Raw genomic sequence first — 56,607 nt, forward strand, 5'->3', positions numbered from 1 at the left:
ATCGCCGCGGAAGTCGGCGGCATCGATGCCATCGCCGCGTTCGTCCGCGCCGGCGTCGGCATCGCCATCCTGCCCGTCTACGCCATCACACCGCACGGGGACCTACGCGCGGTCAAGGTCCGCGAGCACGACTTCCGCTGGTCGCTCAACGCCGTCGTGCTGCGCCGCCGCCGCCTCACCGCAGCGGCAGCGGCGCTGCTCGAGCTTGCCGGCGCGCATTTGATCGAGCAGCCTGGCGTGGAACGCCCGTCCTGAGCGCCAGGCCCCGCAGGCTTGCGGCGGTTACCGAACTGCCGCGCTCCGGAGCTGCCCAGACTGTGACGGATCCATCACGGCCAGGTTGAAAATGGCTCAATGAACACCGGGGACCAGTGGCAGCAGGAGGGCCTTCGCCACTGAATCCGACCGATCCGGATCCGGTTTCCGCTGGGGCAACTGTGCTTGATGCGCTATCCGCCGCATTCATCCGGTTTGCTGTAATCAGCCTGGTAAGGGCGTGTTTTTCATGGCAGGATAACGACATCCTCAGCATAGGCAGGACATTACCCGCCTGCTTGCCAGGCCGGCTGATTCAGGGGGGAATCGATGACCGCGACCGACCCAGTACACAGCGAGACCGAGACGCATACGTGGTCGGTCAATGTTCCCAATCATCCCCAGCGGGCGGACTCCCCCGAGTACGTCGCGGCGAAGAAAAAAATGAACGAGATCGCGGCGCAGGCTCCGGGTCTGCTTTACGGTTCCGGCCCGTTCCAGGACCACCACGGCAGCGCCCTGTGGCTGAAAGACAGCCAGGGCTGGTTCATGGTCCGCAACCTCGCCGGCATCGAATGGTCCGCGCAATTTTGTGCCAACCCGGTCAAAGTAGACCTGCTTCGCCAGAACGCCAAACGGCTGTATGACCTTCTCGCGCCGGAGCTCAAGCAAGAACTCGACCCCAACGGCCTGCTCGACACGCCGATCACAGACGCCGATGGGGTCGCGAAGTGGACCGATTCGATATTCAACGCCGGGGTTCCGCTGCACCCAAGCTTCCACATCGGCGTCATGCCGATGGGTAAGGCGCACGCGCAGAATCCGCCCGCGACAGCGGACGCGCAGAATTCTCCCGACATCAGCGACCAGGCGCAGGCTGCTGCCGCGCCCGGCGACCCGGAGCCGGCAGGCGTCCACCATTACCCCACGCCCATCGTCGACATCCAATTGTTCAAGTACGACGATTTCCAGCTCTGGGTGACCGACAGCGAGGGCAACCCGGCCGCCGTCACCCCGGTCGGCGCGCGCGGCAGCGGCGTCGCGAGCGTCCATGTCCAGTACGCGACACCGGGATCGCAACTGGCGCAGCAGAAGCACGAACAGGAAAGCGCGGGCGGCGCGCTGATCCTGCCCGCCGATCACCCGCTGGCGCAGCAGGCCTTCCAGAACCAGTAACGGCTCCCCCGGGCCACGGCCGGTGAACAACGACTGGCGGCGGACCAGCAGGACTGCCGGGTCCGCCGCCAATCGCACTCAGGACGACAGCTATGGGTTCGGCGTTACCTGTCCGCGCCAGCTGTTGCCGGTCCAGGCCTCGCTGATCGCCACATCGCTGTTCGCTGCGGTGGGGTAATAGTCATAGCCGACCTCTTCGCACAAGGTGGCGCTGACACACGACACGTGCTGGAGGACGCCGCCGAGCCTGGCGGTCTGGGCTGCCTGCTGGGTAGTCCAGGCGCTCCCATGCCAGGCCTTGATCAGCTGATACGAGTGACCCGTGACGGAGGGGTTGCCAACTGCTGTCGCACCGGTGATCGGTGGCGCTCTTCGGTACTCACCAACGACGGGATGCGCGGCAGAAATGGCGGCATCTAAGAGTTCGATGGCGAGCCGGAATGTCACTGAGGCTCGATATCATGTTCTCACTGACGTCGGCGCTCGGGAAGGAAGCCGGGGCTGGGAAGGAGAAGGTAGCGGTGGTGATCGTGCAGGCGTACCGGTTCGCGCTCGACCCATCTCCGGGGCAGCAGCGGGCGCTGCGCTCGCGCGCGGGCGCGGCGCGGTTCGCCTGGAACTGGGCCCAGGCGGCGTGCCTGGAACGCTACCGCGCGGAACGCAGGCGGTATTCCGGCGCCGAGCTGCACAAGCGGTGGAACGCGCAGAAGAAGGCCGACCCGGCCCTGGCCTGGTGGGAGCAGAACTCCAAGTGCGCCTACCAGGAGGCGTTCCGGGACCTGGACCGGGCGCTGCGGGAGTTCACCAGGTCGAACAAGGGCGAGCGGCCGGGGCGCCGGCTGGGGTTCCCGCGGTTCAAGAAGCGGGGCAGGTGCCGGGATTCGTTCGGGCTGACCGGGACGCTGCGCTGCGGGCGGGGCACGGTCACCCTGCCGCGGCTCGGGGTGATCCGGACCCATGAATCGACCCGGAAGCTGGCCCGGCGGCTGGAGGACGGCACCGCCCGGATCCTGTCCGCGACGGTGTCGCGGACGGCGCAGCGCTGGTTCGTGTCGTTCACCGTTGAGGTTGACCGGGCCGTCCCTGACCGTCATCCCCGCCCCGGCTCCGCGATCGGGATCGACCTGGGCGTCAAGGCGCTGCTCACCGGCGCCGACGACACGGGCACGGTGATCACCGTCCCCGGCCCGCGGCCGCTGAGGGCGGGGCTGCGCCGGCTGCGGCGCGCCGCCCGCGCGCACGCCCGGAAGAAACCGGGTTCGGCGGGCCGCCGCGAGGCGGCCGCCCGGCTGGCCCGCCTGCACGCCCGGGTCGCGAACCTGCGCGCCGACGCACTGCACAAGGCCACCACGATGCTCGCCGCCCGCTACGAGACGATCGTCGCCGAGGACCTGAACGTGGCCGGGATGACCCGCAACCGCCGCCTCGCCCGCGCCCTATCGGACCAGGGATTCGGGACCGCCCGGCGGATGCTGGCCTACAAGACCGCCTGGCAGGGCGGGACGCTGGTCCTCGCAGACCGGTGGTTTCCTTCCTCGAAGAAATGCTCGGCCTGCGGCACGGTGAAAGCCAAGCTGGCCCTGGCCGAGCGCATTTACCGGTGCGACGCGTGCGGCCTGGTCCTGGACCGGGACGTGAACGCCGCCCGGAACCTGCTGTCCCTCGCCGCCAGTGGGGCGGAGAGGCGAAACGCCGGGGGAGGGACTATAAGACCGCGCCCCGCGCGGCACGACCCGCCGAACCCGGAACCCGGCACCCCTCGCAGGGACAAGCCCGGGACCGCCGCCCGGCAACAGGCGGCTGCGGCATAAGCGCCAAGAAGCACTCAACCGCAACGGTAGGTGAAACCGGACGCGACGCATCGATTAGCGGCCGGGCACGAGACCCCGAGGAAGCCAGACGGGGCTCCACGGAGAGTCGACAGGTGCCAACCGCCGCCGCTCCACGTGTCGGCGAACGCGTGGTAGTACCCCTGCGCGGTGTTGTCTACGGTCTGGCCGACCGCGACGCACTCATTGGCTGTCGGGCACGAGATTCCCTGGAAGAGGACCTGGGATTGGCCCGCGATCGCCGGGACGGCGAGGAGCCGCCAGTTCACGCCGGTCGAGCTCATACTCGCCGACCGCCATGCAGAACGCGGCCACCGGGCAGGAGTCGCTGCCGAGGGCATGGTCGGTGCCGCTGAGGGCGTAACCGGCGGCCCTGTAGTGAGCGGCAATCGCAGCGGGCGTCAGCACGCGCTTATAGACGGCAGCCTGCCCGATGGTTCCGTCAAAGTTCTCCGGAAGGGGGTTGCCGGAGATCAGGTCGTAGCGGGGGTTGCCGCCGACGGCGATGGGGTGGTTCCGGTCGAACAGCAGGCTCGGCAGCCCGTTGGACGACAGGTTGACCTTGGCGAGGACATTGCCGTTGACCTACAGGAAGGCCGCGTTCTTTCCCGGGTTGACGGTCGCTGCTATGTAGTACCAGTGTCCGGTCGTAAAGGCGAAGGGGAAGGTCACCCCGTACTGGGTGGTGAGCCAGTTCTGGCCGTCGCCAACGTCCATGTGCAGCTGTTGTCCCCCCTGGTGGGCGGACCCTTCCAGGGTGAGGTCGAAGCTGTACTCGCCGGTGGGTCCCCGGGTGTCGAAGATCGTCTGGTAATGCTTCGACGCGGAGCCTGGCTTCACCCAGGCTTCGACGCTGTAGGCGCCGGCGTAGGACGTCGACGGCCGGTAGGTCATCCGGCAGCCCGGCTTCCCGAAGAATCCGGCCGTGTCGGAGTCGTTTCTGATGGGCCCTTTCTGCCCGAGCTGAACGCATGAGGATCGTGCCTGGCCCCGCTGTCGTGTCGCCAGCCGGGGCAGCGCTCGCGCCGCCCGCACCCCGCGGCCAGTAGCCCGGCCGCCGTCATGAGTGCGAACGCCGAATGCCGCGCTCGAGCCGGTATCCGAGTCGCTGATCTACCTGCTTGTCTTGCCATTTGCGTCATCCCGTTCTGCCAGGCCCCATCAGAACCAGCGGGCTCATCCGCAGCCCGCTGGCTGGTGATGTTACGGTTTTCGGCCCGCCCCTCCCCCGCACCGATGCGGGGTAATTCCCACCACGTGGGACTGAGTGCTCCACCCAGACGCATTGTCGAAACCCACAGGTAACAGGCTGCTCAAGAATGCATATAGCGTTCAGTTCGCCCCATGGACTGCAGGTCCCCCATGCTCTACATTTGCCGCTAAATGATCGTCTTGGGGGTGGCGTGGCGTGAGTTCCGCTGGCAGCGACGGGGCGTACGACGTCGAATTCCGTGCGGTGACCAAGCGCTTCGGCTCACTGACCGCGGTGAACGCGGTGAGCCTGAAGGTCCGCAAGGGAGAGTTCCTGTCGCTCCTCGGGCCGTCCGGGTGCGGCAAGACCACGTCGCTGCGGATGATCGCGGGCTTCGAGCAGCCCGACGAGGGTGAGATCGTGATCGGCGGCCGGGACGCGGTCGGCGTGCCGCCGTACCGGCGCGACGTCAACACCGTCTTCCAGCAGTACGCCCTGTTCCCGCACATGTCCGTCCTGGACAACGTCGCCTACGGGCTCAAGCAGCGCGGCGCCGGTCGGTCGGAGCGGTACGCGAAGGCGCGGTCGGCGCTTGAACTGGTGCGGATGACCGGCAGGGAGAAGAACCGGCCCAGCATGCTGTCCGGCGGCCAGCAGCAGCGGGTGGCACTGGCTCGCGCACTGGTGATGAGCCCGCGCGTGCTACTGCTCGACGAGCCGCTCGGCGCGCTGGACCTGAAGCTCCGCAAGGAGATGCAGATCGAGCTCAAGCGCATCCAGGAGCAGGTCGGTATCACCTTCATCTACGTCACCCACGACCAGGGCGAGGCGCTGTCCATGTCCGACCGGGTCGCGGTCATGTCCAATGGCGTGATCGAGCAGCTTGACGAGCCTCGCGCCATCTACGACCGTCCGCTGACGCCGTTTGTCGCGGACTTCATCGGGGACATGAACTTCCTGTCCGGCGAGGTCGTCGAGGCGGCTGACGGCGGTTTCGCCGTCAGCGCGGGTCCGGGCGTTGTCGTGCGCGGCCGCGGCGTGGCGGCGCGGGGCACCCAGGTGCGGGTCGGCATCAGGCCCGAGCGCATAGTGGCGGTCGCCGGCGCTGCCGCCGGGACAGCCAACTCGGCCACCGCCGAGGTTGTCGCCAAGATGTACCTCGGCGATCAGATCCAGATCGTGGCCAAGCTGCCGGGCATCGCCGACATCGTGGTCCGTGAGCAGCGGGCTGTCGCCGATCCCGCCCTCGATGCCGTCCACCCTGGCGACCAGATCGCCCTCAGCTGGGACGACGCCGCCCCGCTACTGCTCGGTGAAGCCGCGCCCGCCAACACCGCTGGCAAGCAGGAGGAAACATGAACGCAGATGACAACCAGCTCAACATACTCGTGCCGCGGTCGATGAAGCCGAAGCTCGACTACCTGCACCGCGAGGTGGAGCACGCGGCCGGCCGGCCACTGAGCAGGCGGCAGGCGCTCGGCCTTGGCGGCATGGCGCTGCTGGCCGGGGCGGTCGGCTGCAGCACCTCCACCTCCCCCAGTTCCCCCGCCTCCCCCGCCGCCAGCGGTGGCGCTCAGAGCGTCTCGGCGAACCCGCTGACGGGGAAGCCGCTTGAGGGCCACCTGGAGATCTACACGTGGTCGGAGTACAGCGACCCGTCGACCTTCACGAAGTTCACGAAGCTGCCGGCCGAGGCGAAGGCCGGGCTGACCCTGCACCAGACCTTCTACTCAAGCAACGACGAGCTCCTGGCCAAGCTGCACGCGGGCGGCACGTCCTACGACATCATCGTGCCCAGCCAGAACGCGGTCGCGGAGCTCATCCAGGAGAACAGCCTGCTGGCCCTGGACAAGGCGCTGCTGCCCAACCTCAAGTACCTGGACCCGTCGTTCCTGAAGCCGTCGTACGACCCGACGGGTGACTACCACGTCATCAAGGACTTCGGCATCACGATGTTCTTCTTCAACAACAAGATCGTGACCGAAGAAATCAAGACCATGCACGACTTCTACCAGGCGCTGCCGAAGTACGTGGGCAAGGGCAGGACCAACCTGCTCGACGGCGCGGAAGAGGTCGTCCCGCTCGCGCTGATGGCGCTCGGCCTTGACCCCAACACGTCAAGCCAGGCGGACTTCAACCAGGCCAAGTCGTTCCTGCTGTCCATCCGCAAGGGCGTCACCACCATCGACGCCTCCGCCTACATCGACGACGCCATCGCCGGCAAGATTATCCTCGGCCAAGGCTGGAACGGCGACATCCGGCGGATCGTGCAGGGACGCGCCAAGCAGGGCGACATGACCGGAGTCATCCCGACCGCGGCGTCGGAGATCTGGGCGGACAACTGGTGCATCCCGGCGAGCGCGCCGCACCCAGTTGCCGCGCACGCCTGGATCAACTGGCTGCTCACCCCGAGCACGGCGGTGACCGAGATGAACTACCACAACTACAAGATCCCGATGCCGACCGCGCTGAGCCAGCTGGCGCCGAGCCTCCAGAACGACCCGCTGTTCAACGTGCCCAAGACCTACACCGACAACTACCACTACATCCTCAACGTGAGCCCGCAGGTCGTCGAGGCCCGGACCCAGATCTACTCGGAGTTCAAGGCAGCCTGATGACGGTGGCGGAGAAGGAGCCGGAGGTAGCGGCCGCCCCGGCCGCTACCAGGCGGCGGCGCTCGTTCCGGCCGCGTTACCCGGCGTGGCTGACGGCGCCGTCGCTGCTCTACTACACGGTCTTCTTCCTCGGGCCGATGGCCATCCTGGTGGCGTTCTCGCTTGCCACCCAGCAGGGTTTCGGCAGCTTGCGGTACGGGTTCGACACCTCGCAGTACGGCCAGGTGACGACCTCGCTGTACCTGACCATCTTCGGGCGCACGCTGGTAATGGCCGCGGTCGGGACGCTGCTGACGATCGCTGTCGGCTACCCGGTCGCCTACTGGATGGCCCGCTACCTGACCACGTACAAGATGCTGGCGCTGCTCATCATCGTCGTCCCGTTCTGGACGTCGTTCCTGATCCGCACCTACGCGCTGAAGATCATCCTCGATCCCAACGGCTACCTCGCCAGGGACCTCGGGATCAACATCCTGTACACCAAGTACGCGGTCGCCGTGGGCCTGGTGTACAACTACCTGCCGCTGTTCATCCTGCCGGTGTTCGCCTCACTGGAGCGCATGGACTGGTCGCTGATCGAGGCGGCCACCGACCTGGGTGCGCGCCCTTTCACCGCGTTCCGCGAGATCACGCTGCGGCTCACCCTGCCAGGCGTGGTCACCGGCGCGCTGCTGGTGTTCATCCCGATGACCGGCGAGTACATTATCCCCAACATCTTGTCCGGCGGTAACTATGAGTTCGTCGGCAACGTCATCGGCGACCAGTTCAACCAGGCGCAGAACCAGCCGTTCGGGTCGGCCTTGTCGATCTCGCTGATGCTGGCGCTGTCGGTGTTCGTCATCATCTACATCCTGGTCGCCACCAAAGAGGAGCGGTTCGGTGCGTAGGCGGCCCCGGCTCACGGCGAAGCACGCGTTCACCACCTGGGCGGTGCTGGTCTACCTGTTCTTGTTCCTGCCGATCGTGGTGATGGCGGTGTTCGCCTTCAACAAGCCGTCGGCGGCCGCCCTGGCCGGGTTCCACGGGACGAACGTCTGTGCCATCCCGCCCACCCAGATCGGGAACATCGCGGTATGGAACGGCTTCACCGGGTGCTGGTTCAGCGCCGGGCTGCACGACCCGACCTTCATCCCGGCGATCATCGTCAGCCTGCGGATCGCCGCGGAGGCGTCTGTCATCGCCACCGTGCTCGGGTTGTGCGCGGCGCTGGCGCTGGCCCGGATGCGGCCACGGCTGCGCGCCCCATTCGACTCCCTCGTCTACTTGACTCTCGTGGTGCCCGAGATCGTGATCGCCGTGGCGTCGCTGATCTTCTTCGTGCAGGCGCGCAAGGTGTTCCCGGCTTTCCCCGGGCTCGGGAATGTCACCATCCTGATCGGGCAGGTGGTGTTCAACGCCTCGTTGACCATGCTTATCATCAGGGCGAGGTTCGTGGGGATGGGTGACACGCTCGAAGAGGCCGCCTACGACCTCGGCTCCGGGCCGCTGGCTACGTTCCGGCAGGTCACCCTGCCGCGCCTGGCGCCGGCGATCGTGGCGGCCGCCCTGCTGTCGTTCACCTTCTCCTTCGACGACTACGTGCTGCCCGCCTTCACGAACGGCACCACCAACACCTGGCCGATCGTGCTGTACTCGGCCGTCCGCTTCGGCCTCACCCCCGCGGTCAACGCCCTCGCGACGATCATGCTCGGCGTGACGCTGGCGGCGGTCGTCGTCACGGCCCTGGTGCTGCGCCGCAGCCGCCGGCGGAGCACCGCGCAACCCGCCTTATCGGGGACGGGACGGCGACGCCTGCGCGTTACTGCTTCTTGACCCGGACTGTCTTGGTTGAGCTGGTGTCCAGGGCCATCTCGTCCGCGGCTGCCACTTTCTTCTTCAGCCGCACCGTCCCGGTGGCCTCATCCACGACGTCGACCACCTTTGACAGCAGGCGCGCCGTGTCCTCGTTACCCGCCTGATGTGCCAGCGCGACCGCCCGGCCCAGCCGCGCGGTCGCCGTCTCCTCATCCCCTCGCTTGCTGGCCTCGAGCCCCTCCTGGATTGCCTCAGCCAGCTCCGCCTGCCCCGTGTAATGCGCCACCTGCGGGTTGATCCTGGTCGACAGCGCCTCGTCCTCGGTCCAGGTCGCCCGGACCAGGCCCTGGCCAAGCACCTGGTGCCCGCCCGGCGAACTGGCCACCAGGCTCACCCGCGCCGCCAGCATCTCCTGGCCGACGTCTGAGGCGTTCACCTGGATGCCGACGTGGTAGTCCCGGCTCTCCCCCGGCGCCCACGAGCCGGTCGGATAATCCGCGGCCTGCGCGCCGGACTGCACCCGCCGGCCCGTCAGGTCATCGATCGCCGGCGCCACCTGCTTGACGAATTGCACCGCCGCCTGCTGCGGCGTCCACACGCGCAGCAGCACGTCGGGCACCTGCTTGCTCATCGCCCCGCGCATCATCTGCTCGAAGTCCGCCGCCAGCCCCGCCGGGTCGGGCACGATGTCCACGGTGCCAAGCAGCGCCGTGGAGATCTTGCGCAGCTCGCTCACCTGCCAGTCGGTGCCGACACCCCGGCAGTCACACCGGAACAGCCCCTCGCACTGGGCGATCGCCTTGTCCAGTCCGTTCCACAGATCCCCGTTCCGCCCATCGGTCAGCAGGATCGCGTGCCGTAGCGTGGCCGGGCAGGAGTGGAAGATCTGGTGTGCCAGCGACAGCCACTTGCTCATGCGGGTCCCGCCGCCGGCTTCCAGCTTGAGGACGGCCTGTCTGGCTTCCTCGCGCGTTCGCTCGCTGGCGACCGCCATTGTCCCGTCCGGCGGATAGACCGGCCGCGCTTTCCCGGTGCCGGCGATGACCGCGAACCATGTGCCGTCCCTGGTCACGTTCACCGCGGCCGCCGTCGCGGACCGCGCCGCGACGATCTTGTCCCCGGCCATCGATCCGGAGCGGTCGACGATGATGATCTCCGCGCTGTTTCCCGTCTCGGTCGGCTGCGCGTCGTCGGTTACGTCCGCGGTCACGGTGACGACCGCGCTGACGAGGCGGCCGCCTGCCGGCAGGTACGGGTTGTGGTCGATGTCGACGGTGAAGCCCGGCAGGCTCGCACCTACTGCTGTTGCGTACACCGTTCCCCCGCTGCACTCACCGGATCCAGGCATCCGGGTGGGGCAATTATGCAACTGCACCGGGAATGTCCGCTAGATGGATCAGGACCGGCGCATGAGGCCGGGACCTCACCTGGTCTAGCCGGGCTGGTCGAGGATGCCGCGCAGGCGCGAGACGGCGTCCGCGAGGCGATCGGGGCCGTCGGTATGGGAGTAGCTCATGCGTATGTACGGGGCCGGCGGCTCGGCGCTGAAATACGGGCCGCCGGGGGTGATCGCGACCCCTGCGCGCAGCGCCGCCGCTGTGACCTGCTGCGGGTCCTGACCGTCGGGAAGACGCAGCCACAAGTGGAAGCCGCCGTGCGGCAGGCGCTCGGGCACTAGGTCAGGACGCATCCTCGCCAGCGCGCCGGCGAGGATGTCACGCCGGTGCTTCAGCGCGCTCGCGAGCACTCGCAGGTGGCGCTCCCAGGCCGGCGCGGCGACCAGTTCAAGTGAGGCTTCCTGCAGGGGCCTGGGGACGAAGAAACCGTCGACGGCCTGCGTGGCGCGCATCCGGGCGAAGGCGGGACCGCGGGCAGCGAGGGCAGCGACCCGCAGGTTTGGCGAAGCCGGCTTGGTCAGGGAGCGGATGTGAACGACGATGCCGTCGTCATCCGCCGCGATCAGGGGCGGCGGCAGGGGCGGTGCGTCATCGTGGACGAGGCGGCGCGCGAAGTCATCCTCGATCACGAAGGCGCCTGCCTCGCGGGCGATGGCCAGGACATCACGGCGTCGCCGCGGGCTGAGCACGGTCCCGGTGGGGTTGTGGAACACCGGCTGGCAGACGAGCAGCCGAGCCCCGGTGGCGGCGAATGCGCCGGCGAGCAGGTCGGTGCGCAGCCCGTCGCCATCTACCGGGACCGGGACGGGCCGCAGCCCGGCGGCCCGCGCGATCGCCAGCAGGCCGGGATAGGTGGGCGACTCGACCAGGACGGGCATGCCGGGCGCGGCAAGCGAGCGCACCGCCGTCGTGAGGGCACTCTGCCCGCCCGCCGCGATCAGGATGTCGGAGGCCGCGAGCCGCGGAGCGATGTCGCGGGCGAACCAGCCGCGCAGTTCGCTCAGCCCCTCCACTGGCGGGCGCGACCAGGACCCGGGCCGCCGGGCGGCGCGCGTGAGGGCCGACGCGAGCGCCTGCTCCGGCATGAGGGACGAGTGCAGGTAGCCGCTGTTGAGGTCGATGATCTCGGGCGGGACATGGGCCAGGGACGTGAGAACCTCGGTCGCGTCCACGGCACGCGGGGCGCTGCCCGGCTCGGCGCTCAGGGCGATTTCCTGCCAGGACAGGTCTCCGGTCACGCGCGTTCGCGGCCGGTCCCCGGCCCGAAAGACCCCCGCGCCTGGCCGGGACACAACAAGGCCTTCCGCCACGAGGGTGGCGATGGCCCGGCTCACCGTCACCGGGCTCACCTGGTACCTGGCGACCAGATCCCGGCTGGACGGCAGCTGCTCGTCAGGAGAATAGCGGGCGAGATCGCGGCGCAGACTGCCGGCAAGTTCCGCGACGCTGGTGCGGCTCACCATACCCCTCCCTCGATTGCTATACTTCTATGTGAAAGATAATGATAGCGCTATCCACAGTGAGTCAGTAGCAATTGGCGGCCTCCTCGCCGCGGCTGGCGTCCTGTGCTTCTCGTTCACCTTTCCCGCGACGGCCTGGGCGCTGCAGGGCTTCGGCCCGTGGGCGATCACCGGGCTGCGCGGTGTGCTCGCCGCTGTCCTGGCGGGCGCATGCCTGGCGATCCGGCGCGTCCCGCTCCCCCGCCGCGCCGAGTGGCCAGGACTGCTCGTGGTCGCCGTCGGCTGCGTTGTGATCTTCCCGCTGCTGAGCACGCTGGCTCTGCGCACCGCGTCGACAGCTCACGCGGCCGTCGTGATCGGCGTGCTGCCGCTGGCGACGGCAGCGTTCGGGGCGCTGCGCGGCGGGGCACTGCGGGGTCCCGGCCGGGCGTTCTGGCTGGCGGCGCTAGCCGGCGCTGCCGTCGTCGCGGCCTTTACCCTCCAGCAGGGCGCTGGCCGCCCAGGCCCGGCAGACCTGTACCTGCTCGGCGCGCTCGTGACGTGCGCGGCTGGCTATGCGGAAGGCGGCCGGCTGGCACGCCGCATGCCCGGCTGGCAGGTGATCGCCTGGGCTGTGCTTGCCGCGCTCCCGGTCACCGCGCTTACCTGCGCCCTAGCCCTGCCTGCCGAGCCCGTGCGGTGGACGTTCCACGGCATCGCCGGGCTTGCGTACGTTGCCGCGGTGTCTCAGTTCGGCGGGTTCGTCGTCTGGTATGGCGGGCTGGCCGCGCTCGGCGTCCCCCGCGCCAGCCAGCTCCAGCTCGCCCAGCCGCTGCTCACCCTCGTCTGGTCCGTCCTCATCCTCGGAGAGCGACTGTCCCCCGCGGCACCGGTGGCAGCGGTGGCGGTCATCGGCTGCATCGCCGTCACCCAGCGGACTGAAGGCGCCAGAACAAGCCGGAACCGCGGCCCGGGCAGGAGGCGAAAGTCCGCAGCCGGAACGCCGGGCGGTACCGAGACGTTGTCCGGGCGTGCCGATATCCCGGGTCATGCGGTGGCTGCTGAACAAGCCAGGAGCCATGGAGCTAGCGCCGCTCTGGGAGCTGCTCCCCAAAGCCGGCGAGCATGAGCAGCGGCTTTGCGGTCTGACCGATGACGAGCTGCCGCGGCGGCCCAAGCGGCGGGCGGCGACGCGGAGATCTGCGCCTGCGGCCGCGAGGCGGCGCGGCGCGCACTGGGACGGCCCTACGACGTGCAGCTGGCCGGCGCGCTTGCGATGCTCTCCGGTCTGGTCGCCGAGATGGGGACCGGTGAGGGAAAGACCCTGAGCGGTGCGCTGGCCGCCGCCGGATACGCGCTGCGCGGCCGGTCGGTGCACGTGATGTCGGTGAACGACTACCTGGCCTGCCGCGACGCCGAGTGGATGCGCCCGGTCTACGACCTGCTTGGCGTGACCGTCGGCTGGATCGGCCAGGGCTCAACGGTTGCCGAACGCAGGAGCGCCTACGCGGCTCAGGTCACCTACGCCCCGGTGAGCGAGTTCGGGTTCGACGTGCTCCGCGACCGCCTGGTCACCGACGTCGCCGACCTGCTCGCGGGTGACCCGGATGTGGTCGTGATCGACGAGGCAGACTCGGTGCTGATCGATGAGGCGCGGGTGCCGCTGGTCCTCACGGGCGCGGCGGACAGTGCACCTGATCAACGAGTCCAGGGGCAGAGTGGCCCGGCGGCAACGCTGGCCCGACGGCCTGCACGCGGCGGTCGAGGCCAAGGAGGGACTGGCCGCCAGTGACAGCGGCGAGATTCTCGACTCCATCACCATCCAGTCCCTGGTCCGCCGCTACCGGACCATCTGCGGGATGACGGGCACTGCGGTGGCGGCCGGACAGCAGTTCCGGGAGTTCTACGGCCTTGAAATCGCGGTGATCCCGCCCAACCGCCCCTGCATCCGCACCGATGAGCCGGACCGGCTGTACCCGACCATCGGGGAGAAGGAGCAGGCGGTCGTCGGCGAGGTAGCCGACGCGCATGCCACCGGGCGGCCCGTGCTGATCGGCACCCTCGATGTGGCCGAGTCCGAACGGCTCGCCGGCGCGCTCGGCCGCGCCGGGTTGCGGTGCACCGTGCTCAACGCCAAGAACGATGCCCAGGAGGCCGCCATCGTCGCCGAGGCCGGAGCCCACGGCGCGATCACGGTGTCCACCCAGATGGCCGGGCGCGGCACGGACATCCGCCTCGGCGGCAGCGGTGGCGACCGGGACCTGATAGCCGAACTAGGCGGCCTGTATTTGATCGGCACCGGCCGGCATGCGAGCAGCAGGCTCGACGAGCAGCTGCGCGGGCGCGCAGGGCGCCAGGGTGACCCGGGCGGATCCGTCTTCCTCGTGAGCATGGAAGACGAGCTGGTCCTCCAGTACGCGCCTGACGAGGCGCGAGCCCAGGCCTCGGGGGCAAAGGCGCACTGGGCGCTGGGTCACGCGCAGCGCGTTGCCGAGGGCGTCAACCTGGAAATCCACCGCAACACCTGGCAGTACAACAAGCTCGTCGAGGACCAGTGGCGCATCGTCTTGGACCATCGGGCGCGGGTGCTGCGCGGCGCCGACGCCCTGTCCGCACTCGGCAGGCAATGCCCGGAGCGCCTGGCGGAGCTGAGCCCGGGCATCGACGGGGACGTCCTGGCCGGCGCCGCCCGCCAGATGATCGTGCTGTTTCACCTGGACCGGGCCTGGGCGGACCACCTGGCCTTTCTCGCGGACCTGCGCGAGGGCATCCACTTGCGCGCCCTGGCCCGCGGCACCGTCCCGCTGAACGAGTTCATGAAGGAAGCGATCCGGGCGTTCCGCGACCTGCTCGAGGAGGCAGCGGCGCGGTCCGCGCAGACGTTCAGGATCGCTCCCATCACCGCCGACGGCGTCGATCTCGAGGCCATCGGCCTCAAGCGCCCGACGTCTACCTGAACCTACCTGGTGCACGACAACCCGTTCGGTACCGATATTGACAGAGCCCTGCGCAGCGTTGCCCGCCGCATCCGGAGGCTTGTCCTCTTATCCCGAACGGGTTCATGCGTCGCGCGGCCAGGCACGAGGCAGACGCGGCTGCGGACAAGCCGTCCGCGCGCCTACGATGACGCAGTGGCCGACATGTGGGCGGAGACGCCGGGCCAGGCCGAGGTTCCGCTGGCCGGAGGCGATGTCACGGCGGGTGTGGTCCGGGTCGGTGACACGGTGCGGCGGCCGGTCGGCCCGCACTCGCCGCTGGTGCACGCGCTGCTCGCGCATCTCGAAGCAGCCGGGTTCGAGGGAGCACCGCGGTTCCTCGGCATCGACCGGGCCGGACGCGAGGTGCTCAGCTACGTCGACGGCGAGGTCGCCGGCCGGCCGCGCCCGCCGTGGATCGCCGACGAGACCAGGCTGGCGTCGGTCGGGCGGCTGGTCCGCGCCTACGATGACGCGGCCGCCTCGTTCACTGTCCCGCCGGACGTCGTGCTTGACGCGTCGCCTGCCGGCCCGCCGGGAATGCCGCCGGCTCCCGCGTACCCGCCGGAGCTGATCGGGCACGTCGACATCACGCCAGAGAACGTCGTGTTCCGCCAGGGCAAGGCGTACGCGCTGATCGACTTCGACCTGGCCAAGCCGGCCACCAGGGCCGATGAGATGTTCAACGCGATGCTGTGGTGGGGACCGCTGTTCGATCTGCGGGACGTCGACCCGTTGCTGCGGCATGTTGACGTGCCGCGGCGGATCCGCATCCTCGCCGACAGCTACGGTCTGTCCGGCACCGACAGGGAACGGATCATGCAGGTGGCCGTGCTGCGTACCCGGCGGTCGTGGCACCTGATGAAGCAGCGGGCGCAGACCGAGGGCGGCGGCTGGCAGCGCATGTGGGACGAGGGCGTCGGTGACGCGATCAAACGCCGCGAGGCATGGCTGGACAGGTACGCCGCGACGCTGACCGCCGCCCTCACCGCACCGTAAGCCCGGGCAGGCCTACCAGGCGACATCGGGCTCGGTGAGGGTTTCCCAGTCGGGGACCTTGATGAAACCGGGCCACGGGATCTGGCGCAGTGCGCCCGCGGGATCGCGGATCAACAGCTGGGAGACCGCGTGCACGCCGGTGACCCCCGTGATGATGGCGGTGCGGCCGTCCGGGCTGGCCCAGATGATCCGGGGACGATCGCCGGTGGCGCAGCAGACACTGTGCGGCGCCCAGGTGGCGGTCAGTTGCCCGGTCCGCGCGGACAGCACCCAGATTCCGACGTTCGCAAAGCCAGCCGCGTTGGCGCCGGTGGCCGCGCCGCCGCCGCATAGGATCGTGGTGCCGTCACTAGTGGCGACCGGCACGTTGCACCACTGCGGAGCAGGCTTCGCGGGCGACAGTCCCGTGAAGTGCGGCGCCGGCGGGAACGACGGGGTGACCGCCCGGCTCGCCCCGAACAGGCTGCCTTCCGCCGCGGTGGTGTTCAGGTAGAGCACCTGCGTCTTGATGCCCGATTCACGATAGTCGTAGCTGTACTGGCCCATGGCGAGCGTGCGCTGGTCAGTGAGCCAGGTGAGGGTGAACTCCGCGTTGTAGGCGGTGGGAATGTAGGCGCCCTTGTAGCCGATCGGCAGGGTGGGGGCCGCCGCGGACCATGACCGTACTGTGCCGCCCGGCACCGCGATGACCCGCACCTGATAGCCCGCTCTCGACGTCACGACGGTGGCCAGCTGCCGTCCGTCCGGCGACAGCGCCACCGCGGCCAGCAAGTGCGTGCCGGCGTTCATCTCCGGGGTCGTAACGTTGCCGATCAGCTGGTTGACCTGGATCGGCGCGACGGGCAGCGGGGTGAGCGCGGCCCGGCCGCTCGCGGCGTGATAGGTCAGCAGGTACAGCTTGTTGAACTGGGAAGCGTTGTTGTTCCCGATGTACAGGCCCGGGTGCCAGCGCTGTGCCCCGACCACCCAGCGGCCAGCGGCGCCGGTCCCGGCCACGAAGGAGAACGTCTCGTACGGCGCCGGCGGCTTGACGGTGAGCAGGATCTTGGCGGTGTCGGTGTCGCGGATCGTCACGTTCTGGGGGCGGCTCCAGGCGGGCGAGCGCGCCGCCCAGATGGCCGCGTAGTACGGCGGCACAGTCTGCGCCGCGCCGAACGCAGGTGCAGAGCCGCCCGGGGCGGACGAGGTGGAAGCATGCGAGGCACAGCACGCACTCGGCGGAACCGCGGCGGGTGAGCAGCCCGCCAGGGCGATCGCCAGCGCCGCGCAGGCCACGACGGCAGCCGCGGCACGCCGCGAGAACAAAGCCATGCCTATCTGACGCGCCGTACGGCCCCCCAGTTCCATCGTGACCAGGCTCGCTGCTGCCTGTATGGTCGGTTTATCACGGGAAGTCGCTTGCGGGACAGGCTGGCATGAGATGTGCCGCCCTGGCCGGGGAGACCGGGCTGTGCAGGAGGGGCGATGCGACGGAGCACTGACCGGATCCTCACCACGCACGTCGGAGCGCTGCAGCGGCCCGCGGGATTGTCCAAGGCGATGGCGGAGCACGGGGAATGGGCACCGGAGGTGCTCCCCCAGCTCCGCGATGCCGTCGCGGACGTCGTCGCCCGCCAGCAGGACACCGGCATCGACGTGGTCGACGACGGCGAGTTCGGCAAGACGATCTGGATGTGGTACGTCCGCGACCGGATGGACGGCATCACCGCCCGGGACTGGAGCGAGAACGACGAAGCGCTGCTCAAAGGCCGTGACCGGGACCAGTTCCCGGGGTTCTACGCGTGGGCCGATGCCAACGCCAGCCTGTTCGGCTACATGGAAGACAGCTACTTCTGGAGTGCGAACGTCACCCAGCCGGTGGTCACCGGCCCGATCCGCTATCGCCCCGAGGCGGTGCGGCGCGACATCGCCAACCTGACCGCCGCCCTGCGAGACCGGCCCGCGGCCGAGGCGTTCATGCCGGTCGTCGCGCCCGCCAGCATCGAGGTCGGCCTGGCGGACGAGTACTACGGCAGCAGGGACGACCTCATGCGGGCGCTGGCCGACGCCATCAGGGAGGAATACAAGGCGATCATCGACGCCGGGTTCATGCTCCAGGTCGATGACGCGTGGGTGCCTGCCACCTGGGACCGCTCCCCCGAGTACGACCTGGACGCCTACCGCCGCTACGCGGCCGACAGCATCGAGGTGCTCAACCACGCCCTGGACGGCCTGCCCGAGGACCGGATCCGGTATCACCTGTGCTGGGGCAGCTGGCACGGTCCGCACGCCAATGACATCCCGCTGGCCGACATCGCCGACATCATGCTGCGCGTCAAGGCCGGCGCCTACCTGGTTGAGGCCGCCAACTCCCGCCACGAGCACGAGTACCACCTGTGGGAGGACACCAGGCTCCCCGAGGGGAAGATCCTCATCCCCGGGGTGGTGACCCACGCCACCAACCAGATCGAGCATCCCGAACTCGTCGCCGAACGGATCACCCGCTACGCCGACCGGCTCGGCCGGGAGAACGTGATGGCGGGCGCCGACTGCGGGTTCGGCTCACGGATCCATCCCGAGCTCGGCTGGGCGAAGCTCGCCGCCCTCGCCGAGGGCGCCGCGCTTGCCTCCAGGCGGATCTGGAAGCGGTTATTCTGCGTTGAGCCAGGGATACCTGGCGGTGTCGCGGCCGGCGTAGTCGGGGTCGAGGTAGATGAAGCACCGCTGGATCAGCCAGTCACGGATCTCGAAGACGTCGCACCAGCGGCCGGCGCCCCACTCGGGAACTCCTGCCCGCCACGGGCCGTCCTGGTGCTCGCCGTGGCTCGTGCCCTCGGCGACCACCACGTCGCTGCCGGAGAAGATCCAGTTGAAGTGCGAGTAGTGGTGCGTGATCGACTTGATCGTCCCGCCGACGTCACCGAAGAGCTTGCCGATCTCCGCCTTGCCTGTCGCGATTCCCCATTTCGGGAAGTAGACCTGCGCGTCGTCGGCGAAAAGCTCAAGGATGCTGCCGCCTGAGGAGGTGACGCCGCCGTTGTCGAACGCCTTCAGGTATTCAAGTGCGACCGACTTGCGCTGCTCATCCGTCATGAGTTCGCGTGACAGTGCCACGAGCCTGCCTCCCTGTTCAGCGCTGAACGGCTTCAGCATGCAATCGGGCCGAAGAGCCTGTCAAGCGCGAACGCCGGCGATCGCCGGCCTAACCGGCGGAACGGCTTGAGAATGGCGCGGACCTGCTGCGCCGCGCCCCAGTCATGGTCGAACTGGGCGATGACGGCCAGGTGCTGCCGCAACTGGATCAGCGGCATCCGGCCTTGCCAGCCTTCGTCGAGGCCGGTCAGCTCCGCGTACACGTCGAAGAACTGCTTCGCCTCCGGCGGATGCGGTGAGCACCACAGGTGCGCCAGGTCGACCTCGGCCCACGTGTAGGAGACCGCTGGGTCGATCAGCGCCGGCTGACCGTCATCGGTGGCCAGGACGTTGCTTGCCCACAGGTCACCGTGGGTCAGGCAGGCCGGCCGGGGCGGCAGCAGATCGGGCAGCCGGCCGCACAGCCGTTCCAGGGCCCGCCGGTCCCCCTCGTCGAGCGCCGCCTGGACGCGTCGCTCTGGCAGCCAGCGCAGCAGACGGCGCAGCGTGAAGAACTCGTATCCGTCGTCGGTCCATGCGTTCTCCTGCCGACCGCGGCCGAGCCAGTTGTCGCGCGGCCAGCCGAACCGGTCGTGCGTGGTCGCGGTGCGCAGCCGTGCCAGCGCGTGCGCGAACCGCTCCCAGAAGGCTTCCTCAGCCGGCCGCGGCCGCAGGACGGACAGCACGAGCACGTCCCTGTTCGCGAGTACCACCTGGGGAGTGGCAATCGCGCCACGTTCCCGCAGCACGTCGAGTCCTTCCGCCTCGGCCGCGAACAGGTCGGCAGGCGGCATGTCCGCGAACGACTTGACGAACAGCGGCGGTCCGCCGCGCCTGGTGGCGACGCCGGCCAATGCCGCCATGCCGCCCTCCGCCGGCTCCACCGCCGTGACATCGCTCAATCCCACGGCATGCAGCCGGTCAAGAAGCAACGAGGCGGTCGGCACGAGAACGCAGGTTATCCCGGCCGGATTTACCAGGCGACGTCGGGCTCGACGATGTTGCCGAGGAGTGGGACGTGGATGAAGCCGGGCCACGGGATCTGCCGCAGTTCGCCGCTGGCCGCGCGGATGAACAGCTGGGAGCCCGCGGCCGCGGCGGTGACCCCTGTCAGGATGGCGGTGCGTCCGTCCGGGCTGGCCCAGAGGATCCGGGACGGGGTGTTGGCGGGCCCGCCGATGCCGTGCGGCGCCCAGATGGCGGTCAGCTGCCCGGTCCGCGCGGACAGCACCCAGAATCCGACGTTCTCATAGCCGCCCGCGTTCGGGCCGGTGGCCGCGAAACCGGGGCACACGACGGTGGCGCCGTCCCTCGCCGCGACCGGCGGCAGGGTGCACGACAGGGGCGCCGGATGGTCGGGCGACATCCCCGTGAAGTGCGGCGCGGGCGGGAACGACAGGACGACCGTCCGGCTCGCCGAGAGCAGGCTGCCTTCTGGTGCGGCGGTGTCCAGGTAGCGCACCAGCGTCTTGATGTGCGCGGAAAGGTCGTAGCTGAACATGCCCATGGCGAGAGTGCGCTGATCGCTGAGCCAGGTGAGGGTGAACAGCGCTTCGTAGGCGGTGGGAATGTCCGCGTTCTGGTAGCCGATCGGCAGCGTGGGAGCGGCCGCGGACCATGACCGCACGGTGCCGCCGGGCACCGCGGTGACCGTTACCCGGTAGCCCGCTTTCGAGGTCACGATGGTGGCCAGCTGCCGTCCGTCCGGTGACAGCGCGACCGCGGCAAGCAGGTGCGCACCGGAGTTCATTTCCGGGTTGGTGACGTTGCCGATGAGCTGGTTGACCCGGATCGGGTCGACGGGCAGCGGGGTGAGCGCGGCGGTACCGCTCGCGGCGTGGTAGGTCAGCAGGTACAGCTTGTTGAACTGGGAAGCGTTGTTGTTCCCGTTGTACAGGCCCTTATGCCAGCGCTGCGCCCCGACCACCCACCGGCCCGCGGCGCCGGTTCCCGCCACGAAGGAGAACGTCTGGTACGGCGCGGGCGGGCGCACGGTGAGCAGGGTCTTGGCGGTGTAGGTGTCGCGGATCGTCACGTCCTGCGGGCTGCTCCAGGCGGGCGATCGCGCCGCCCAGACCGCCGCGTAGTACGGCGGCGCCGGCTGCGTCGCGTTCGGCGCGGTCTGCGTGACGCCCGGGGTGGAGGCGATGATAGGTCCGGGCTCCGATGGCGGCGCGGCCGCGGGTGAGCAGCCTGCCAGCGCGATTGCCAGCCCCAGTGCGGTCAGGACGGCCACCTGGGCAGCACGCGAGTACAGTGTCACTCCTCTCTGACGCGCCGCATGGCCCGCCGGTTCCGGGTCGTCACGCTGACGGTCAGCTACGACGAACTCACCCTCGGCCTGAGCCTGCTCGCGCAGGCCGTGACCTGCCTCGCCCTATAAGGGAGCGGTGGCGCGCCGGTACCGGTCGGCGAGCGCGCGCACGCGATCGGCCAGTTCAGCGGGAGACTCCACCCAGAAGTCCCAGCCGAGCAGTCCGAGGTAAACGGCGAGGGTGTCCAGGCTGTCAGAGCCGGTGTCGAGAACGCATGCCTCGCCTGATCCGTCCGCAGGCGCGGGGCTGACGGTGCCGGCGTAGGACCCGATCCGTACGGCAACATCGGCGGCGGGTGCGAACACCGTCACCCGGGCGCGGTACCGCCACCCGGCGGTCGCGACCCGCTGCGACACCCACATGGCGAGATCCTCCGACGGCAGCGTGCGCGGGGTGAACCTGCCGCCGCCCGGCGTCCGCAGCCTGATGCGGTCGGCCCGGAACGTCCGCCATCCGGCGCGCCCGACGTCGTACGCCACCAGGTACCAGCGCCGTCCCCAGTTCACCAGGCGGTAAGGCTCGGCTTCGCGGTCGGTCGCCGACCCCTCGTGCGACCGGTAGGAGAACCGCAGCCGTTCCTGTGCCCGGCAGGCCGCGGCGACCGCGGAGAGCACGTCCGGGTCGACCTGCGGCCCGGTCGCCTCGAGCGGCACCGGGGTGATCACCGACTTCAGCCCGCCGACGCGGGCACGCAGCCGAGACGGCAGCACCTGTTCCAGCTTGGCGAGCGCCCGCAGCGCCGCCTCCTCGATCCCGGCGACCGCCCCGCCCGCCGCCGTCCGTAGGCTGACGGCGACCGCGACCGCCTCCTCGTCGTCAAGCAGCAGCGGCGGCATCGCCGCGCCTGCGCCGAGCCGGTATCCCCCGGCGGGACCGCGCCTCGCCATCACCGGATAGCCCAGTTCGCGCAGTTTCTCGACGTCGCTGCGCACCGTCCTTGGGGACACCCCGAGGCGTTCGCCGAGTTCGGTCCCGTTCCATTCCCGCGGCGACTGAAGCAGCGAGAGCAGGCGCAGCAGCCGCGCCGACGCGTCCAGCATGCTTCCCAGTCTGACTCACTATTAGGAACGGAATCTTCCTAATAGCCATCTACGGTGGGGTAACACCACAAGGAACGAGACACGAGGAGCGATCATGGACTGGAAGCTCGAACTGGTAGCCATCCCCGTCTCTGACGTGGACCGCGCGAAGGCGTTCTACACCGACAAGGTCGGCTTCAACGCCGATCACGACCACACGGTCAGCGAGGAGATCCGCTTCGTGCAGCTCACCCCGCCGGGCTCCGGGTGCTCGATCGCGCTCGGCAAAGGAATCGTCGACGGTGCGCCAGGCAGCGTGAAAGGCCTGCAAATGGTCGTCGCCGACATCGATGAAGCGCACAAGGAACTCCTGGCCCGCGGCGCCGAGGTCAGCGACGTCCAGGATCTGCCCTGGGGCAGGTTCGTGTTCTTCGCCGACCCGGACGGCAATAAGTGGGCCGTGCAGCAGTTGCTGCCCCGCGGCTGAGCGCCTGTGTTAGGTGACTGGCTGTATCACGTTCCAGGAAAGCGATACCCCGTTGGTGTCACCGGGGAAATGGTCCCCCGAGTAGGTGAACAGGCGGGCCCCGTTGTAGGTCAGCTGCAGCGACCCGTCAGGCAGCCGGACGGTGCCGAGATGGCCGGGCAGCAGCGGCGGCTGGTGCAGCTGCTGCCCGGCGGCGAGCAGCGCCGGATGGTAGGCGGCGGCGCAGGAGGAACACGGCGCGATCTGGCGGTACAGCGTCATCCCGGCCGGATCGGCGAGCACTTCGCTGAAGTTCGCGCTTGTCACCAGCTCGACGGTCGGCGGGGGCGGCGTCGGCGTTGGCGCCGGGGGCGTGGGTGTCTGCGGTGCCGTGGACACCTGGGCCTGGCCGGCTACGCCGGCCGCCGATGCGGGGGCTCCCACGCTGATGGCGGCATCCCGGACCGCGTGCACGTCAGTGAGCGCACCGGTGCCGGCGGTGAAGGCGAGTTTGACCGTCTTGGGCAGCGTCACGTGGCGGGCAAGGATCCGCTGCCCGTCGAAGTACACCGCCAGCACGCCGCCGGTCACCGTGACCTCGACGTTGTGCGTGCCGGTGCGCAGCGGGCCGATCTCATTGACCGCGCTGGCGAGCTTCAGCACGCCGTTGCTGGCAGCGCCGGTGGCGATGCCGGCGAAGTTGGCCGACGGGTAGCCGGCCGAGTGATGGGTGCCGAAGGCGACGGCCACGCCGGACAGCCCGCCGTAGCCGAACTCGCCGCCATTCCCGCCGTGTGCCGTGTTGGCCGTTGCCGGGCTGAGCAGCGCGAACGTCATGCCGTCGGCCCCGGTGCCGCCGCCTATCTGCTCATTGAACCGTACCCGAAGGCCATTCGGGGCGACCGGGACCGGGTAGATAACGGAGCCTGCCTGGCGGGTGCCGGCGCTGGTCAGCCAGGTATCTGACCTGGACATGCGTCCGTTGCCGTTGTAGGACCAGCCGCCGCCAGGCGGCGGCAGTTTCGACGCGCTCGCGGAGATCTTCACGCTAGACACGTCGTGGTCGTCGCTGAGCCCCCCGGTTCCTGCCGTGAACGCGGCCAGCACCGTCGGCGGCACCGGCGCCAGGGCGCTCACCGCGGGTTTGCCGTCGACGGTCACCGCGATGCGGGAGCCGGTAACCGTCACGCCGATGACATGCGAGCCCGATCGCAGGTTCGGACCGCTAGACGTCTTCGCCGCGTAGACCAGGCCGGACGCGTTCTGCCCGGTGACGATCCCGACCGACTGCGACGGGTAGGTGGCCAGCGCGACGGCGACGCCCGGCAGGCCGCCGAACCCGAGCCTGCCGCCGCCGCTGCCGCTGCTGGTGGTCGTCGCCTTGGCGGCGTCGAGCAGCGCGAACGTCATGCCGTCGGCACCTGAGCCGCCGGACATGCGCGCGGTGAACGTGGCATGCAGGCCGTTGGCAGGCAGCGGCTGATAGTAGACGGCGGACCCGGACTTGCCCGCGACCGCCGGCGTGAGCCGCAGGGTGGTGCCGACCATCGCCGCGCTGCCGTTCACCGTCCAGCCGCCGCCAGGCGAGGCAATCGCGGTGCCGGCCGCCGGGGCCGTTCCCGTCCCGGAAACAGGAATGGTGAGCGTTTGCGCCGGGTTGCGGCCGTCGCTGGCGGTCAGCGTGTACCTCCCTGTCACCGTGCCCAGGCTTTGCGGGGTGAACGTGACCGGCAGCATGGCGGTGTCCCCAGCGCCGAGCGTGATGCCTGACGGCACTGGAACGGGGGTACCGAACGGCACCGGCGGCGCCGTGAAGCCGCTGATCATCATCGGCAGGTTGCCGGTGTTCGTGATGTTCTCTGTGGCAGAGCCCTGCTGCCCGAGCGCCACCGGACCGAAGCTGACCGACGCGGGTGCGGCGCTCAGGGTGCCCTGCCCGGTCGTGCCGGTCCCGCCCAGGCTCACGATCGCCACCGTCCCGCCATGGCTGCCGGTTACGCTCAGCGAACCGGAATCCCCTGTCGCGGCGGTCGGCTTGTAGGTGACGGTAACGGTGACCGAGGCGCCTGGCGCGATCGACGTGCCGTCGGCGGGCAGACCGCTGGCGCTGAACGGGCCGGCGGGCGCGGCGGCGCTCGTCACGGTTTCCGCTGCCGTGCCGCCGTTGGTGATCACGGTCTGCAGGCTGCCACTCGATCCGGTGGGCACCGTGCCGAATTGCAGCGACGCCGGCGAGGCGAAGAGCCCGCTCTGCGTTCCGGTGCCGGACACGGAGACGTCGACGGCGGAGAAGTTCCGCGTGGTCGTGGCGAAGGCGAGCGCCCCGGTGGCGCCGCCAGGCGCGCTGGGCGCGAAAGTCACCGGCACGGTGAGCGTCTTGCCCGCGGTGAGAGTCTGCGGGAATGTGGCGGCCGCCGGGCAACCGTTCGGCTGATTGATTTCGAACGGGTCCGACGCCGAGGCTGAGCTCGCGCTGACACCGGTCACTGTCACGGTCGCCGTCGCCGTCACCGTGACGGCCCGGCACGCGGACGTGCCCACTGCTTGCTGCCCGAAGGCGAGCGGGGTTCCCTTGAGCGGCGCCTTGTCCGGGGCGCCGAAGCCGAACACGTGCCCGTCCTGAGTGCCGACGTACACACGGCCGCTGTCGGTCGCCGGAACGCTGAACTTGGTCGCGGTGCCGATCGGCGCCGACCAGATCATCGGCAGCTGGCCCTTTACGGTGGGAATCGCGTCGAACGCCTCAAGCGTGCCGGTCGAACCGCCAGTGGCCCGGTTTGTCTCCCACACCAGCGCGCTCTTCGGATCCGTGCCATTTGACGTCACCACCGGCGGGCCGGACGCGCCGCCGATCACGGCGGGTGTCTGCCCCGCATCGGTCAGCGCGGCGGTGGCCGTGCTGAACCGGAACGCGCGCGTGAAGTCGCTAACGCCGTGGTAGTAGATGTAGTCCGCGCCGCCGGACCCGGCGAACGCCGCCGGGTGGCCCTGCTGGCCCTTGTACGCTGTCGGGGTCACGTATACCGGTTTGTCGGTCTTACTCCCCCGGCCGCCAAGGCTGTCGCGGTTAAGCAGGAAGATCCGGCCGTCCTTGCCCGCCTGCATAAGCAGGTGCGGGTGAGCGGACGTGCCGAACGGCAGGGCGATGGGCCCGCCGGAGCCGAAGTCCTCGTCGTGCGCGTCGAGCGACGGGGCACTGTTCGGGCTGAAGAAGTCCTGCGCGGCCAGTGACCCGCCGGGCTGCACCCCGAGGCGTACCACCGAGTCGCCGAGTTCGCCAGGCGGCGTCGTGCCTGGGCCGGCGGCCGGCGAGACGCCGTTGCCGGTCGCCGCAAAGATCCGCCCGGCCCCGTCCGACATCAGGCCGCCGCCGGCCAGCCAGATGCCTGACTCGCTGTCGGTGATGCCCGACTCGTCGGTCCACATGGTCAGCGCCCGGGTCGCGGTGTTCACCCCGGCGACGTAGCCGACGTAGGGCTGGTAGTCACAGTACGAGCCGAACCCCATGTAGACGGTGCCGTCCAGCAGCAGCAGGCTGGCGCGCTGGCGTTCGGTAAGCGGGTCGAAGGGCCGGGTCGGCTCGTTCACCGGCGCCCCCTGCACCGGCACCGTCCAGTCGACTGTGCCCGATGCGGCGTTGATGGCGAACAGGTCGACGTTCGGCGCGTAGGCGTTGGCGGCATTCTTCACGACCGCCGCGACGTACACCGTGCCGGACGCCGGATCGTAGACGGGGGTCGAGGTGACGCCGATGTTCGGTGTCACATCCCCGCAGGCAACCACGTTCGACGGCCAGGGCGAGCCGAGCGACAGCGACCAGTTGACCGCGCCGGTCTCGGCGTTCAGGCTGTACACCCGGTCGTTCTCCGTCGCTGCGATCACTGAGCCGCCGGCCACCAGCGGCTGCGCGTAGACCTGGCCGTTTACGGCGGTCGAGAACAGCCGGCCGAACGTGCCGCCGCCGACCACGGCCGGGGACAGATCCGGCTCACTGGCGTCCCAGCCGTCACGCTGCGGATCAGCCGAGATCGTCGGCTCGTCCCCCCGCGCGATCTGGGCAACGCCCGTGGCGCCCGCCATCATCCCGGCGACCAGCGCGACCGCGGCAAGAATGCGTCTCGCTGCACCCATGGCTCCCCCTAGCCACTTTGGTCTGAGCAGACCCCACGATAAACACGACCGGACGCAGCGGCTAGGGGACGAAACGGCCTGGGCTTGGCGTGGCCGGCATCCGAGGCGGTCACGCCGATAGTTAGAGGCTGAGATGACAGGAACACCCGCGGACCCGAGCCGGCCGGAAAAGGTATTCGGGGATGGCCGGGGATGTGCACGCTTAGCAGCGCGACCTCGCGTGCCTGCCGGTGCGAGCGGTGCTGATGCTTACTCGCGGCCGCGCTCGTCCAGCGCGCGCAGCGCCTCGGTGAACGGCCGCTCCAGCCAGGCGAGATGCTCGGCCTCGCCGTGATGGTGGGTCGTGAACTGGTCGGACCTGCGGACGGCGGTGTGCCGGACGTACTCCCTGGCGCCCTCGACCAGGGTTCGGATGTAGCGGAGGCCCTCGGGGTCGGTCATCGCCCAGTCTCCGCCGCAGGCGATGTAGACCGGCGAGGTGTGCGCGAACACCCGGCGCCCCCATTCATCGAGGTGGAAATCGGTGCCGGTCGCCCGGCAGGCGATCCACGAGCTGCCGTCGATCCCCAGTTCCTCGGTGATCTCGGCCTGCCGCCCGCCGTTGGCTTCCACCCGTGCGACGACCTCGCCGTTGCGTACGACTTCGAGCTTGCGGAGCGGGAAGATGCTGCGCACCGCGGCCTGGACGGTGACCGTTCCCGGCCCGGACAGCGTGACGGTGTCGCCCGGCTCGCGCCCGTCGACCGACAGCGTCACAAGCGGCCCGCCGGACAGGAACGTGCGGCCCGACCGGACCGCACGGCACCAGGCCTCGTAGCTGAACTCCTCATCCAGCCGGGCGTACGTGCGGTACAGGCCGACCGGCACGGCGCTTGACATCTTGTCGGTGCCGCCGACCAGCGGCAGCCGGTAGCCGCTGTTCAGGTACCGGTAGTACTCGAGCAGCGAGTCGTTGGACTCGGCGAGCATTTCGACCGCGTCGGCCCGGCCGGTCGCGACGAGCACGGCCGGTTCGCCGTTCGGCCGCGGGAAGTGCGCGGCGACGACGGTGCCGCCCTGCGCGCGCGTCCGGTCGGCCCAGTCGCTGAGCGTCGCGTCGAGCGCGCCGCCGAGCTCGGCTTCGTCGGGACCGTCGCTGCACCACGGCATGACCGGTTCCTTCAGGCCCCACAAGACCATGTGGCCGAGCATGTGCTGCCGGTTTTCCTGGCCGACGTAGGTGATGTAGCCGCCGTTGTCGACGACGCCGGGCCGGCCCGCGAAATCCTCGGTGTTGGTGAACAGCGCGCCCCACTGCGTCTGCAGCAGGTTGACCACGCGCAGATCCTCGCCGCGCTGCTCGAGCTGGGCGCCGGGGGTGGACAGGAAGTGCACGTGCGAGTCGCCGGACCACCAGCCTTCCGCGGCCAGGTCAGCGACGCGGCTGATCCGCAGCGTCAGTTCCCGCTGGCCCGGTTCGATCCGCACCGTCTGCCTGAGCGGCTCGTACTCGAACCCGCGCGCGACGTCCACCACGACGTCGCCGCGAGGCAGCCATCCCTGGCAGGTGCCGTCGATGTACGCGTAGCTGCGCTGGCCGAGGCGGACGTCACCGCCGACGTCGTAATGCCAGCTGCCCAGGTTCTGCGTGACGTGGTTGTGGTAGCCGTGCGGCTGGTAGGGAATCCCCGCCGCCGAGCGGAAGTGGACCCGGCATGGCACCGGCCGCCCGGTCGCGTCGTCGACGACGCTGACGTGCACCCAATTGCGGCCGCCCTCGGCCAGCTCAAGGGTGACCTGGCCGGCGTCCGCCCGCCCGTCGCGTTCCACGTCGCCCCAGCGCGCCCGGCCGAGCTCCTCGCCGCCCCGCAGGACCGCGACGGTGGCCGACGGCAGCGCGGCGATCGAGGTGTAGGCCGCGGTGCCCTCCGTCGCTCCCCAGCCGGCCCGGTCGTCGTCGCCGGGCAGCGGCTGCGGATAGGTCGCCACACCCCGGTCCACGTCGATGTCGAGGACGCCGCCCTTCCCGTCACTGGGCACCAGCCGCACCGGGCGGGCCGGCGTGCGGACAAACGGGTGCTCGTCGGCGTCGCTGGTCGTGATGCCCGCGACGATGAACCGCGGGCCGTGCGGTATGAACTCGATCCGTTCGACCGCCTGCTGCGGACGAGGGTTCTCCCAGCACCACAGGAAGTAGGCGGCGGGCCAGCCGATGCCGTGCTCCGCGAGGCGCACCCCGGCCTGGCCCCACCTGCCCTCGAACCGGGGCAGTTTGAAGTCCATGGTGTCGCTGACGGCGAGGAACGGGAGCTGGCCCCACTCCGGCGGCACCACCTGGATCTCGAACCGTTCCCTGACCGGCGCGCTGACGGCCTCGCCGCCAGCCAGGTGGAACACGTAGTCAGCGACGGGCTGCCCGACGGCGTGGCCGGCCGGCGCGCCCGGTTCGAGCAGCCGGTGCGCGATGATCACCCGCGGCGCGAGCCGGCCGACCGCGACCGATGCCGGCGCGCCCGGCAGCAGGAAGCAGCGCTCCGCGGATGGCGGCTCGGGCCCGATCAGGAACGGCAGGCCGCGCAGGGTCGCCCGTCCGAGCGGGACATCGCCCGGCTCACCGCCGAGAACGTCCACTCCGGCATTGCACGCGGCGGACAGGTCTACCGGCTCATAGCTCGCCATGCGTCCGATCGTAGGCCGCGCGGCCACCGGAACCCCAGCCAATTTCGCCTGCCGGTGTCCGGCTTCCAGACCTCGGTCGGCTCTCCCTAGCTAAGCGGCCTGCTGAACTCGGTCCAGGGGCGCGCCGATTGGCTGGCGACGGCGACGAGCCGGTCCAGGCGCGGCAGCGCGACGCTGGTGAGGAACTCCTGGCGCTGCGGCCCGGTGAGGCTGACCACCTCGCGCCAGACCGAACGGCCGGCGATGAAGCCGGAGGCGCCGCCGTCGTCCGTCGCCATCTGGATGATGTCGGTGAACTGGTCGAAGGGCACGCCGGCGGACAGCACCGCCCACGGCCGGCGCAGGATCTCCGCGAGCCGCCGGCAGCCCTGCGGGGAACCGGGGTACTCCAGCTTGAGCAGGTCGATGTCCAGGTCGTTGAGTGCCCGGGCGGCCTCGATGATCGCGTCCTCGCGGGCGCGGGCGCTCAGTTCTTCGCCCGGCAGCTGGTAGATGAGGTTCTCGATGACCACGGGCACGCCCGCGGCGCGGCAGTCGCGGATGATCTCCTCGACGACGGCGAGGGCTTCGGCGACCAGGTCCGGCTCGCCCGCGCGCGGGGCCGGGCGGTCGGCCCGCAGCTGCAGGAAGAACTTGTAGGCGTCGTCGCGGACAAGGCGATGGCGGCGATGGGCACGCAGGGCTGGGGTGCGGCCATCGTCGGCGGCCTGGTCGCCATCGGCTGCGGTCTCGGCTGGGGCCTGCTCAACGGGTTCTTCGTCGCCAGGGCGAAGGTGCCCCCGCTCATCGTCACCCTCGGCACGCTCGGCATGGCCCTCGGGCTTGCCCAGGTGATCACCGGCGGCGTGGACCTGCGCGACATCCCAACCGTGATGGTCAACGACATCGGGTTCGGCAACATCTTCTGGCAGGTTCCCTGGCTCGCGGTCATCGCCGCCATCGTCGTGGTGATCGGCATCGTGGTGCTGCACCGGACCCGCTTCGGGCTGCACACCTACGCGATCGGGTCCAACCCCGAGGCGGGCCGCCGTTCCGGGCTGAACGTCCCCGGGCAGCTGATCGCGATCTACGGCCTGTCCGGCCTGCTCGCCGGCTTCGCCGGCTGGCTCAACCTGGCGTTCTACCAGTCGACAACCATCGCCGGCCAAAGCGCGACCAACCTCAGCGTGATCGCCGGCGTCGTCATCGGCGGCACCAGCCTGTTCGGCGGCTACGGCTCGATCTTCGGCAGCATCATCGGCCTGTTCATCCCGGCCACGCTGCAGGACGGATTCGTGATCATCGGCATCCAGCCGTTCTGGCAGGAGGTCGTGGTGGGGGCCGTGCTCATCGCCGCGGTCTACGTCGACCAGCAGCGGCGCGCCGCCGCCCTGCGCGGCGGCAGCCGGCCGAGGCTCGACAACCTGCTGGCGCACCTGACCAGCAGGCAGGCGACGATCGCCCGGGAGTTATCCCGCCCGCCCCCGGCCTTATGACCAGCCAGTTCAGCCGCTAGGAGCAGCATGAAAGCCGTTGTCTACGACTCGCCGCGCAGCTTCACCGTCACCGAGATCCCCACGCCAGATCCGGGGCCTGGTGAGGTGCGCGTGCGAGTGCGGCAGACCGGGATCTGCGCGACCGACCTGCACATCCACAACGGCAAGTTCTTCGCCGAGTTCCCGCTCACCCCAGGTCACGAACTTGTCGGCCCGGTGGATGCACTCGGCGACGGCACGGAAGGGTTCCGCGTCGGCGAATACGTCGCGGTCAACCCCAACATGAACTGCGGGCACTGTGCGTACTGCCGCGTCGGAAACCCGCTGATGTGCGCCAACCTCAAGGGGATGGGCACCAACTGGCCTGGTGCGTTCGCCGAGTACGTCGTGGTGCCCGCCAGCCTGGTCTACTCGGTGGACGGCATCGATCCCGACACCTCCGTGTTCGCCGAGCCCACCGCCTGCGCCATGCACGGCGTGCGGACACTGAGCCCGCCGCCCGGGAGTTCCGCCCTGGTGTTCGGGGCCGGCCCCACCGGCCTGCTGCTCGCGCAGCTCATCGCGCACGGCGGCGCCGCCAGCGTGACGGTCGCGGCGTCATCGGCGTTCAAGCTGCGCCGGGCGGCGGACCTCGGGATCGACGCCACCTACCTGATGGACCGCGCGGACCTGGCCGGCGACGTCGCGAAGCTGAAGGCGGCGGGCGGCGGATTCGATCTCGTCGTCGACGCCACCGGCTCTGCCGCCGTGTCTGAGCAGTGCGTGCCGCTGACCCGCAACGGCGGGACCGTCATGTTCTACGGCGTCACCGAACCGGAAGACCTGGTGCGGGTCAGCCCCTACGACGTGTACCGCCGCGAGATCACGGTCAAGGGGTCCTTCGCCGCGATCGACACGTTCCCGCTCGCGATCGCCGCCCTGCGCACTGGGCGGGCACGCACCGACGGCCTCATCACCCACCGCTTCAAGCTCGACGACATCGCCGCCGCGCTTGAGGCGCTGCGCGGCGACCGGACGGTGCACAAGATAATTCTCGAGTGCTGGCAAGAGTGAACGCGGCCTCAGCCGGGCGGGCCTGCGCCCTGGGACTCGACCTGGGCACCAGCTCGGCAAAGGCGGTGGTGATCGACACCGAGGGCGCGGTTCTGTCGCAGGCGTCCGCCGGCTACGCCGTGACCGCGGCGCGGGCCGGCTACGCCGAGAGCGAGCCGGGCGACTGGTGGCAGGCGGTGACCGCCAGCGCTCGCGAGGCCGTGCGCGCGGCTGGCACTCAGCCCGCGTCCATCGGGCTGTCGGGCCAGATGCACGGCCTGGTGCTGACGACGGCCGGCGGCGAGGCGCTGCGTCCCGCCCTGCTGTGGCCCGACACCCGGGCGGCCGGCGCGCTGCGCGCCTACCGGCTGCTCGGCCCGGCCGCGCTTGCCCGGCTGGCCAACCCGCTGGCGCCAGGCATGGCCGGGCCGCTGCTCGCCTGGATCGCGGAGCACGAACCGCGCACCTACTCCGCTGCCCGCTGGGCGCTGCAGCCCAAAGACTGGCTCCGCGCCCGCCTCACCGGCGAGGTCCTTGCCGAGCCCAGTGATGCCTCGGGGACCCTGCTCTACGACGTGCCAGGCGACCGCTGGGACACCGAGACGGTCAGCGCGCTCGGCCTCGACTCCGCCATGCTGGCGCCGCTACTGCCCTCGTCGGGAGCGCCCGCCGGCTTCCTCACGCCCGCGGTCGCGGCCGAGCTCGGGCTGCCCGCGGGCATCCCCGTCGCGGCCGGGGCCGCGGACACGGCCGCGGCCGTCCTCGGCAGCGGCGTGGTCAGCGGCGCCGACATTCAGCTCACGGTCGGCACCGGCGCGCAGGTCATCCGCCCGGCGGCCGCGCCGGTCAGCCGGGCCGGCGCCGGGGTCAACCTGTACCGGTCGGCCACCCCCGAGGGCTGGTATCAAATGGGCGCCACCCTCAGCGCGGGACTCAGCCTCAACTGGGTGCGCGAGACCATGAACGCCAGCTGGGACGAGCTGTACGCGAGCGCCGGCCAGCCGGGCCAGGCGAACGACCCGATCTTCGTCCCGCACCTGTCCGGTGAGCGCACGCCGTATGCCGACCCGGCGCTGCGCGGCTCGTGGACCGCGCTGTCCCTGGCGGACGACCGGACGTCGCTGCTGCGCAGCGCGCTCGAGGGGACCGCCTTCGCCATCCGCGACGCGCTTGACGCGCTGCTGGCCGGCGAGCGGCCGCCGCTGCTGCGGCTGGCAGGCGGCGGCACCCTGGCCGCCGGCTGGCGCCAGCTGCTCGCGGACGTGCTCGGGCTGCCGCTGCACGCGGTCGACGTGTCCGCCGCGTCCGGCCGCGGCGCGGCGCTTCTCGGGGCTTGCGCGGCGGGCCAGCTGAGCTTCGCCGACATCCAGGGACCGCTGGCGCCGCGAGCCCGCCTGGTGGCCGAGCCGGACCCGGCGGCGGCCGCCTTCCACGCCGAACGACACGCGAGGTTCCGGCGCACGGTCGCCGCCCTCGCCCATTCCAACAAAGGACCAGCATGACCAGCCTGACCGAGGAAGCCCTGCCCCTGCTGACCGCCGGGGTGTCCCTGCCTCGCTACGACCGCGGCGCCGTCACCACCGGAATCGTCCATATCGGCGTCGGCAACTTCCACCGCTCGCACCAGGCGATGTACCTCGACACGCTGATGAATGACGGCGCGGCGCTGGACTGGGGCATCTGCGGCATCGGCCTGCAGCCGTCCAACGCCGCCATGCGCGACGCCCTGGCCGCCCAGGACGGCCTGTACACCCTGGTCATCAGGCACGGCGACGGCAGCTGGGACGCCCGCGTCATCGGGTCGGTCGTGGAGTACCTCTTCGCGCCCGACGACCCGCAAGCCGCCATCGAGAAGCTGGCCGACCCGGCGACCCGCATCGTCTCGCTCACCGTCACGGAAGGCGGCTACTACCTCGACGCAGTCACCGGTGAGTTCAATGCCGCCGACCAGGCGATCCAGGCCGACCTGGCCCCCGGGGCGGTGCCGCGCACGCTCTTCGGCCTGGTGACCGAGGCGCTCGCCCGCCGCCGCGCGCGGGGCGTGCCCGCCTTCACCGTCCTGTCGTGCGACAACATCCAGGGCAACGGGCACATCAGCGCGCGCACGTTCACCGCGTTCGCCCGGCTGCGCGATCCTGAGCTTGCCGACTGGATAGCCGGCCACGTCCGCTTCCCCAACTGCATGGTCGACCGGATCACGCCCAAGACGACCGACGAGGACAGGGCCGAGCTGAGCCGCCGGTTCGGTATCGATGACCAGTGGCCGGTGCTGTGCGAGCCGTTCACGCAATGGGTGCTGGAAGACGACTTCGCCGACGGCCGGCCGCCGCTGCAGGACGCGGGCGTGCAGATCGTGCCCGACGTGGAGCCGTATGAGCTGATGAAGCTCCGGCTGCTCAACGCCAGCCATCACGCGCTGTGCTACCCGGGTCACCTGACGGGCCTCCGCTTCGTGCATGAGGTCACCACCGACCCGCTGTTCGCCGGGTTCCTGCTCGACTACATGACAGGCGAGGCGATACCGACGCTGCGCCCGGTGCCCGGCGTTGACCTGGCCGGGTACGCTCACCAGCTCATCGAGCGCTTCTCCAACCCCGAGGTGCGTGACACCGTGGCCCGGCTGTGCGCCAACGCCTCCGACTGCATTCCCAAGTTCCTGCTGCCCGTCATCAGGGAACAGCTCGCCGCCGGGCGGCCGGTCACCAGGTCCGCCGCGGTCGTCGCCACCTGGGCCCGCTACGCTGAGGGCACCGACGAGAACGGCGAGCCGCATGAGCTCGACGACGACCTCGCGCCGCAGCTGCGGGCCGCGGCCCGACGGCAGCGCGAGCAGCCGACCGCGTTTCTTGACGGCAACCGCGCGGTCTTCGGCGAACTCGCCGACGAGCCCCGGTTCACCCGCGTGTACACCGCGATCCTTGGCTCGCTGATCGAGCGGGGTGTCAGGGAAACCTACGCGGACCTTGACCGCTTCGCCGACAGGCCCGTGTTCGGGGGGCCCGTGCTTGAGAGGAGCGAACAGTGACCATGCGGCGCGTCGTCGTCTACCCGGGCCGGATCGCGGTCGAGCCCGCCGACATTCCCGTCCCCCGCCCGGACGAGGCCCTGGTCCGCACGCTCGCGGCGGGCGTGTGCGGATCGGACCTGCACGCGGCCCGCGGGCGGCACCCCTTCGTCGCGCTGCCCTACCGGCCGGGTCATGAGGTCGTCGGGATCATCGAGACCGCGGCCGGGGGCCGCACGCCGGGACAGCGGGTCATCGTGACGCCCTACCTGCCCTGCTGGCACTGCAAGATGTGCACCTCCGGGCGGGAGAACCTGTGCGAGAACCTGCAGTTCTTCGGCTGCGGTTATCCGCAGGGCGGCATGGCGGACTTCTTCACGCTGCCCGGCGACCGGCTGTTCCCGGTGCCTGACGCCCTCGACGACCACAGCGCGGCGCTCATCGAGCCGCTGTCCACGCCGGTGCACGCCGTCCGGTTGGCGGGCGACGTCACCGGCCGTTCCGTCGCCGTTCTCGGGGCCGGGACCATCGGGCTGTTCACCCTCGCGGTGCTGCGCGCGCACGGCGCGGGGAAGATCGTCAGCACCGACCCGAATCCCGGCAAACGCGACCGGGCCGCGGCACTCGGCGCCGACGTGACCATCGACGCGCGCTCGCCGGACGTCACCGGGCAGGTGCGGAAGTCGCTGGGCGGAAGTGCGGACATCGTCTTCGACTGCGTCGCCGTCCAGTCGTCGACGGACCAGGCGATCGCCATCGCCGACAGGGGCGGAACGGTCGTCGTCGTCGGCGTCCCGGCCAGCGCGGTCACCGTCCCGCTGCCGATCGTGCAGGACCACCAGATCCGCATCCAGGGCAGCGCCACCTATCTTCCCGAGGACTACCGGGAATCGGCCGGGCTGCTCGGCCAGGGTGCCGTCAGGGCCGCGGACTTCGTGACCGCCACCCGGCCGCTCGCGCAGGTGGCCGAGGCCTTCGAGATCGCCGCTTCGGGCAATCACGTGAAGGTTCTCGTGACCACGTCAGGTTGACTACTCCCCGTCCTGAGGAACGGGGATTCCGGCCCTCACGGGCCGGGGTTCCTGTTTCACGGCCGACCGCACCCGGGAGGTCCCGGGGTGTCTGACATCAGCTCCGCAGGCAGTAACGGCAAGACCTGCCGCCAGGATGTTCTTGGCGGCGTTGACGTCCCGGTCGTGCCGGGTGCCGCAGGACGGGCAGTGCCATGTCCGGGTGCTGAGCGGGAGTTCTGTGAGCTGGTGCCCGCAGGCGGAGCAGGTCTTGCTGCTCGGAAAGAACCGGCCGGTCACGATCAGCCGCCGCCCGGCCCTGGCCGCCTTGTACTCGAGCTGACGCCTGAACTCACCCCAGCCGCAGTCGGAGATCGCCTTGGCCAGCGGCCGGTTGCGGACCATGTTCTTCACGGCAAGGTCCTCGATCACGAGCAGGTCGTGGTCGCGGACCAGCCTGGCCGATGTGCGGTGCAGGAAATCGGCCCGCGACGCGCGGACCTTGCGGTGCGCCCGGGCCACCTTGGCCCTGGCCTTGGCCCGGTTCGCCGACCCCTGCTGGCAGCGGGCCAGGCGCCGCTGGTAACGGGCCAGGCTGCGTTCCCGCCGGGCCAGGCGGCGCGGGTTCGCGATCTTGTGCCCGTCGCTGGTGACGGCGAAGTCGGTGATGCCCAGGTCCACACCCACGACGGCACCGGCGGCGGGAAGCGGCGCGGGCTCGGGCACCTCGACGGCGAAGGAGACGTACCAGCGCCCGCACGGGTCGCGGGACACCGTCACCGTGCTCGGCTCGATGGACGCCGGGTCGATGTGCGGCCACGACCAGGCGAACGCCAGCGGCGTGCTCATCTTGGCGAGGAACAGCTGCCCGTCGCGGTACCGGAACCCCGAGCGGGTGTACTCGGCGCACTGCCGCCCGCCGCGGGACTTGTACCGGGGGCAGCGGGCGCGGCCGGCGAAGAAGCCGGCGAACGCGGCCTGCTGGTGGCGGAGCGCCTGCTGCAGGGGGACGCTGGACACCTCAGTCAGCCAGCCGAGGTCGTCGGTGGCCTTCAAGGCGGTCAGGTACGCGCTGGCCTGGGCGTAGCTCGTGCTGGCCTGCTCGGTGCGGTAGCGGTCTTGGCGCCAGGCCAGGGTGCGGTTCCACACGACGCGGACGCAGCCGAAGGTGCGGTTCAGCACGCTCGCTTGTTCGGGATCTGGGTAGGCCCGGCACTTGTATGCCGTACGCATGTTTGAATTCTACCGGAAGGAACCGTCATGGATGAGCCGACACGCGGAAGGGGGAGCGGCGTTTCCTCCCCGGCCTGAAGGCCGGGGTCTCCACGCCGCAACTTCGATGACGAACCAGCCAGTCGCGTCCGGGCTGGCGCATGCGCACGCGGGTGTCTGGCGGCCCGGGTTCAGGGCGCTGATCCCGCTGGCGGCTTTGCCGCGTCGGCTCGGTAGCCGGTCTGGGTGAGCATCCGGCGCAGGTTGACAACTGCCTGGGTGGTGATGTCCTTGTGGCGGGGCGGCTCGAAGTACTCGGTCTGGGCCCCGATGGTGACGGCGACCTTGCCGTCGTGCCGCTCCTCGGCTGAGCCGACCGCCGCCAGCAGCGACAGCACGGCGCGCCACCCGATGTTGTGGCCCGCGGGATGCTGGAAGATCTGGCGCAGCGTGCTGCGCTGATGCTTACTGAGATGTGCTGGCTGCGACGGTACTGGCATGGGTGCTCCTGTCCGCTCCGCTCCCGGGGGGGCGGAGCTGCGGGTATTCCAGCTGCGGGCACTGCTGTCGCGCCGGCGGCGTTCCTGCCCCGCGCCGGCCGGTCACGGCGCCGTGCCGGCGCCGGCCAGCAGGGCCAGGATCTCGCCGATCGTGCGCTCCCGGCTGGTGGGCTCGGGGAGCGGGAGGTGGGCCTGGATCTGGTAGCGGTTGCGGCGGCCATCCTTCTGCTTGACGAGGTACCCGGCCGCGGTCAGGTCGGTCACGATGCTGTACGCGCTGCGCTCGGTGATGCCCAGCGCCGCGGCGATGTCCCGCAGCCGGGCATCCGGGTCGTCGGCGATGCGCAGCAGGACCCGCGCGTGATTGGTCAGGAAGCTCCAGCTCTCCACGTCATGACCATACCACCGTGGTTTCTAGAAATACATTGCTAGTTTTATAGTTCTAGCATAGAGTTGATCTTGAGACACCGGGAAACGCCAGGCCGGCCCGGCTGGGCACCCGGGTCAGCAACGGGCAGCCGCGTCACTTGCGACCACTCCCCGTTTCGCAACGGAAGAAGCGCCATGACCGAGCCAGCCGCACCACACGCCGCCGCCACCCTGCCGCCGCCCTCGCTCAACGGCTCCGCCCCGCCGCCCCGGCCTCCGTCCGCCGCGCCCCGCCGTCGGCTGAAGACCCGCATCAGCGGCATGCGCACCGCGCTGATCGCCGGCGCCGCCGTCCTCATCGTGGTGCTGATCTTCATCATCCAGAACGCGCACGCCGTGAACATCAGCTTCCTGGGCGCGCACCTGCGCCTGTCGCTGGCCGTGGCGCTGCTGTTCGCCGTCATCGCCGGCGCGCTGATCATGGCCGCCGCGGGAACCGCGCGGATCACCCAGCTGCGCGTGATCATGCGGCGCGACCGGCACCGCCAGCCGCCCGCCCCAGCCACGCCCGGCCGGTAGGCAACGGCCCCGGAAGGAGCGACGACCATGACGGACACCGCCGAACGCCCCACCGCGACCAGCCTGGCACCGCGATCCCGGCCACGGCTGCGGCTGCAGCCTGACCTGTCGGCCCCCACGCTGCTCGACGGAGGCTGGTGGCCCCGGTCGATGGACCCGGCCGCCGAGCTGCCAGGACTGATCCTGGCCATCGACGAGCGGCACGGCCCAGTCAGCCGCATCATGCTCGGCGGGGCCGGCTGGGACGCCAGCCGGCCCCGCCGGCTGCGCGTCGATGGCCCGGCAGGCAGCCGCGTCATACGGCTCGGCTGGTTCGAGACAATGCCCGCCGGGCTGCTCACCGCGCTCGCCCGGACCGGACGGACCGACCTGCTCACCATCCCGCCGGACACCCCCGAACCGGCGGCCCGTGCCGCCATGGAACAGGCCGCCCAGGCCGGCAACCGCACCCACACCCCCGCCCTGCTGGCCGCCATCACCACCGGTGGCCCGCAAGCCGGCACCACACCGGACAGCATCCAGTCATCCCGGCACGTCACCAGTCCGGTAGCGGCCGGGCGTGGTGCCGATGATGCCGGCGAAGGCCGCGATGAAGCTGCTTGGGTTCGCCCAGCCGCAGGCGTGGGCCACGTAGCTCGTGTCGTGACCGTCGGCGAGTAGCACGAGCGCGTGGTAGATGCGCAGCTGCGTGCGCCATTCATAGAAGGTTATGCCGAGCTCGGTGCGGAACAGCCGGCTGAGCGTCCGGGCGCTAGCTCCCGCGGCCGCCAAGAGTTCGGCCAGTGAGGTGTTGTCCGCGGGGTCCTCGCGCAGCATCAGCGCGACGGCCCGCACCCGGTCGTCGCGCGGCTGCGGCAGGTGCAGCGGCTGCTCGCGTGCCTCGCGGAGCTCATCGACCAGGACCCGGCGCAGGCGCTCGAGCGCGGCACGGTCATAGCCGCCCGCGGCGCGGCCGTCGCCCCGCTCGCCGGTAAGGGCGAGCAGGATTTCGCGGGCCAGGCCGGAGACCAGGAACACCGCGGGATGATCCGGCGCGAGCCGGGCCGGCTGCGGTATCGAGACCGCTGCCACGACCCGCCGGCGCGATAGCACTCGCGCGCTGCAGGCGGCAGGCGCCGACCATGCGTTCATCGACGGGGACGGCTTGCTGGCGGCAAGCGTGCACCGGGTCTGGCCAGAGGGCGCCGATTCCGTTCTGGATCTCATTGGGACGGACACCATCGTGGACTCGCTGCACCTGGTCCGCCGCGGCGGGACTGTGTGCATGTCGGGTTCGCTCAGCGGCTGGACGATCCCGGACTTCGAGCCGATCGCGATGATCCCGCCGGGAACCAGGCTCACGGCCTTTCACAGCGACTGCCTCAAGGGCAGCGCGGCGCGGCCGTGCTGCAGCGGATCATCCGTCAGGTGGAAGGCGGCGTCTACCGGCCCACCATCGACCGCGTCTTCCGCCTGGAGGACATCGTCGCGGCGCACGAGTACATGGAGAGCAACCAGGCCGCGGGCAAGCTCGTGGTGCTGCCCTAGCCAGACGCCGACGTTCAAGCCGGTCTCCTGAGGGCCGGGCTGGCCTGAGCGCGGCCCCGCCGCCCCCGGGACAAGCTACGTTCAGGCCAGCGCCAGGAACTGCCTCATCGCCTCGCGCAGGTAGGTTCTCGTCAGGAGTCCCCGCTCGGCCCGCCAGCTCACCGAGATGGGCGGCGGGTTCTCGTAGCGCCGCTGGAAGATGTCCCGGAGCACGGCGCGAGGCGCGCCCAGGCCCGGCAGGACGTCAAGTGCCTCGCGCTTAGTGATGAGCCGCCCCTCCCGGAGCGTTACCGTTGCCCGCGCGAAGGTCAGCAGCCCCAGGTCAACCCAGATGTCGGCCAGCCACAGGTCGGGCATGACGGTCTTGGGGTACCAGTAGTCCCGCATGTCGCCGCGCACGTAATCCGCGAGGTCATCGTCGGTCACCGGGGGAACCACGGTTGCCGGGTCGGGACCGAGCAGGGACAGGCCGCCCTGCAGGAGCTCCCTTCGGGTGACGGGCGACACGATGCGTTCGAACTGCTCGCCGTGGGCCCAGGTCAGGTGGCTGCGGTCGGTGTCGTCCAGCTCGGACCTGACGACGTACGAGCAGTGCAGCTTTTCCGCGAGCGGTACCTGGCTGTGCAGCGCCTCGTGCACCCGCCGCAGGTCTTGCTTCTGCTCGCTGGCCGGCACCTTCTCGATCAGCGCGACGAGGTCCAGGTCACTGCGTCCTGGCTGGTAGTCCCCCAGCGCGAGGGAACCGTGCGCCCACAGTGCGGCCAGCGGCAGCGTACCGCCGGCCTCGGTCGCGAAGCGGTCGAGCAGCGGCCGAATCACATCAGGCAGGGGCACGGACCGACGATACCCGCAGAACCCACCGTTATATTGGCGTCCGTGTCTGAACGCGTGAAGGTCGCAGTCGTCGGGGTCGGCAACAACGTTTCCGCACTGGTGCAGGGAATCGCCGTGCACCGTGCCACGGGGAGCCTGGTCGGTATCAGCCGGCCGGTGCTCGACGGGCTCGGCGTGGCGGACATCGAATTCGCGGCGGCCTTCGCCACCTCGCCAGACAAGGTCGGGCGGGACCTGTGCGAGGTCATCTTCCTGCCGCCCAACAACTTCCCGCGGCTCGCCAGCGAGCTGCCGCTGTCGGGCGTCACGGTGCGCCGCGGCCTGACTGGTGCGGAGCCCGGCGAGGTGGAGCGCGTCGCCGGCGACCTCGCCGGGGCCGAGGTGGTGCTGTACGCGGCGCCAAGCGGCCGGCCGGAGACGGCGCGCGCCTATGCCGAGGCGGCGCTGCTCGCGGGGGCGGCGTTCATCAACACCACCTCCGACGCGGTGGCCCGCGATCCGCAGGTGCTTAACAGGTACGTCGCGGCGGGGCTGCCGCTGCTCGGTGACGACCTGGCGAGCCAGTTCGGCACCTCCGTCGTCCATCACGCCCTGCTGCGGCTGCTGGAGGAACGCGGGCTCACCCTGACCAGCTCGTATCAGGTCAATCTCGGCGGCACCGAGGACTTCAAGAACCTGGTGGAGAACAGCAACACCAAGCATCAGTCCAAGCTGAACGCCCTCGCCGCCAATGGATCAGCGGCCGAACGGGTGCAGGTTGCACCGCTCGGCTACCTGCCGCACCTGGAGTCGCAGAAGGTGGCGCACATCAACATCGAGGCCCAGGCCTGGGGCGGGACTTCGGTGAGCGTCGACGTGAAGCTGAAGGTGCACGACCCGGCCGGCGCCGCGGGCGTGCACGTCGACCTGATCCGCATCGCGGCCAGGGCGCTGCGGCAGCGGCGGTCCGGCTATCCGGCCGAGGCCGGGCCGTTGCTCAAGTCCCCTCCCGGGACTTCCGTCTAGCTCTTCGGGGTCTCCCGGCGCGGTAATTCAGTTGCCTGGGTGATGGACGCCAAGCAGAATCACGAGCGTGCTGACAGCCGATGAGGTCGAGCGGTTCATCAGCGACGGCTTCGTCTGCGTTCCCGAGGCATTCCCCCGAGCCCTAGCCGAGCAGTGCCGTGCATTCCTGTGGCGGGAGACGGGACTTGACCCCGATGACCCGGCCACCTGGACGAAGCCGGTCATCCGGCTCGACGGCTACGGCGGCGACCTGTTCAACGCCGCCGCCAACACGCCGGTGCTGCACGAGGCGTTCGATCAGCTCGTCGGAGCCGGCCGCTGGGTGCCACGCGACGGACTCGGCACGTTCCCGATCAGGTTCCCGCACCCCGACAATCCCGGCGACGCCGGATGGCACATGGAGGGCAGCTACACGATCGAGGGCGAGAACGGGTACTGCCTGAACCTGCGGTCCAGGGGGCGCGCCCTGCTGATGCTGTTCCTGTTCTCCGACGTCGGCCCCGATGACGCGCCGACCCTGATCAAGGTCGGCTCGCACCTGGACGTGCCGCCGTTCCTCGTTCCGGCAGGCGACCGGGGCATGAGCTTCTACGCGGCCAGTGCGGCCATGCACGCGGCGGGCAAACTCGACTCACCCGACCGCGCTCCAGCTCTGGCAACGGGTCGACCCGGAGACGTGTACCTGTGCCACCCGTTCCTGATCCACAGCGCGCAGCCGCACCGGGGGCGAGAGCCCAGGTTCATGGCTCAGCCGCCCCTGACGCCGGTCGCGCCACTGGAACTGCAGCGCCCGGATGGCGCCTACTCCCCGGTGGAGATGGCGGTCCGCCGCGGTCTCGGTTCGTAGGGACCGGAACTACCGGTTCGCCGGTTTCGTGATGGCTATCATCGGGCGGCGCGCAGGCGCCAGCCGCCGAAGTCGCCAGTTAGCCCAGCTGAACCGGGAACTGCAGGGCACGCTGGAGGTGGTGCTCGGCCACGCCCCTGAACCACTCGCGCTGCGGATGGCTGGTGCCCGCGATCCGCAACGGACCCGCGACGAGATCCAGATGCATGCACAGCTGGTAGAGCCTGAGGCGGTCCACGTCGAGGCCGGTCTGGCGGAGATTCGCGTAGTGCTCGCCAAACCTCATGCGCATCCAGACGTGCTCTACCTCGACGTCGAAGTACATTGTGCCTTCGATGTCGATCAGCACAGGCTCGCCGCCGCGGTCGAGCAGGACATGGTCCGGCCCGAGTTCGCCGTGCACGAGTGCCACGGTCACGTGCGGCATGATGGGCTCGGCCAGGGCGTGCAGGGTTTCCTCAATGCGACCCTGAGCGGCGGCGGCGCGCCGGTCACGTCCCGCGATCTCTGAGAGCTGGGCTAGCGCCCGGTCTAGCATGACCCTCTCGCACGACGTCCGGCGAGAACGACCGCCCGCGTCGACGAACGCCACTTTCCCGAATGACGGGGAGCGGACGTCTGCCATGGCGGTCAGCCAGTCGGCAAGCACCGCTAGCGGGCGCTGTGCCGCCACGGGATCCTCCTCCAGCAATGCCTCAAGGCTGCCCCCCGCCACGTCCTCAACCACTGCGATGTCCGCCGGATACAAGTCCCTGGAGCGATCGGTTAGCAGGAGCTCAGGACACCGGATACCCGCGGATGTCAGGCGGCGCGCCGCAGCCTCGAACAAGGCGAGGCCAGAAGCGTGCGAGAACGGGTCGTCTGGATCATCGGCGCCCTCGGGAAGCACGCCCTGCCAGTAGTCCTCGGAATCGTCCCAGGCATATACGAGCGCCGTGCCGCCGTCGTCCATCGTCAGGCGGTAGGCACCCTTCTTCGACCCGCCGGCAAGCCGCTCTGCTGTACGCAGAGACCGATCCTTGCCGAAGGCCGCGCGGACCACCGGGCGCAGGCTTTCGGTATCCGCGAACTTCCGCGCGATCCGCAACGACTGCCTCTTTTCAGGAGAAGCGGAATTCCCGCGTGCGGACCTGGTCGGTAAAGCCGACCGACCGGTAAAGACGGACCGGGACAGGGTAGCCCGGGTCAGCCTAGAGGTGGCGCTGCCGCTGGCAGAGGTTGCGGCCGTTCAGGTATGCAGCCGCAGCAAGGAGCGGCACGTGGATGGCGGGAAGGTTGCGGGCGAACCAGCGGGGCAACCAGATGTCGGTGACCGAGCCGTCCGCGGCTCCGAGGCTCTCGGCGAACTTGGTGAGCGGGCAGCGGAATCCGTTTGACGCGAAGACCAGGCTCTCGCCAGCCACCACCGCGCCCGCCAGGGCGGCGCGACGGTCAGTGCGCCTGGTGGCACCCGCATAGAGCACGTAGGCCATACAGGACTCGATGGAAAGCCAGGCCAGCGTGTGCGTGGCCTTGATGACGGTGAGAGCCGCGTCATGGCGCCCGCGGTCCGAAGGCCGCCGCGCCGGGTCACGGTCCAGGCGCCGCCCGCGCGCGGACTTGCCTAGCCGGGAAACACTGGGTTCCCGCCGCCTGCTGCTCATCGCTGCCTCACCTCGTCCGGACGCCAGCGGTCGCCTCATCCACGCTCCGCCCTCTCCACTCCGGCGGCCAGGGCCCAACTTCCTGGCATCAGCGGGACTCTTGGCCCCGCGGTGACCAACGGCCACTTATTCCGGGCATTACGGGCCTGGCTCCGCTCAGGGCGCTGTGGCCACGTTGAAGTGACATCAGGTCTCTTAGCTGGGGTGATCACATGGCCGGGCTGGACATGGGCGGCCAGGAGACCGGGCGGGTGTCTCATGCCTGGTCTGCCTAGCCCCGCTGCCATCCTGCAACAGCCGGAGCATAGACGTGCACCGGAAACTAAGGGGAGACAATGAAAACCTTCACGATCGAACCAACCGCGCGTCCGGGGCGAGCGTCCTGCTCGGCGGCCGGAGTGGCAGCGGCGGTGGGATTCGCCGGAATGGCGATCTTCGAACTGGCCCTGGCTCTGGGTGCCCCGCTGGGTCGCGCCGCGATGGGCGGCGGCCAGACCTACCTGCCGATGCGGTTGCGGATCGCCAGCAGCGTTCTCGCCATCTTCTGGGCCCTAGCGGTACTGCTAGTACTTCGCCGCGCCGGGTACCGGGTGCCCGTGTTCTCTTTCAAGGTCGCTCGCGCAGGCCGGGGCTCAGTGCTGTCCCACCTGGGCCTGCCGGAACGGTAGGCGAGCCGGTAGAAGAACAGGTCGGGTTTCATGGTGTTTCCTCCTGGGTGATGACGGGCCTGCCCACGGGGCATTAGAGGCGTCGCCGGAGCGCGCGCTGCAGCTGGCGGCGCCCGGCGTCGGTAATGGCGAGCGGTTCTGTGCCGAGCAGGAGACCGTGCTTGATGAGCTCGTCGATGGCAGGTTCGATCATGGTGCAGGCATCGGCTTCCATGCCGTATTCGCCGAGCAGGGGGTTGACGTCAGGATCGGCGGCTGCGGCGGCGCGGCGGAGCAGCTCGGCCCGGGCGGTGACGCTCTCCGCGCCGACGAGGTACAGCAGCCAGGTCTTGATGCGGGCCCTGATTGCCTGCTCGAGGCGGTCGGCGATCCACAGCGAGTACCTGGACTGCCCAGGTTGCTGGCCGCTGCGGTGGGAGCGGGTCAAGTCGCGGGTCAGGTCGGCGCAGCTCTTGAGGATCGTGAGAGCCAGCACGAGACCGATAACGGTGTCGATGACGGTTGCGTGAAGAGTGACGCTGATCAGTCCCAATGTCACTGCCAGCCCGCTGAGGGCGTGGTTGCGAGAATCGACCGACTGGCTGACGAGCGACACGTTGCCACCGCGGAGGCCGGCGCTGCGCTCATAGGCCGAGCGGACGGCATAGACGGGTACTGTGGCGGCGGCGACGGCTAACGGGTACCAGCTCACCGCGGGTGTCGCCGGCACGACAAGGCGGCGCACGGCGAGCGCGAGGGTCACGCAGCCGGTGGCGGCCATGAGGGCAACCACGACGATGTTGGCGAGACGTTCGGCGTTGCGGCGCACGCCGAGATACACAGCGGTGCTGGCGATGACGTCGAGCAGTTCCTCGGCCGTGTCGTTAAGCTGGCCGGTGCTGCCCGAGGTCAAGGCGGCAGGGACCTTGATCGCGGTGATCGCGATCTGCGCGGCCATGGTGACGGCGGCCGCGGATGACGGCCGGAGAAGGCGGTGCACCCGGCGGCGGCGGGAACGCAGGTCGCCCAGAGCGCGGTCGGCTTCGGCGTGGCCGGCGTCGGTCAGCGAGAATCGGTCCCCGTCCCCGCCTGGGCCTGCCCACCCGGCCTCGACAGCGCTGGCCATGGTCAGAGCCAGGCTGAGCCCCAGCCGGGTGCCTATACCGCGGCCGCCAATGCGCGGTCGCGGGCCACCAGGCAGCCGGCGGCCGTATGCCCGGAAGGCGTCCTCGATTTCGGCCAGGGTCTTGGGCCCGGCGCTCAGCACGACGAGGATCGTTCCTGGAGGCCCGCTCCGGGCGTGTTGCCGGCCGCGCCCGGACATCAGGGACAGGGCGGCAGCGAGGCTGGATGCCCTCTTCGACGGGCGGGGGCGAGCGGCATCGGTGGGCGGGGTGCCGGTGCGAGCCATGGCTTCCTCCTTTACTCGTAGGACAGTGCCTGGAGGGGATCCATGCGCGCGGCCCTGCGGGCTGGGCCGGCGCCCGCGAGGGTGCCGGCCGCGAACGCGCCGGCGAGCAGGATGGCCAGGGTCGTCCAGGGGATGGCGAAGCCGATATTCCAGGCGGACAGCGCGCGGGCGGTGAGCGCGGCGAGGAAGAGGCCGGCGGCGATCCCGGTGGCCGCCCCGATGAGGGCGGTGATCTGGCTCTCAATCCGGATCATCCGCCGTAGCTGGGTCCTGGTCATGCCGAGGGCGCGCAGCACGCCGATCTCGCGGGTCCGCTCGGTGATGGTCAGGGCAAGGGTGTTGATGATCCCGAGCAGGCTGATGACCACGCACAGGGCGAGCAGGACGTAGAACACGTTCAGGAGCGTGGCGACCGGCGCCTGCTGCGCGGTGATGTACTCATCGAGGGTGTCGACCTGCGCCGTCGGGAAGGGCTTGAGGGCCGCCTGGACGGCGGCGCGGCCGGCCGGTCTCTGTGTGCCGGTGCTGACGAGGACGGCCTTGTCGCCCGGGGTGGTGAAGCTGCGGTCGAAGAGGCTGGTGGTGACGGTCATGGCGCCCAGCAGCGGGCTGAGCTTGGGTTCGGCGTACACGCCGCGCACGGTAAGCCGGAGGATGGTGCCGGCGGTGGTCTCGGCGGTGATCAGCGTGCCTGTCTTGAGGTGGTGGGCGGCGGCGAAGTCGCTGGCCACGAGCACCCCGTCGGCATCGAGTGAGGTCAGCGCCGTGCTGCCCGGCCCGCCGGTCCACTCGAACCGGTAGGAACGAGCGATGTCGGCGGGGGCTACGCCGGTCACGGCCTGGTTGGTGCCGAAGGCGTGCACGGTGCCGGCGCGCACGCTGGCGCTGCGGATGCCGGCCGCCGCTAGGGCATGTTGCACGTCAGGAGCCAGGACATCGCCCTGGGGGGTGATGACGTAGCCAGCGGCCACCTGTTGCCTGATGGAGATGCCGGTGCTGGCTCGCACTCCCTGGGCCATGACGGCGACGAAGGCGATGAGCGCCACGCCGACGGTGAGGGCTGCGGCGGTTGTGGCGGTGCGAGCGGGGCTGCGCCGGGTTTGCTCGCGGGCGAGCTCGCCGGCGGCGCGGGTGAAATGCTCGACCGGCTTCTCGATGGCCGCCGCGAGCGGTCCGATGAACCAGCGGGACGCGCCGGCCACGCCGGTGAACAGCACCAGGGCGCCGCCGGCCAGCAGCAGCAGCCGGGTGGCCACGGGCAGTCCGCCCAGCACAACCGCGGGCACCAGCGCGCCTGCACCGAGGATGGTGGCCGCGGCGGTCACGGCGGGGCGGCGCAGCCGCGATCGCGGAGGCGGTGCCGTCCCCTCCCGGATCGCGGCGATGGGCGCGATCCGCATGGCCCGCAGCGCGGGGGCACCGCTGGCGGCGAGGGTGACGGCGATCCCGGCGGTGAGGCTGATGGCGGCGGTGCGCCAGGTGAGCACGGTACTGGCGGCGGGCAACTGGATGCCGGAGGCGCCCAGCAGGGCGCTGAGGCCCTTGGCGGCGCCGATGCCTGCCGCGAGGCCGGCCAGGGAAGAAGCCGCGCCGATGATGGTTCCCTCGGCCAGGACCGACGCGAGGACCTGGCGGCGGGACGCCCCCAGGGTACGCAGGGTGGCCAGCTGCCGGGTTCGCTGGGCGACGGTGATCGAGAGCGTGTTGAAGATGACGAACGAGCCGACGAGCAGGGCGATCGCGCCGAAGGCCAGCAACGCGTAGCGCAGCGGCGCGAACTGCTGGCCGACGTCGGAGGTGGCGGTGCTGGCTTGCTGTGCGGCGGTCTTGACCTGCACGCCCGGTGGGGCGATGCCGCGGATGACGGTGAGGAGCCTGCTGACGGATATGCCCGGTCGGGCAGCGATGTCGATCTCGTCAAACCACCCCTGCTTGCCGAAGATGCGCTGGGCGACGGCGAGGTCGACAGCGGCGAACTGGGTGGGCCCGAGGGCGGTTGCTCCCGCGAAGCGGAAGATCCCGGTGACGCGGAACCGCTCGAGCGGCTTGCGGGCCACCAGCCCGACCGTGGTGCCGACCCTGAGGTGGTACCTGGTCGCGGTGGCCTGGTCGATGATGATCTCGCCGGGTCCGGACGGCCACGTGCCGCTCACCAGGCCGAGCGGGTTCATCGCGTCCAGCTCGCGGGCGGGGAGGCCGAAGACGGACGCTTCCTCGGAGGACCTGGCGATGGCGGTCCCGGCGGCGCTGGTGAGCTGGGCGTGGGAGTCGATGTAGCCGTGCGCCTTCTGCGTTTCCGGCAGGGCCCGGATGCGGTACAGCAGGCTGGCGGGCACCGGCTGCTTGGCCGATCCGATGGCCCCGAACGGGGACTGGGCGGTCACCACCGCGTCCGTGTGCTCGTAGGCGGTGTTGAAGATGCCGGAATAGGCGCTCATGACGGTGTCCATGAGGACGAAGGTTCCGCTGATCATGGCCACGCCAAGCACCACCGCCAGCATGGTCAGGACCGCGCGTGACTTGCGGGCCCACAGCCCGCGGAGGACGACGTTGAACATGGTCAGCCCGCCTTCTCGATCGCCTGGAGGATGGCAGCTGCTGACGGGTGCGAGAGCTCGTCGACGATCAGGCCATCGGCGAGCAGCACGATGCCGGAATCTGTCAACCTGAACGAGGCACCGTCACGCGAGCATTACTGAGTGCTGGTCTCCTTCTTCCTGGGGCGGGTTGATCCAGGATGTGCCTGGCAGTTTCGGCGGGGCGGGTGGCTTGCTGACGAAGCGCTCGGGGTGGGCGAGGTAGGCGGCGTCCAGGACCTGGGCGCGGGCGGCCCGGACGGCGGGGGCGTGGCCGTGGTGGATGTCGGCGGCGGTGTGCAGGCCGAGTCCGCCGTGATGGTGGTCGTTGTTGTACCAGCCGAAGAATTCCTGGCAGTGGGCGCGGGCTGCCTCGATGGTGGCGAACCGGGCGGGGAACGCCGGCCGGTATTTGAGGGTCTTGAACTGCGCTTCGGAGTACGGGTTGTCGTTGCTGACGTGGGGGCGGGAGTGGGACTGGGTGACGCCGAGGTCGGCGAGCAGCAGCGCGACGGGCTTGGAGGTCATGGAGGAGCCGCGGTCGGCGTGGAGGCTGAGCTGGCCGCGGGTGATCCCCTGCTTGGCGCAGGTCTCCGCGATGAGCTTCTCCGCCAGCACGGCGGACTCCCGGGTCGCGACCATCCAGCCGACGGCGTACCGGCTGTAGATGTCGAGGATGACGTAGAGGTGGTAGTAGGTCCATTTGACCGGGCCGTGGATCTTGGTGATGTCCCAGGAGTAGACCTGGTTCGGCCCGGTGGCGACGAGTTCGGGCTTGACCGCGGCGGGGTGCGTCGCCTGACGCCGCCGCTCGCGGCTTTCCCCGGCCTCGCGCAGCACCCGGTAGTAGGTGGACACCGATCCGAGGTAAGTTCCTTCATCCAGCAAGGTCGCCCATACCTCGTCCGGGGCCAGGTCAGCGAACCGGCTGCTGTGCAGCGCGTCCAGGATTGCCTTCCGCTCGGCGGGGGCCAGCGCCCGCGGCTGGGCCCGCTCCTTATGCGGGACCGAGGCCGGCCTGGGCGCTGGCGGGCTGATCCGGTGCCGCCGGTACCAGGTAGCCTGCGCCACGCCGGCCGCGCGGCAGGCCGCCCTGGTGCCGATCTGAGGCGCGAGCAGGGCGATCGCCTCGTCGGTCACGAACTCGACCCGTGCTCGGAGTCCGCGCCCTCGGAGATCGTCTCCAAGAGCGCCTGCAGTTTTGACTGCACATCGGCCACGAAGCGGGCCTTGGCCAGCTCCTGCTCCAGCTTGGCTTTCTCTTTCTGCAGCCGGGCGATCTGCGCGTCTCGCGGGTCGGCCGCCGGGCGTCCGGACGCCCGCGCCGGGCTCGCCGGGGCGCCGGCATCGCGGGCCCGCCGCCACTCGGTGATGAGACTGGAGTACAGGCCCTCCCGGCGCAGGATCGCGCCCTTCTCACCAGGCGCCGCCGCCTCGTAAGCGGCCAGGACTTCCTGCTTGTACTGCGCGGTGAACGTCCGCCGGCGGGCCTTCTCGGGCACCTCCGGATCCGGGCGCTCCTGCTCGCCGGTCACCCGTCCAGCATCGCCGGCCAGCGGCATGCGGTCGAGCGAGGTCATTGTCATCTAGGAAAGCGTCTCCGTCCCCGCCCTCGGGGAGTGTCAGTGGTTACTGAGGGGCGGGTGCCTCACGACAGCTTGGCAGAGAGGGTGCGGTCGGCGACGGTGGACACCCGCGGCTCGTGGGTCACCATGACGATGGTCTGGTGGTAGGAGTCCGCGGCGGCCCGCAGCAGTGCCAGGATCTCCGCTCCGCCGCGTGAGTCAAGGTTGCCGGTCGGCTCATCGGCGAAGATCACTGTCGGGCGCATTACCAGCGCCCGGGCGATGGCCACCCGCTGCTGCTGGCCTCCGGACAGCTGGGAGGGGAGATGGTCGCGGCGGTCGCTCAGGCCGACCTTGCCGATCAGCTCGTTTACCCAGTCCGGGTCCTGCCGCTTGCCCGCGAGCTTGAGCGGCAGCATGATGTTGCCCTCGGCGGTCAGCATCGGCAGCAGGTTGAAGAACTGGAACACGAACCCCACCTGGGTCCTGCGCAGCAGGGTGAGGTCGCGGTCGTCAAGGCCGGCCAGTGCCCGCCCGCCGATCGTGACCTCGCCTGAGGTGGGCCGGTCCAGGCCGGCGAGGATGTGCAGCAGCGTCGACTTGCCTGATCCGGACGGGCCCATGATGGCAGCCAGTTCCCCGTGGGGCACTGCCAGCGACACCCCGCGCAGTGCGTCTACCGTGGTGGTGCCCGTGCCGTACCGGCGGGTGAGCTCGGTTGCGGTCACCGCGTTGCCGCTGTTGTCTGGCAGGGTCGGTGGTGGGCTCGGGTGCGTCGTGTTCATGACTGTCCTCCAGGTCGTTCCGTGCTGGCCTGCGGTGCGCTGGCTGGTGTCCGGCGCGGGTTGGGCGGCATGGGCCGGTGCTTCGGCCGGGGTGCGTGCAGGGGAGGCGGCGCCGGGCTGATGGCCTCGGCGTTTGCTGCCGGGTGGGCGGCGGTCCGCGCTAGTGCGGCCACGACGAGCAGGGCGATTGCTACGGTCGCGGTGGCAAGCCACATGGCCACGGTGAAGCCGTCGAGGAAGGACTGGGTGGCGGCGGCCGCGGCGGCTGCCCCGGCGAGGTGCCGCACGTCGCCGACCTGGCCGCCGGCCGCCAGGCCGCGCAGCGCGGTCAGGCCGGTGCTGTGCTCGAAGGAGTCTCCGGCCACTCGGCTGCCGATGGAGGCCAGTAGGGCCAGGCCGAGTGCCCCACCGAACTGGCGGCTCATCGTTGCCAGGCCAGAGCCCACTCCCACGCGCTCGGCTGGTATCCGCGTGATGAGCATGGTCACTACGGTCGGCAGGGCCAGGGCCAGCCCGATACCCAAGACGGCCAGCCGGACTGCGAACCAGTCGTAGCCGCTGTGCACGTCCAGCTGGGTCATGCTGACGGTGGCGGCACCGGTCAGCGCCAGCCCGGCCAGCAGCACCCCGTTCGAGCCCCACCGCGCGGCGAACTTGCCCGCCACGGGCGCGACGAACAAGGTGGTTAGCGTCAGCGGGAGCATCCGGACGCCCGCCTGGACGGGGCTGTAGCCGCGAATGTCCTGCAGGTACAGCGACACCAGGAAAATGGTGCCGAACAGCGCGAAGGACGCCAGGATCAGCGTGCTAACCGAGACTACGACATGCCGGTCCTTCAGCCAGCCGACCGGGATCAGCGGGTTCGCGGCTCGCGTCTGCTGCACGGTGAAGGCAGCCAGCAGCGCCGCGCCGGCGGTGAGCAAGGCCACAGTCCACGGGTCGGTCCACGGGTGGCTCACCGCCCGGGAGAACCCGGCCACTGCGGAGATGAGGCCGGCGGTGACGAGCATGGCGCCGGGCACGTCGATTCTGTCGTCCGAGGAGCCGGCCGACCTGGGGACGCCGGCCAGAGTTATCGCGGCTGCGAGGAGGGCGATCGGGACGTTGACCCAGAACACCGCGTGCCAGCCGGAGTGCTCGACTAGCAGCCCGCCAGCCAGCGGCCCGATTGCCAGCCCCAGGCCCGACACGCCGGTCCATATTCCGATGACCAGCGGTAGCTCGCGGCGGCGGTACACCTGGGCAAGCAGTGATAGTGACAAGGGTGCCAGCAGTGCCGCGCCAGCCCCTTGCACCACCCGGGACCCGATCAGCATCGCTGAACTGGCGGCAAGCCCGCCGGCGGCTGACCCGGCAGCGAACAGCAGCAGGCCGGCTACGAACATTTTCCGCCGTCCGAGGCGGTCGCCGAGCTTGCCGCCGAGCAGGACAAGTCCCGCGAACGCCACGACATAGGCGTTGACGGTCCAGCTGAGCTGGTCCGGCGCGGAACCCAGGTCATGCTGGATAGCCGGGATCGCCACATTAACGATGGTGTTGTCCAGGAAGATCGCGAACAGCGCCAGGCAGGCGGCGGCGAGCGTCAGCGCCCGCTCGCGGCGGCCGGCGGCCGGGGCAGATGCATTCGAGACGGTCATACAGCTCACTCCCTACGTCGCTCACTTACTAAGTAGCTTAGCTACAAAGCAGTTTACCTGCTCGCTATACTCAGATCAATGACGACCCTGGAACCGGACCTGATGGCCGCTACCCTGCAGCGGTTCGGCCTCGAACGAGACCGCATGCGCGCGGCGGTCGCTAGCGATGCCGGCATCAGCGCGACCGACCTCGACGCGCTTGAGCACCTTGAGGCCGACGGCCCGCTGACCCAGCGCCAGTTGGGCGACCGCCTGTCGCTCACCTCGGGCGCGGTGACCATGCTCGTCGACCGGCTCGAGGACGCGGGGTGGGTCCGGCGCCGTCCCCATCCCAGCGATCGGCGATATGTGCTGGTCGAGCTGTCCGCGCAGGCCATCGAGCGCACCCCGGCCCGCCTGGCCGCCTACCACGCCCGGATCAGGGCGATCGCCGACAAGGTGCCTGCCGCACACCGGGATGCCGTCCGCAGCTTTCTGCAAGCCGCAGCCGAGGCCGCGTCCGACGCCGCAGCCAACATGCGCCGCTGACCCAGGCACCGGCAAGGGCGCCGTGATCTCCTGCAAGACGGGGAACGCGCCAGTTCCCGGATTCCCACCCGGCGGCGCTATCGCGACGCTCGTCTTGAGGCCGTTCGGCCCTACCGCGGGTCCCCGCCTGGTGAGAACCTCGGGGCATGAGAGGTCCTATCCAGAACGCCTTGCGCGTGTTCACCCGGACCATGCGGCCGGTCGCCCTGAGATCAGCCGGCAAGGAAGGATCCGGCACGTCGGTCGTCCGCCACGTCGGGCGCCGATCAGGCCGGACTTACGAGACACCGGTCATCGCGGCCCGGCATGATGACCAGTTCCTGATTGCCCTCCCGTACGGGGAGCGCACTGACTGGCTGAAGAACGTCCTCGGCAAGGGCTCGGCCGCCATCGTGGCCAGCGGGCACACCTACGAGGTCGACCAGCCCGAGGTAATCCCGATGGCGGAGGCGACCGCCTACTTTCGGCCAAGGGAGCAGCGCATGCACCGGCAGTTCCACGTGGAAACTGCCCTGAGGGTCCGCCAGCAGCCGGAAGCCCACCCGTAACAGCCCAGCGACATCCCACGCCGGGCCCGCAGCCGTGGATGGCTGCGGGCCCGGTATCTGCGAAATGCGGGTGCCAGAGCTGCACTCGACATCCGCACCAGGCCGCGCTGGCGACCGAAACTGCCACACATGCCAGGGTCACCGGACGCTATCGCCGCGGCTCGGTCACTGCCTGCGGGGAGCCAAGGCGCGACGGGACTTCTGTCCGCCGCGTTGGCGACTATGTCCTCTGGCCGCCCACCCGCGGACGCATGCTGGATGGGAGCATGACCAGACATTTGAATCTCGCCGCCGCGCTCGGCGGCTGGAGCGCACGGCACCGGATCGCCGCGATCGGGAGTTGGCTGCTGCTCGTCATCGCGACCATGCTGATCGGCAGCATGGCCGGACAGGTCGCCATGACCCAGGCCGAGTACGGCACCGGTGAGTCGGGCCAGGCGACGCGACTGCTCGCCGACGCCGGCGTCGCGCAGTCGGCGCAGGAACTCGTGCTCATACACGGCGCGGGAACAGCCAGCCTCGCGCCCGCCGTGCACGCGGTCGTATCCCGCATCGAGGCCACCGGGCGGGTACAGGATGTCCGCGCTCCGGTCACCTCCGCCAACGGGCGTGACGTGCTCCTCCAGTTCGCGATGAAGGGCGATCGGAACAAGGCGGCCGACCGGGTACAGCCAGTGAGCGACGCGGTCGCCGCAGTGCGGACCGCGTACCCGGGCGTGCGGATCGACCAGTTCGGCGAGGCCAGCGCGAACAAGTGGTTCAACGACACGATCATGAAGGACATGAAGCGCGCCGAATGGACGGTCGTGCCGCTGGCGCTCGGCATCCTGCTCGTGGTGTTCGGCGCGCTCCTAGCCGCGCTGCTGCCGGTGCTGCTCGCGCTGACCGCGTTCCTCGCCGCCAACGGGCTGCTCGCGCTGATCAGCCATGCGCTGCACGTTGATCAGTCGGCCAGCTCGGTGATGCTGCTGATGGGCATGGCGGTCGGCGTCGACTACTGCCTGTTCTACCTGCGTCGCGAACGCGAGGAGCGGGCGGGCGGACGCGACCGGGAGGCCGCGCTGCGGATCGCCGCCGCCACATCCGGACGGTCCGTGCTGATCTCGGGAATGACCGTGCTGGTGGCGATGGCCGGGATGTTCCTGGCTGGCACGCAACTGTTCGCCGGGTTCGCCGTCGCGACCATCTCTGTCGTGCTCATCGCCGTAGTCGGCTCGGTGACCGTACTGCCGGCGTTGATGTCGCTGCTCGGCGACAAGGTCATGCTCGGGCGGCTGCCCTTCATGCGCCGGACCCGCCGTCCGGCCGAGGGCAGCCGGTTCTGGAAGCTGGTGCTCGACCGGGTGCTGGCCCGGCCGGGCATTTCGGCCGCGCTCGCCGCCGGGTTCCTGCTGGCGCTCGCGTCGCCGGTCATCGGCCTGCACACCGAGATGCTGAGCATTCCGCAGATGCTCCCGGCCAGCACGCCGATCGTGCAGAGCTACGACCGCATCATGACGGCGTTCCCCGGCGGCCCTGCGCCCGCACTGGTCGTCGTCAAGGCGCCCGACATCCAGGCGCCCGCGGCCCGGCAGGCGATCGCCGCGCTGGCGCGCTGGCACAGCCCGGCAATCGGCCAGCCGGTCGAGGTGAACGTCTATCCGGCCGCGAACCTGGCGCAGATCACGATCCCGCTGGCCGGCAGCGGCACCGACGCCACCTCGCAGCGCGCGCTGACCACCCTGCACGACACGATCGTTCCGGCCACCGTCGGCAAGATCCCCGGCGGACAAGCCCTCGTCGGCGGCAATCTCGCTGCCTCGACCGACTGGAACAGCACGCTCAGGAACCACATCGCGCTGGTCTTCGCCTTCGTGATGGGCGTCACGTTCCTGCTGATGCTGGCTGCGTTCGGCTCGATCGTGATCGCCACCACGACGATCGGGCTCAACCTGCTGTCGGTGGGTGCCGCCTACGGCGTCCTGGTCGCGGTCTTCCAGCACGGCTGGGGCGCAGCCCTGCTCGGCACCACGGCACCGGGGGCCCTGGAATCGTGGATCCCGCTGTTCATCTTCGTCGTGCTGTTCGGCCTGTCCATGGACTACAACGTGTTCGTGGTCTCGCGTATCAAGGAGGGGCACGACCACGGCATGGCCACCAGGCAGGCGGTCGCGCACGGCATCCGCAGCACGGCCGGCGTGGTGACCAGCGCCGCCGTCATCATGGTCGCCGTGTTCGCGGTCTTCGGCACGCTGACCATGCAGCAGTTCAAGCAGCTCAGCGTCGGCCTGGCGGTCGCGGTCCTGCTCGACGCGACCGTCGTCCGCGGGGTGCTGCTGCCGTCCGTCATGACCCTGCTCGGCGACCGCAACTGGTATCGACCGCGCTGGCTATCGCGGCTCCGCCCGCCCAGCCAGCCCCGGCCGCCTGAGCCGGGTGGCACGCCCGGACCAGGCGACCAGCCAGGAGCGCCGCTGCCCGCGCCAGCCGGTCACGCCTAGCTCGCCGTGGCTTGGTGGGAAG

At 70.2% G+C, this 56,607-nt stretch carries 50 protein-coding genes and 3 pseudogenes (1 of these 53 only partly in view); 28 read left to right on the forward strand and 25 right to left on the reverse strand.

The features are described 5' to 3' along the window. Positions 1 to 255: the 3' portion of a LysR family transcriptional regulator substrate-binding protein gene (locus EAS64_RS10725; RefSeq protein ID WP_145852786.1), read on the forward strand. It extends 258 nt beyond the left edge of the window; 255 of the gene's 513 nt are visible here — the last part of the coding sequence; the start codon falls outside the window, past its left edge; it ends in the stop codon at positions 253 to 255. Between the two features lie 330 nt (positions 256 to 585). Beyond that, complete coding sequence (locus tag EAS64_RS10730) at positions 586 to 1,431, forward strand: DUF6424 family protein (protein ID WP_145852787.1); 846 nt, start codon at positions 586 to 588, stop codon at positions 1,429 to 1,431. Positions 1,432 to 1,521: 90 nt separating this feature from the next. On the opposite strand, the gene EAS64_RS10735 is transcribed toward EAS64_RS10730, so the two are convergent. Continuing rightward, on the reverse strand, positions 1,522 to 1,878 hold the full coding sequence (locus EAS64_RS10735) for a hypothetical protein (RefSeq protein ID WP_145852788.1): 357 nt from the start codon (positions 1,876 to 1,878) through the stop codon (positions 1,522 to 1,524). A 14-nt stretch (positions 1,879 to 1,892) separates the two neighbouring features. Between EAS64_RS10735 and tnpB the strand changes: the two genes are divergently transcribed. Then, positions 1,893 to 3,242 (forward strand): IS607 family element RNA-guided endonuclease TnpB, encoded by a 1,350-nt coding sequence (tnpB, locus tag EAS64_RS10740; protein WP_222849192.1) that lies wholly within the window; start codon positions 1,893 to 1,895, stop codon positions 3,240 to 3,242. A gap of 14 nt (positions 3,243 to 3,256) precedes the next feature. Here the strand turns inward: tnpB and EAS64_RS10745 are convergent, their stop codons facing one another. Further along, positions 3,257 to 3,544, reverse strand: coding sequence for a hypothetical protein (locus EAS64_RS10745; RefSeq protein WP_145852789.1), 288 nt, complete (start codon positions 3,542 to 3,544; stop codon positions 3,257 to 3,259). A gap of 301 nt (positions 3,545 to 3,845) precedes the next feature. Next, positions 3,846 to 4,154 (reverse strand): LamG-like jellyroll fold domain-containing protein, encoded by a 309-nt coding sequence (locus tag EAS64_RS10750; RefSeq protein ID WP_145852790.1) that lies wholly within the window; start codon positions 4,152 to 4,154, stop codon positions 3,846 to 3,848. A 514-nt stretch (positions 4,155 to 4,668) separates the two neighbouring features. Here EAS64_RS10750 and EAS64_RS10755 point away from each other — a divergent pair. The 4 genes from EAS64_RS10755 to EAS64_RS10770 are packed head-to-tail and all read left to right on the forward strand — an operon-like array spanning position 4,669 to position 8,879. After that, complete coding sequence (locus tag EAS64_RS10755) at positions 4,669 to 5,811, forward strand: ABC transporter ATP-binding protein (RefSeq protein ID WP_145852791.1); 1,143 nt, start codon at positions 4,669 to 4,671, stop codon at positions 5,809 to 5,811. Then, positions 5,808 to 7,067 carry an ABC transporter substrate-binding protein gene (locus EAS64_RS10760; protein WP_145852792.1) on the forward strand — a complete coding sequence of 420 codons (1,260 nt, stop codon included), beginning with the start codon at positions 5,808 to 5,810 and terminating at the stop codon, positions 7,065 to 7,067. The genes EAS64_RS10755 and EAS64_RS10760 overlap by 4 nt, the downstream gene beginning before the upstream one ends. A gap of 5 nt (positions 7,068 to 7,072) precedes the next feature. Beyond that, a complete protein-coding gene (locus EAS64_RS10765; protein ID WP_222849193.1) occupies positions 7,073 to 7,954 on the forward strand; it encodes an ABC transporter permease in 882 nt (293 codons plus the stop codon). Beyond that, positions 7,947 to 8,879 (forward strand): ABC transporter permease, encoded by a 933-nt coding sequence (locus EAS64_RS10770; RefSeq protein WP_145852794.1) that lies wholly within the window; start codon positions 7,947 to 7,949, stop codon positions 8,877 to 8,879. The genes EAS64_RS10765 and EAS64_RS10770 overlap by 8 nt, the downstream gene beginning before the upstream one ends. On the opposite strand, the gene EAS64_RS10775 is transcribed toward EAS64_RS10770, so the two are convergent. Together EAS64_RS10775 and EAS64_RS10780 are read right to left on the reverse strand one after the other, a co-directional pair. Beyond that, positions 8,866 to 10,176 (reverse strand): vWA domain-containing protein, encoded by a 1,311-nt coding sequence (locus EAS64_RS10775; RefSeq protein ID WP_246115621.1) that lies wholly within the window; start codon positions 10,174 to 10,176, stop codon positions 8,866 to 8,868. The genes EAS64_RS10770 and EAS64_RS10775 overlap by 14 nt on opposite strands. A gap of 117 nt (positions 10,177 to 10,293) precedes the next feature. Then, a complete protein-coding gene (locus EAS64_RS10780; protein ID WP_145852796.1) occupies positions 10,294 to 11,721 on the reverse strand; it encodes an aminotransferase-like domain-containing protein in 1,428 nt (475 codons plus the stop codon). Positions 11,722 to 11,749: 28 nt separating this feature from the next. Here EAS64_RS10780 and EAS64_RS10785 point away from each other — a divergent pair, with 28 nt between their 5' ends. From EAS64_RS10785 to EAS64_RS10795, 4 genes are all read left to right on the forward strand, one after another. Beyond that, positions 11,750 to 12,826, forward strand: coding sequence for a DMT family transporter (locus EAS64_RS10785; protein ID WP_145852797.1), 1,077 nt, complete (start codon positions 11,750 to 11,752; stop codon positions 12,824 to 12,826). A gap of 123 nt (positions 12,827 to 12,949) precedes the next feature. Next, positions 12,950 to 13,489 (forward strand): DEAD/DEAH box helicase family protein, encoded by a 540-nt coding sequence (locus EAS64_RS47135; RefSeq protein ID WP_342782034.1) that lies wholly within the window; start codon positions 12,950 to 12,952, stop codon positions 13,487 to 13,489. Further along, on the forward strand, positions 13,416 to 14,654 hold the full coding sequence (locus EAS64_RS10790; protein ID WP_342782035.1) for a preprotein translocase subunit SecA: 1,239 nt from the start codon (positions 13,416 to 13,418) through the stop codon (positions 14,652 to 14,654). Before EAS64_RS47135 ends, EAS64_RS10790 begins: the two co-directional genes overlap by 74 nt. A gap of 183 nt (positions 14,655 to 14,837) precedes the next feature. After that, the gene (locus tag EAS64_RS10795) at positions 14,838 to 15,671 is read left to right on the forward strand and encodes an aminoglycoside phosphotransferase family protein (RefSeq protein WP_145853495.1); all 834 of its coding nucleotides are present in this window, start codon (positions 14,838 to 14,840) and stop codon (positions 15,669 to 15,671) included. A gap of 12 nt (positions 15,672 to 15,683) precedes the next feature. On the opposite strand, the gene EAS64_RS10800 is transcribed toward EAS64_RS10795, so the two are convergent. Continuing rightward, entirely contained in the window at positions 15,684 to 16,982 is a 1,299-nt protein-coding gene (locus EAS64_RS10800) for a hypothetical protein (RefSeq protein ID WP_145852798.1), read from the reverse strand. 645 nt (positions 16,983 to 17,627) lie between these two features. Between EAS64_RS10800 and EAS64_RS47140 the strand changes: the two are divergent. Then, positions 17,628 to 18,215 (forward strand): annotated as a pseudogene (locus tag EAS64_RS47140) (uroporphyrinogen decarboxylase/cobalamine-independent methonine synthase family protein); the annotation flags it as partial. 84 nt (positions 18,216 to 18,299) lie between these two features. Here EAS64_RS47140 and EAS64_RS47145 read toward each other — a convergent pair. From EAS64_RS47145 to EAS64_RS10820, 4 genes are all read right to left on the reverse strand, one after another. After that, positions 18,300 to 18,803, reverse strand: a complete 504-nt coding sequence (locus tag EAS64_RS47145; RefSeq protein WP_342782036.1) for a nuclear transport factor 2 family protein — start codon at positions 18,801 to 18,803, stop codon at positions 18,300 to 18,302. Beyond that, the gene (locus EAS64_RS10810) at positions 18,797 to 19,690 is read right to left on the reverse strand and encodes a fructosamine kinase family protein (RefSeq protein ID WP_246115622.1); all 894 of its coding nucleotides are present in this window, start codon (positions 19,688 to 19,690) and stop codon (positions 18,797 to 18,799) included. The genes EAS64_RS47145 and EAS64_RS10810 overlap by 7 nt, the downstream gene beginning before the upstream one ends. 65 nt (positions 19,691 to 19,755) lie before the next feature. Further along, positions 19,756 to 21,045: a hypothetical protein gene (locus tag EAS64_RS10815; protein WP_145852801.1), complete on the reverse strand. Its 1,290-nt coding sequence runs from the start codon at positions 21,043 to 21,045 to the stop codon at positions 19,756 to 19,758. Between the two features lie 114 nt (positions 21,046 to 21,159). Then, complete coding sequence (locus EAS64_RS10820) at positions 21,160 to 22,137, reverse strand: helix-turn-helix transcriptional regulator (protein WP_145852802.1); 978 nt, start codon at positions 22,135 to 22,137, stop codon at positions 21,160 to 21,162. Between the two features lie 94 nt (positions 22,138 to 22,231). On the opposite strand from EAS64_RS10820, the gene EAS64_RS10825 reads away from it, so the two are divergent. Next, positions 22,232 to 22,603 (forward strand): glyoxalase superfamily protein, encoded by a 372-nt coding sequence (locus tag EAS64_RS10825; protein ID WP_145852803.1) that lies wholly within the window; start codon positions 22,232 to 22,234, stop codon positions 22,601 to 22,603. A gap of 9 nt (positions 22,604 to 22,612) precedes the next feature. Here the strand turns inward: EAS64_RS10825 and EAS64_RS10830 are convergent, their stop codons facing one another. The 3 genes from EAS64_RS10830 to EAS64_RS10840 form a co-directional block, all read right to left on the reverse strand. Next, entirely contained in the window at positions 22,613 to 26,713 is a 4,101-nt protein-coding gene (locus tag EAS64_RS10830) for a choice-of-anchor D domain-containing protein (RefSeq protein WP_145852804.1), read from the reverse strand. Positions 26,714 to 26,962: 249 nt separating this feature from the next. Beyond that, complete coding sequence (locus EAS64_RS10835; RefSeq protein WP_145852805.1) at positions 26,963 to 29,371, reverse strand: CehA/McbA family metallohydrolase; 2,409 nt, start codon at positions 29,369 to 29,371, stop codon at positions 26,963 to 26,965. An 86-nt stretch (positions 29,372 to 29,457) separates the two neighbouring features. Further along, entirely contained in the window at positions 29,458 to 30,051 is a 594-nt protein-coding gene (locus EAS64_RS10840) for a hypothetical protein (RefSeq protein WP_145853496.1), read from the reverse strand. Between EAS64_RS10840 and EAS64_RS10845 the strand changes: the two genes are divergently transcribed. The 5 genes from EAS64_RS10845 to EAS64_RS10865 are packed head-to-tail and all read left to right on the forward strand — an operon-like array spanning position 30,040 to position 35,913. Then, a complete protein-coding gene (locus EAS64_RS10845) occupies positions 30,040 to 30,846 on the forward strand; it encodes an ABC transporter permease (protein ID WP_222849328.1) in 807 nt (268 codons plus the stop codon). The two genes, EAS64_RS10840 and EAS64_RS10845, sit on opposite strands and share 12 nt — an antisense overlap. Before the next feature lie 27 nt (positions 30,847 to 30,873). After that, the gene (locus EAS64_RS10850; protein WP_145852806.1) at positions 30,874 to 31,899 is read left to right on the forward strand and encodes a zinc-dependent alcohol dehydrogenase family protein; all 1,026 of its coding nucleotides are present in this window, start codon (positions 30,874 to 30,876) and stop codon (positions 31,897 to 31,899) included. Continuing rightward, on the forward strand, positions 31,884 to 33,380 hold the full coding sequence (locus tag EAS64_RS10855) for a xylulokinase (RefSeq protein WP_145852807.1): 1,497 nt from the start codon (positions 31,884 to 31,886) through the stop codon (positions 33,378 to 33,380). The genes EAS64_RS10850 and EAS64_RS10855 overlap by 16 nt, the downstream gene beginning before the upstream one ends. Next, positions 33,377 to 34,903, forward strand: coding sequence for a mannitol dehydrogenase family protein (locus EAS64_RS10860; protein ID WP_145852808.1), 1,527 nt, complete (start codon positions 33,377 to 33,379; stop codon positions 34,901 to 34,903). The genes EAS64_RS10855 and EAS64_RS10860 overlap by 4 nt, the downstream gene beginning before the upstream one ends. A gap of 2 nt (positions 34,904 to 34,905) precedes the next feature. Beyond that, positions 34,906 to 35,913 carry a zinc-dependent alcohol dehydrogenase gene (locus EAS64_RS10865; protein WP_145853498.1) on the forward strand — a complete coding sequence of 336 codons (1,008 nt, stop codon included), beginning with the start codon at positions 34,906 to 34,908 and terminating at the stop codon, positions 35,911 to 35,913. On the opposite strand, the gene EAS64_RS10870 is transcribed toward EAS64_RS10865, so the two are convergent. From EAS64_RS10870 to EAS64_RS10880, 3 genes are all read right to left on the reverse strand, one after another. Next, positions 35,914 to 37,125: an RNA-guided endonuclease InsQ/TnpB family protein gene (locus EAS64_RS10870; RefSeq protein WP_145852809.1), complete on the reverse strand. Its 1,212-nt coding sequence runs from the start codon at positions 37,123 to 37,125 to the stop codon at positions 35,914 to 35,916. 170 nt (positions 37,126 to 37,295) lie between these two features. Then, complete coding sequence (locus EAS64_RS10875; protein ID WP_145852810.1) at positions 37,296 to 37,604, reverse strand: hypothetical protein; 309 nt, start codon at positions 37,602 to 37,604, stop codon at positions 37,296 to 37,298. A gap of 102 nt (positions 37,605 to 37,706) precedes the next feature. Continuing rightward, positions 37,707 to 37,994, reverse strand: a complete 288-nt coding sequence (locus EAS64_RS10880) for a helix-turn-helix transcriptional regulator (RefSeq protein WP_145852811.1) — start codon at positions 37,992 to 37,994, stop codon at positions 37,707 to 37,709. Positions 37,995 to 38,168: 174 nt separating this feature from the next. Between EAS64_RS10880 and EAS64_RS10885 the strand changes: the two genes are divergently transcribed. Both EAS64_RS10885 and EAS64_RS47395 read left to right on the forward strand, forming a co-directional pair. Next, complete coding sequence (locus EAS64_RS10885) at positions 38,169 to 38,552, forward strand: LapA family protein (RefSeq protein ID WP_145852812.1); 384 nt, start codon at positions 38,169 to 38,171, stop codon at positions 38,550 to 38,552. Positions 38,553 to 38,579: 27 nt separating this feature from the next. Next, positions 38,580 to 39,212 (forward strand): DUF5994 family protein, encoded by a 633-nt coding sequence (locus tag EAS64_RS47395; protein ID WP_222849195.1) that lies wholly within the window; start codon positions 38,580 to 38,582, stop codon positions 39,210 to 39,212. On the opposite strand, the pseudogene EAS64_RS47400 reads toward EAS64_RS47395, so the two are convergent. Further along, positions 39,153 to 39,683, reverse strand: a pseudogene (locus EAS64_RS47400) (helix-turn-helix domain-containing protein); the annotation flags it as partial. The gene EAS64_RS47395 and the pseudogene EAS64_RS47400 overlap by 60 nt on opposite strands. Between EAS64_RS47400 and EAS64_RS47405 the strand changes: the two are divergent. Both EAS64_RS47405 and EAS64_RS47150 read left to right on the forward strand, forming a co-directional pair. Then, positions 39,607 to 39,777: pseudogene (locus EAS64_RS47405) on the forward strand (hypothetical protein); the annotation flags it as partial. The pseudogenes EAS64_RS47400 and EAS64_RS47405 overlap by 77 nt on opposite strands. Positions 39,778 to 39,812: 35 nt before the next feature. Next, complete coding sequence (locus EAS64_RS47150) at positions 39,813 to 40,079, forward strand: zinc-binding dehydrogenase (protein WP_222849196.1); 267 nt, start codon at positions 39,813 to 39,815, stop codon at positions 40,077 to 40,079. 81 nt (positions 40,080 to 40,160) lie between these two features. Here EAS64_RS47150 and EAS64_RS10900 read toward each other — a convergent pair whose 3' ends face one another. Further along, entirely contained in the window at positions 40,161 to 40,913 is a 753-nt protein-coding gene (locus EAS64_RS10900; RefSeq protein ID WP_222849197.1) for a nucleotidyltransferase domain-containing protein, read from the reverse strand. Between the two features lie 42 nt (positions 40,914 to 40,955). Here EAS64_RS10900 and EAS64_RS10905 point away from each other — a divergent pair, with 42 nt between their 5' ends. Both EAS64_RS10905 and EAS64_RS10910 read left to right on the forward strand, forming a co-directional pair. Continuing rightward, positions 40,956 to 41,918: an inositol-3-phosphate synthase gene (locus EAS64_RS10905; protein ID WP_145852814.1), complete on the forward strand. Its 963-nt coding sequence runs from the start codon at positions 40,956 to 40,958 to the stop codon at positions 41,916 to 41,918. A gap of 67 nt (positions 41,919 to 41,985) precedes the next feature. Further along, a complete protein-coding gene (locus EAS64_RS10910; RefSeq protein ID WP_187365835.1) occupies positions 41,986 to 42,765 on the forward strand; it encodes a phytanoyl-CoA dioxygenase family protein in 780 nt (259 codons plus the stop codon). A 79-nt stretch (positions 42,766 to 42,844) separates the two neighbouring features. Here the strand turns inward: EAS64_RS10910 and EAS64_RS10915 are convergent, their stop codons facing one another. Both EAS64_RS10915 and EAS64_RS10920 read right to left on the reverse strand, forming a co-directional pair. Then, positions 42,845 to 43,852: a phosphotransferase family protein gene (locus EAS64_RS10915; RefSeq protein ID WP_145852816.1), complete on the reverse strand. Its 1,008-nt coding sequence runs from the start codon at positions 43,850 to 43,852 to the stop codon at positions 42,845 to 42,847. Between the two features lie 103 nt (positions 43,853 to 43,955). Continuing rightward, positions 43,956 to 44,408, reverse strand: a complete 453-nt coding sequence (locus EAS64_RS10920) for a hypothetical protein (RefSeq protein ID WP_222849198.1) — start codon at positions 44,406 to 44,408, stop codon at positions 43,956 to 43,958. Between the two features lie 410 nt (positions 44,409 to 44,818). Between EAS64_RS10920 and EAS64_RS10925 the strand changes: the two genes are divergently transcribed. Further along, the gene (locus EAS64_RS10925; RefSeq protein WP_222849199.1) at positions 44,819 to 45,076 is read left to right on the forward strand and encodes a hypothetical protein; all 258 of its coding nucleotides are present in this window, start codon (positions 44,819 to 44,821) and stop codon (positions 45,074 to 45,076) included. Between the two features lie 73 nt (positions 45,077 to 45,149). On the opposite strand, the gene EAS64_RS10930 is transcribed toward EAS64_RS10925, so the two are convergent. The 5 genes from EAS64_RS10930 to EAS64_RS10950 all read right to left on the reverse strand — a co-directional run bounded on the left by EAS64_RS10930 (position 45,150) and on the right by EAS64_RS10950 (position 53,029). After that, positions 45,150 to 46,466: a cation diffusion facilitator family transporter gene (locus EAS64_RS10930; RefSeq protein ID WP_145852818.1), complete on the reverse strand. Its 1,317-nt coding sequence runs from the start codon at positions 46,464 to 46,466 to the stop codon at positions 45,150 to 45,152. Positions 46,467 to 46,477: 11 nt separating this feature from the next. Beyond that, entirely contained in the window at positions 46,478 to 49,024 is a 2,547-nt protein-coding gene (locus tag EAS64_RS10935) for an ABC transporter permease (protein ID WP_145852819.1), read from the reverse strand. Between the two features lie 123 nt (positions 49,025 to 49,147). Beyond that, positions 49,148 to 50,604 (reverse strand): IS3 family transposase gene (locus EAS64_RS10940; RefSeq protein ID WP_439333595.1). Its coding sequence is split into 2 segments (ribosomal slippage): positions 49,148 to 50,238 and positions 50,238 to 50,604, totalling 1,458 coding nucleotides; the frame shifts between segments, so codons are not numbered across the junction. 86 nt (positions 50,605 to 50,690) lie between these two features. Beyond that, positions 50,691 to 51,392 carry an ABC transporter ATP-binding protein gene (locus EAS64_RS10945; protein WP_145852820.1) on the reverse strand — a complete coding sequence of 234 codons (702 nt, stop codon included), beginning with the start codon at positions 51,390 to 51,392 and terminating at the stop codon, positions 50,691 to 50,693. Next, positions 51,389 to 53,029 (reverse strand): MFS transporter, encoded by a 1,641-nt coding sequence (locus EAS64_RS10950; RefSeq protein WP_145852821.1) that lies wholly within the window; start codon positions 53,027 to 53,029, stop codon positions 51,389 to 51,391. The genes EAS64_RS10945 and EAS64_RS10950 overlap by 4 nt, the downstream gene beginning before the upstream one ends. A 78-nt stretch (positions 53,030 to 53,107) precedes the next feature. Here EAS64_RS10950 and EAS64_RS10955 point away from each other — a divergent pair, with 78 nt between their 5' ends. The 3 genes from EAS64_RS10955 to EAS64_RS10965 all read left to right on the forward strand — a co-directional run bounded on the left by EAS64_RS10955 (position 53,108) and on the right by EAS64_RS10965 (position 56,585). Next, positions 53,108 to 53,557 (forward strand): MarR family winged helix-turn-helix transcriptional regulator, encoded by a 450-nt coding sequence (locus EAS64_RS10955; RefSeq protein ID WP_145852822.1) that lies wholly within the window; start codon positions 53,108 to 53,110, stop codon positions 53,555 to 53,557. Between the two features lie 146 nt (positions 53,558 to 53,703). Then, a complete protein-coding gene (locus EAS64_RS10960; protein WP_145852823.1) occupies positions 53,704 to 54,105 on the forward strand; it encodes a nitroreductase family deazaflavin-dependent oxidoreductase in 402 nt (133 codons plus the stop codon). Positions 54,106 to 54,371: 266 nt separating this feature from the next. Continuing rightward, positions 54,372 to 56,585 (forward strand): MMPL family transporter, encoded by a 2,214-nt coding sequence (locus EAS64_RS10965; protein WP_145852824.1) that lies wholly within the window; start codon positions 54,372 to 54,374, stop codon positions 56,583 to 56,585. Positions 56,586 to 56,607 lie beyond the last annotated feature (22 nt).

The sequence above is a fragment of the Trebonia kvetii genome, from assembly GCF_007827045.1.
Taxonomy (GTDB): domain Bacteria; phylum Actinomycetota; class Actinomycetes; order Streptosporangiales; family Streptosporangiaceae; genus Trebonia; species Trebonia kvetii.

What these genes read in the sequence shown, in the direction of transcription:
- EAS64_RS10745 (WP_145852789.1), bottom strand. Translation starts at nt 3,544, where the DNA reads ATGAGCTCGACCGGCGTGAACTGGCGGCTCCTCGCCGTCCCGGCGATC.
- EAS64_RS10835 (WP_145852805.1), bottom strand. Translation starts at nt 29,371, where the DNA reads ATGGCGAGCTATGAGCCGGTAGACCTGTCCGCCGCGTGCAATGCCGGA.
- EAS64_RS10750 (WP_145852790.1), bottom strand. Translation starts at nt 4,154, where the DNA reads ATGACCTACCGGCCGTCGACGTCCTACGCCGGCGCCTACAGCGTCGAA.
- EAS64_RS10950 (WP_145852821.1), bottom strand. Translation starts at nt 53,029, where the DNA reads ATGACCGTCTCGAATGCATCTGCCCCGGCCGCCGGCCGCCGCGAGCGG.
- EAS64_RS10795 (WP_145853495.1), top strand. Translation starts at nt 14,838, where the DNA reads ATGTGGGCGGAGACGCCGGGCCAGGCCGAGGTTCCGCTGGCCGGAGGC.
- EAS64_RS10760 (WP_145852792.1), top strand. Translation starts at nt 5,808, where the DNA reads ATGAACGCAGATGACAACCAGCTCAACATACTCGTGCCGCGGTCGATG.
- EAS64_RS10850 (WP_145852806.1), top strand. Translation starts at nt 30,874, where the DNA reads ATGAAAGCCGTTGTCTACGACTCGCCGCGCAGCTTCACCGTCACCGAG.
- EAS64_RS10820 (WP_145852802.1), bottom strand. Translation starts at nt 22,137, where the DNA reads ATGCTGGACGCGTCGGCGCGGCTGCTGCGCCTGCTCTCGCTGCTTCAG.
- EAS64_RS10825 (WP_145852803.1), top strand. Translation starts at nt 22,232, where the DNA reads ATGGACTGGAAGCTCGAACTGGTAGCCATCCCCGTCTCTGACGTGGAC.
- EAS64_RS47395 (WP_222849195.1), top strand. Translation starts at nt 38,580, where the DNA reads ATGACGGACACCGCCGAACGCCCCACCGCGACCAGCCTGGCACCGCGA.
- EAS64_RS10960 (WP_145852823.1), top strand. Translation starts at nt 53,704, where the DNA reads ATGAGAGGTCCTATCCAGAACGCCTTGCGCGTGTTCACCCGGACCATG.
- EAS64_RS10935 (WP_145852819.1), bottom strand. Translation starts at nt 49,024, where the DNA reads ATGTTCAACGTCGTCCTCCGCGGGCTGTGGGCCCGCAAGTCACGCGCG.
- EAS64_RS10885 (WP_145852812.1), top strand. Translation starts at nt 38,169, where the DNA reads ATGACCGAGCCAGCCGCACCACACGCCGCCGCCACCCTGCCGCCGCCC.
- EAS64_RS10870 (WP_145852809.1), bottom strand. Translation starts at nt 37,125, where the DNA reads ATGCGTACGGCATACAAGTGCCGGGCCTACCCAGATCCCGAACAAGCG.
- EAS64_RS10920 (WP_222849198.1), bottom strand. Translation starts at nt 44,408, where the DNA reads ATGAGCAGCAGGCGGCGGGAACCCAGTGTTTCCCGGCTAGGCAAGTCC.
- EAS64_RS10845 (WP_222849328.1), top strand. Translation starts at nt 30,040, where the DNA reads ATGGGCACGCAGGGCTGGGGTGCGGCCATCGTCGGCGGCCTGGTCGCC.
- EAS64_RS10780 (WP_145852796.1), bottom strand. Translation starts at nt 11,721, where the DNA reads ATGGTGAGCCGCACCAGCGTCGCGGAACTTGCCGGCAGTCTGCGCCGC.
- EAS64_RS10830 (WP_145852804.1), bottom strand. Translation starts at nt 26,713, where the DNA reads ATGGGTGCAGCGAGACGCATTCTTGCCGCGGTCGCGCTGGTCGCCGGG.
- EAS64_RS10955 (WP_145852822.1), top strand. Translation starts at nt 53,108, where the DNA reads ATGACGACCCTGGAACCGGACCTGATGGCCGCTACCCTGCAGCGGTTC.
- EAS64_RS47145 (WP_342782036.1), bottom strand. Translation starts at nt 18,803, where the DNA reads ATGCTGAAGCCGTTCAGCGCTGAACAGGGAGGCAGGCTCGTGGCACTG.
- EAS64_RS10875 (WP_145852810.1), bottom strand. Translation starts at nt 37,604, where the DNA reads ATGCCAGTACCGTCGCAGCCAGCACATCTCAGTAAGCATCAGCGCAGC.
- EAS64_RS10965 (WP_145852824.1), top strand. Translation starts at nt 54,372, where the DNA reads ATGACCAGACATTTGAATCTCGCCGCCGCGCTCGGCGGCTGGAGCGCA.
- EAS64_RS10945 (WP_145852820.1), bottom strand. Translation starts at nt 51,392, where the DNA reads ATGAACACGACGCACCCGAGCCCACCACCGACCCTGCCAGACAACAGC.
- tnpB (WP_222849192.1), top strand. Translation starts at nt 1,893, where the DNA reads ATGTTCTCACTGACGTCGGCGCTCGGGAAGGAAGCCGGGGCTGGGAAG.
- EAS64_RS10860 (WP_145852808.1), top strand. Translation starts at nt 33,377, where the DNA reads ATGACCAGCCTGACCGAGGAAGCCCTGCCCCTGCTGACCGCCGGGGTG.
- EAS64_RS10730 (WP_145852787.1), top strand. Translation starts at nt 586, where the DNA reads ATGACCGCGACCGACCCAGTACACAGCGAGACCGAGACGCATACGTGG.
- EAS64_RS10800 (WP_145852798.1), bottom strand. Translation starts at nt 16,982, where the DNA reads ATGGCTTTGTTCTCGCGGCGTGCCGCGGCTGCCGTCGTGGCCTGCGCG.
- EAS64_RS10930 (WP_145852818.1), bottom strand. Translation starts at nt 46,466, where the DNA reads ATGGCTCGCACCGGCACCCCGCCCACCGATGCCGCTCGCCCCCGCCCG.
- EAS64_RS10865 (WP_145853498.1), top strand. Translation starts at nt 34,906, where the DNA reads ATGCGGCGCGTCGTCGTCTACCCGGGCCGGATCGCGGTCGAGCCCGCC.